This window comes from Azospirillum isscasi (genome assembly GCF_030849505.1).
GTDB classification, from domain to species: Bacteria; Pseudomonadota; Alphaproteobacteria; order Azospirillales; family Azospirillaceae; genus Azospirillum; species Azospirillum isscasi.
Map to the genome: position 1 here is coordinate 1 of NZ_JAUJFI010000011.1, position 57,671 is coordinate 57,671.

The window sequence follows — 57,671 nt, forward strand, 5'->3', positions numbered from 1 at the left end:
AACGCCGTGTCGGTGACCGCCACCGATGCCGCGGGCAACGTTTCCGCTCCAGCCGCCCAGACGCTGACCCTCGACACCACCAAGCCGAACACCCCGGGCATCACGTCGCCGACACTGAGCAACAACGCCGCACCGACGCTGGCGGGCACCGCCGAGGCGGGCAGCACGGTCACCGTGACGGTGGGTGGCGCCACCTACACCACGACGGCAAACGGAACCGGCGCCTGGAACGTCGATCTGGCCACGGCCTCCCCGACCGCGGGTACGTTGGCTCTCAACGCCAACGGCACGAACGCCGTGTCGGTGACCGCCACCGATGCCGCGGGCAACGTTTCCGCTCCAGCCGCCCAGACGCTGACCCTCGACACGACGGCGCCCAGCGTCGCCCTGTCCCTCGGCTCCACCACGCTCGCGGTTGGGCAGACCACGACCGTCACCTTTACCTTCACCGAGGCACCGGTCGGCTTCAGCCTCGACGACATCACCGCCGAGAACGCCACCCTGTCCAATCTGACCGCTCAGCCGGGCAGCAACGGGCTGGTGTACACCGCCACCCTGACGCCGGCGGACGGTCTCGCCGCCGACACCAACCGCATCACCCTCAACCGGGCCTGGAGCGACGCCGCAGGCAACGCCCCGTCGGTCGCGACGACCTCCACGGCCTACGCCATCGACACCCGCGGCTCCAACAGCGGCGACGCGCCGGTGCTGGGCGGTGCGGTGGCCGGACAGGCGGTCAATGACACCGCCACCCTGTCGCCCTTTACCGCCTTCACCATCGCCGACAGCAACGCCACCCAGGCGCAGACCGTCGTCGTCAAGCTGCGCGCCGCCGACGGCACGGTGGGCGACGCCACCGGCGCCTTCACCGCCGCCAGCCTGACCGCCAGCGGCTTCGTCAAGACCGCCGCAGGGACCTACAGCCTGAGCGCGGCGGACGCCGCTGCTGCGCAGACGGCGCTGCGCCGGCTCGTCTTCCAGCCTGTCGCCAACCGCTCGGCCGTGGGCTCCACGGAGACCACCGGCTTCACGGTAACCGTGACCGACGCCGATGGCCTGTTCGGCAGCGACCTCGTTACCAGCGTGCTCGCCCGCTCGGTCAACGACCGCCCGTCGCTGGTCAAGGCGTTGGGATCCACCAGCGTCGACCAGGGCCAGCCGCTGGACGTCACGGTGTCCGCGGGCGTCTTCACCGACGTCGATCCCGGCGACCGGCTGACGCTGAGCGCGGCGCTGGCCGACGGCTCGGCGTTGCCCGCCTGGCTGAGCTTCGACGCGGCGACGGGGCGGCTGTCTGGCACTCCGGGCAACGCCGACGTCGGCACCCGGGCGATCCGCATCACCGCCACCGACGGCTCCGGCGCTACGGTGTCCGACCTGCTGGTCGTCCAGGTCAACGACGTCAACGACGCCCCCATCGCCCGCAACGATGCGGTGGAAACCACCAAGCTGGCCCCGGTGTCCGTCACCGCCGCGAACGGCGTGCTGGCCAACGACAGCGATCCCGACGTCGGCGACCACCCCGTCGTCACCGCGGTGACCGGGGACACGGCCAAGGTCGGCCAAGCCATCACCCTGTCCGGTGGCGGCAAGCTGACGCTCTTCGCCGATGGCCGCTACAGTTTCGACCCGGCGGGCGCCTACACCACCCTGGCCTTCGGCCAGACGCGGACGGAGACGGTGGCCTACACCATCACCGACCGCAGCGGAGCGACCGCCACGGCAAACCTGGTTATCACCATCCAGGGCACGAACACCGCCCCGGCGGCCCAGGAGACCAAGACGGTCGCCATCGACCAGAACTCCAGCCGCGTCGGCCTGTCCATCGACAAGCCGGTCGACCCGGAGGGCGACGCGCTCACCGTCACCGTCATCGGGCTGCCCACCATCGGACAGGTGCAGCGTTTCAACGGCACCGCCCTCAAGCTCGGCGACACGCTCACCGCCGACGAGCTGGCGGCGGTGGTGTTCACCCCTCCCTTCGGCGTGACCGGAAACGCCGGCTCCTTCCTCTACACGGTCTCCGACGGCGCCAACACGGTCAGCCGGACGGTGGACATCACCCTGACCCCGGTGCAGTGGCTGGCCATCACCCCCTCCGCGGTGGCCGCGGTCGAGGGCAGCGGCAGCGGCCGCACCCTGACCTTCACGCTCACCCGGCGCGGCGACACCTCGGGCGAGACCACCGTCTCCTGGCAGGTCAACGACCCGACGCAAAGCGGCCTGACCGGCGCCCTGGCCGACGCCAGCGATTTCAGCGGCGCCACGCTGCCCTCCGGCTCCCTCACCTTCGCGGCGGGCGAGACGGCCAAGACCGTCACGGTGACGCTGGCGGGCGACCGCTTGGTGGAGTCCGACGAGCTGTTCCAGATTGCCCTGATCGGCTCCTCGACCACGGTGGCCAACGCCAAGATCGAGGTGGAAAGCCGGACCGCGCTCGGCCTGATCGTCAACGACGACCGCCCGGCCACCGTCGATGCGGTGACCGGACCGGCATCCGGCCGCTATCTGGCGGCGAAAGGCGACGCTCTGGAGTTCACCGTCTCCTTCAGCGACGCGGTCACGGTGGACACCGGCAACGGCACGCCGCGGCTGGCCCTGACCATCGGCGGGGAGACCCGCTACGCCACCTACGCCAGCACCACGGCCAGCGGCGACCTGGTGTTCCGCTACGTGGTGGCCGCGGGTGACCTGGCGCGCAACGGCATCGCCGTCGCCGGGTCGGTCGACCTGAACGGCGGGCGCCTCGTCGACAGCGCGGGCAACGTCATCACCGACACCGCCTTCGGCCGCTACGCCCCGATCACCGGCGGCGTCAAGGTCAACGTGCGGGCCGGACGGGCGATCGACGGCTACATCTCCGGCGCCACCGTGTTCGCAGACGCCAACGCCAACGGCGTGCTCGACAGCGGGGAAGCCAGCGGCACCACCGACGCGGTGGGCAGTTGGTCGCTGGACGGCGGCAGCGGCCCGATCATCATGCTGGGCGGCACCGACATCTCGACCACCCTGGCCTTCACCGGCGTCTACGAGGCGCCGGCCGCGGCCAGCGTCATCAACCCGCTGACCACCGTCGTCATGGGCATGGCCGGGCTGTCCGGCACGGACGCCCAGATCGCCGACGCGATGACCGAGGTGAAGGCCAAGCTCGGCCTCGATGCCGGGCTGGACCTGCTGACCTACGACCCGCTGATCGCGGCCACCGCGACCGGGGCCTCGGCGGCGGCCATCGCCATCGCCCTGAAGACGCAGTCCGTGGCGGCCAACATCGCCAACCTGATCGTCCAAGGCAGCGCCGTGCTGAGCGGGGCGATGACCGGGACGGCTCCGGCCCAAGGCGTCGTCGGCCATGCGGTGGTCGCGGCGATCGCCGACGCGATCAAGGCCCTGCCCGCGGGCAGCACGTTGAACCTCGCCGACGCGACGGTGCTGGCCGGCATCCTGACCACCGCGGGGACCAAGGTGGCGGAGGTCGACGCCACGAAGCTGGCAGCGGCGGTCAACAACGCGGCCAAGGTCATCGCCGCCGCCAACGGCGCCGTCGAGACCGCCAGCGGCGGCACCGGCAACGCCCTGGTTGCCCTGACCGAGATGGCCAAGACCCAGGTGGTGGCGCAGGGCAGTGCCGCGGTCGACCAGCTGCGCAGCGGCACGGCCAGCGGCGACCTGACCACCGCGGTGAACAGCCTCACCGGAACCAGCCTGACGACCCAAATCAGCGCCGCCCAGGCGGCGGTGGTGGTGCCGTCACGGCTGGCGATCGCCGCGACGGACGCCGACAAGCGCGAGGGGGACAGCGGCACCACGGCCTACACCTTCACCGTGACCCGTTCCGGCAACACGGGCGGCGCGCTGACCGTCGCCTGGGCGGTGACGGCCAACGGCACCGCGGGGAGCGCGCTCGACGCCGCCGACTTCGGCGGGACGCTGCCGTCCGGCACCGTGTCCTTCGGCGACGGGGAAAGCACGGCGACGGTCACCATCCAGGTCACCGGCGACACCGACATCGAGGCGGACGAGAGCTTCACGGTCACGCTGTCCAACCCGTCGGTGGCGGCGACGGCCATCGACACGGCCGTGGCCACCGGCACCATCCGCAATGAGGACCCCATCAACCCCGTGCTGACCCTGCCGTCCGCCAAGACGGTGATCGCGGGCTCGGCCACCGCCTTCACCGGGCTGTCGGCTCTGGACGGGGATAGCGCCACGGTGACGGCCACCCTGACCCCGACCAACGGCGGCATCACGCTGGCCGGGCCGGCGACCATCACCACGGTCGATGGGACCACCGTGGTCAGCGGCAGCGTGGCGAACGTCAACGCGACCCTGGCCTCGCTGGTCTTCACCGCGGCGACCGGGGTGACCGCGGGCGCCATCGCGGTGACGCTGAGCGACGGCGACCTGACCACGCCGGACGCCTCGGGCACGCTGGCGGTGACCATCCAGTCGCCGCCTGAGAACGTGCTGCCGAGCCGCCCGACGGTGATCGCCCGCCGTTCCACCGAGATCCTCGGCCTGGAGGTGCACGACACCGACGGCGGTCCGATGACCGTGGTGCTGACCCCGACCAACGGCACCATCACGCTGCCGTTGTTCGGCGCGGCGACCGCCACGGACCTGGGCAACGGCAAGATCCGGCTGAGCGGCACGCTCGACGACGTCAACAAGACGCTCAAGCAGCTGGAGTTCACTGCGGCCCGCCAGGTCACCGGCGCGTCGATCCTGCTGGAGACGGCGGACGACCAGCCACTGACCGCCGACGACAGCGACCGGCTGGTCATGGACGTGCTGTCGCCGCCCGAGCAGACGGTGCCCGCCACCCTGGCGGCGGTGGCCGGGCGGGCGACCGCGGTGGGCGGCCTGTCGGTCGTGGACTTCGACAGCGCCACGGTGCAGGTCACCCTCACCCCGACCGGCGGCAGTTTGGCGCTGACCGCCCAGGGCAACGCGACGGTCAGCCAACCGGGCGGCGGGGCCTCCCGGGTGGTCGGCACCCAGGCGGACGTCAACGCCACGCTGGCCACCCTGACCTACACCGGGACGGCGGGGACGACGGCGGGGACCATCCAGGTCTCCTCCACCGACCTCGACGGGCGCACGCCGGTGGTGACGGACAGCATTGCGGTTTCCATCGCCAACACGCCCGCGGTGACGTTGCCCAGCCTGAACACCCTGGTGACCGGGACCCCGGCGGTCCTGACCGGCCTGCGCGTGAGCGATCCCAACGATCGCACGCTGACGGTGCGTCTGACCGCGACCAACGGCACCCTGGCGGTGAGCCCGGCGGCCGGGGTGACGATCACCAGCAATCCGGACGGCTCGCTGACGCTCGGCGGATTGGCGGGAGCCCTCAACACGGCGCTCGCCGCGGCAACCTTCACCGGCACCGCCGGGGCCACGCAGGCCTCGCTGGTGGCGGTGGTGGACGCCGGAGGCGGCCAGAGCGTCAGTTCGCAGGTGGAACTGGCGCTGTCGGCGACGCCGGTGCTGAGCCTGCCCGTGACGCCCCCGGCGCTGCTCGCCGGGACGACGGCGGCGGTGGGTGGCCTGACCCTGTCCAACACCGGGTCGGTGATCGGCACCCTGCGCCTGACCCCGAGCGACGCCACGCTGGGGCTGACCGTCCAAGGCGGTGCGCAACTCGCCGATCTCGGCGGCGGGGTTCTGGCGGTGGTCGGCACCTCGGACGCCATCAACGCCACGCTGGCCACCCTGACGGTGACACCGACGGCGACCGGCACCCGGACGGCCAGTGTCGCCCTGGCGGTGGAGTACGCCGGGGGCGTGCTGCCCGGCACGGGCGGGACGCTGACGGCCTCGGTGATCCATGCCCCCAGCCTGACGCTGCCCCAGGCGTCGACCATCGATCCCGACATCGCCACGGCGTTGACGGGCATCCAGGTCGCCGACGTGGACGGCGACCGCCTGACGGTGACGCTGACCCCCAGCCAGGCCGTTCTGGCCGCCACGGCGGCGGGCCAGGCGACCGTGGCAACCGCGCCGAGCGGCGCGCTGACGGTCAGCGGGTCGGTGACCGACGTCAACGCGACGCTGGCCGGGCTGACGATCACCGCCGCGCGTGCCGCCGGCGCGTCCATCGCGGTGACGGTGAGCGACGGGACCGCCACCAGTCCGGCGACCGGAACGCTGGCCCTGCCAGTGCTGGACCGGACGCCGCCGGGTATCCCGACCATCACCGGGGCCTTCCCGGACGCCGCCGGGACGGCGGTGGGCAGCCTGACCAACCGCGCCGCGCTTCTGGTGCGCGGCACGGCGGAAGCGGGCAGCACGGTGGCCCTGTCCGACAACGGCACGCTGGTGGCCTCGGTGATCGCCGGGCCGGACGGCACCTGGGTCGCCGACTTCCGCGCCTCCCCGCTGGCCGACGGCAGCCACCGCTTCACGGCCGTGGCGACCGACGCGGCGGGCAACCGGGGGACGGCCTCGCATGCCCTGGCCCTGGCGGTGGACACCCTGGCACCCGCGGCGCCGGCGGTGGGCTTCACCGACACGGCCATCGACCGGACGAAGCAGACCGACGTGTCCTTCACCATCGGCAACGGCGAGGTCGGAACGTCCTACCGCTGGACCCTGACCTCGTCGGGGGGTGGCAGCGTGTCGGGAACCGGCCGGATCGCCACGGCGGCGGACCGGATCGGCGGACTGGATCTGTCCGGCCTGTCCGACGGCGCGCTGACGCTGTCGGTGACGCTGACCGACGCTGCGGGCAACAGTTCGTCGCCCGCCACCGCCTTGGCGACCAAGGCAACGACGGTGACGGCGGCGACGGCGGTGACCATCGACGGCGCGCAGGTGCAGACGCTGTCCGGCCAGAGCAACGGCAAGACGACCAGCGCCGTGGTGGTGCAGGCGCCGACCACTGCCCGCGTGGAGGACCCGAACACGGCGAACGCCTCGTTGGCGGACGTGCCGGTGGTCCAGGAGAGCCGCAACGGCACCACCGTGACGACCCTGCAGGTGAGCCTGCCGACGAACCTCGGGGTGACCGTAAGCGGCCCGGCGGAGCGGCAGAGCCCGGCGCAGTCGCTCGACGACCTGATCCGCGAAATCCAGGCGCGCACGGTGGTGGGAACCTCCTCGCGCACCGGGCTGGAGGGGGGTGGCCGCGGCTTCCTGGGCGTGCTCCCGCAGACCGCGGCGCTGCTGGTGCGGACCTTCGACTTCACCGCGGCGGCAGCCCCCGGTGGCGGGGCCAAGATCACCGGGGCGGCTCAGGACGGGGCCACGCCGACGGCGGTGGTGATCAACACCACAGCGGTGGGCGCGCCGCTGGCGATCCAGCTCGACAACGTGGAGTTCGCCGCGGTGATCGGCGAGGCCACGCTGACCGGCGGGGCGGGGAACAACGCGGTCTTCGGCGACGCCAGCAGCCAGTTCATGCTGCTGGGCGAGGGCAACGACTTCCTGTCGGGCGGCGGCGGCAACGACACCATCGCAAGCACGCTGGGCAACGACACGCTGGTCGGCGACGATGGCGACGACCTGATGGGTGGCGGTGAGGGCGACGACCTGTTGAACGGCGGAGCCGACGCCGACACGGTGGGCGGCGGGGTTGGCAACGACACCTTGGGCGGCGGGTCGGGCAACGACGTGCTGTTCGGCGAGGACGGCGACGACGTGCTGTTCGGCGAGGAGGGCAACGACACGCTGTTCGGCGAGGCCGGGGCCGACATCCTGGTCGGCGGCGGCGGCAACGACGTGATGGCCGGCGGGCTGGGCAACGACGTGTTCTTCGGCGGCGATGACAACGACACGCTCTTCGGCCAGGAGGGTGCCGACATCCTGGCGCTGGGCGCGGGCGCCGACATCGCCGACGGCGGGGAGGGCAACGACACGCTGTTCGGCGAGGACGGCGACGACACGCTGTTCGGCGGGGCCGGCACCGACATCCTGTCGCTGGGTGCGGGCAACGACCTGACCTCCGGCGGCGACGGCGACGATACGCTGTTCGGCGACGACGGGGCGGATACGCTGTTCGGCGGCGCGGGCAACGATATGCTCGCCGGCGGCAGCGGCAACGACGTGTTCTTCCTGGACGGCGGCGCGGACAGCGTGTGGGGCGGCGAGGGCGGGGACATCTTCGCCTTCGGCGCCGGCTCCGGCGGCTCGGTGGTGATGGACTTCGCCCCCGGCACCGACCGTCTGGCGCTGTACGACTCCTCGCTCAACCTGGCGAGTGTCATCGCCTCGGCGCGGGTGGTGAACGGCTCGACCGTGCTCGACCTCAAGCCGGGCGTCAGCGTCACCATCCTCGGCCAGACCGGCGACGTCGCCAAATGGTTCGCCTGAGGCGGCGGGCGGCCCAGCCCTGCAGGGAGGTCAATTGGATGGAGGGCGGCACGAATTCGTGATGAGTGCCGCCCGGGCGGCCGGTGTGACGGTCGGGTTCACACCGGCCGTACACGGCCCGACCCGCTCAGATGACGTCGTGCCCGCCCGGAACGACGTCCGAATCCTCATGGTTGTTGGGACCGATCACCAGCGGTGGAACGAGGCACTGCGCGGTGATCAGCCCGCTTTGGATTGATCGGTTGATGATCCCGTCCAGGGTCGAGGGACGGATGCGGCGGCCTTGCCCGAACATCCGGATCTCGCCCTGCGCCGACAGCGGAAAGCTGGTGGCCAGAAGCTTCGCCGCGCCGCCGGGCGAAACAAGGTAGGCGAGGGTTCCCCAGACCTGTCTGGCTGGCAGGAGAAGGGACTGGACGCCGCCCCCTTCATAGGATCGGCACAGCGTGTCGAACGGAGCGGACGGTTCGCTGAAATCGACCTGCGACCACAGGCCCGGGGAATGCTCCACCGACACCCAGGCATCCCAGTTGTAGCCGAGATAGAGAATGTCGCACCCGCCTTCCAGGGCGCTGTGAAGCCGCGGCAGCCAAGTGCTCAGATCGGGGTGAAGGAACGCGTCGTCCTCGAACACGAGCCTGTTGCGCCCGGTGCGCGCACAGTCTTCCCACATTTGGCGGTGCGACAGCGCGTTGCCGATCGCCCCATCGGAAAACGTCAACGCCGGCTCCGCGATCAGACCGCGGGCGGCCAACTCCTGCCTGGAAAGGCTTTGGCCGTCCACGGCCTCGCGAACGACGAAGTGAAAGCCTTTTCCGGCGTTGTTCCGCAGGAACGTGTCACGGCGATCCCTCCGGCGGGCCAGATTGATGACGCAGGCGGCCTCCGCCACGGTCCGCTGCGAGGGTTCCGGGCCCACGGCTCCGTCCGCCGTAAGGTTCGTCAGCGCCCTCGCCATCCGCGCGAACACGCTGCCCCATTCCCCGGCGGTCGTCTGCCGGAACAGGCGCAGCGTCGGGTACCAGGGGCTGTCCTCGCGGTCGCGCAGCCACCGCCAGTCCGCCGCCGTCTTCAGCGGCACCCACACCGGGCGGCCGAGCGCCCCGGCGAGATGCGCCACCGAGGTGTCCGAGGTGATGACCAGATCGAGGTTCATCATCACCGCCGCGGTGTCCAGGAAGGCGTCCGGACCGCTGTCGAAGGCGTCGCCGAGCGTCTCAACCTCCATGCCCGCGGGCAGAGCCTTCAGTTGTTCGAGGCCGAAGTTCTTCTGCAGACTGATGAGCCGCACGCCGGGCATCCGGGCGACCGGCTCCAGGCAGGCGAGCGGATAGGAGCGCCCGCGGTCGACCTTGCCCGCCGGATTGCCCTGCCAGACGACGCCGATCCGGATGCCGTCGCGCGGCAACCGGTCCCGCCACGCGGCGACCAGTTCCGGTTCGGCCTGCAGGTAGGGCACTTGCGCCGGGATGGTCGGCAGGGTGGTCGAAAACGCCCGCGGCAGGCTGAGCAAGGGGCATTGCGCCTGGAACGGCGGCGGGGGCTCGCCCGAGCCGATGATCGTGACGTCCGGACCGCCTCCGACCAGGGTTCGGAACAGCCGCATGAGCGGCTTCTGGACAAGCAGCACCACCCGCCAGCCGCGCTCGATCACCATCGGTACGTACCGGACGAACTGGATTGAATCGCCCAGCCCCTGTTCGGCGTGGAGCAGGATGGTCCGGCCGGCGCCGATCTCCCCGGTCCACAGCGGCTCGGTGAGGGCCGGCTTGGCCTTGGCCATCTCCGCCAGGCCCCAGCGCCATTCGTACTCGTCCCACCCTTCGCGGAACCGGCCCCGGATCAGGAGCAGGAGCGACAGGTTGCACCGGGCGTCGGCGAAGTCGGGGCGCAGGGCGATGGCCCGGCGATAGGTGCGTTCCGCATCGTCCAACACCCCCAGGTCGTTCAGAACCACTCCCAGGTTGCTGTGCGGCCCGGAGACCGCGGGCGACAGCGCCACCGCCCGACGATACGCCTCCGCCGCTTCGGGCAGGCGGCCCAGGTCCTGGAAGGTCAGACCCAGGGAGTTGTGGATTTCCTGGCGGTCGGGGGCCACCCGAACGGCGATGCGGAAAGCGGCGCCGGCCTCGGGCAGCCGGTTGCCCTCCCGCAATGCGCTGCCGAGGTTGAAGAAAGTCTCGGCCCGGTCAGGCTCCAGGGCCAGGGCCTTGCGGTATTGCCCAATGGCCTCGTCCAGGCGCGAGCCGCTCCGCAGGACGTTGCCCAGCGTGGTGAGGCGGCCCGCGTCGTCCGGCCGCAGTTTGGCGGCAACGCGGTGGACGCGGATGGCCTCGTCGGTCCGTTTGAGGCTTTCAAGAATCGGCGCCAAGCCAGCGCAGGGCTCGACGCGGTCCGGTGCCAAGGCCAGATAGGCGCGCCAGGCGAGGACCGCCTGCTCCGTGCGGCCCGCGGCCTGAAGAGCGTTGCCGAGGGTGCCGTAGGCCTCCGCGTAAACCGGCCGGAGCATCAGCGCGCGGCGGACGGTGGCAAGAGCCGCATCGGGGGCTTTTTGGGAACGGAAGGTGGCAGCCAGATTGTTGTAGGCTTCGGCGTGGTCGGGCCGCAGCACAAGCGCCCGGCGGTGCGCAAGGACCGCACCCTCCGGGTCGCCCTGTTCGTACCGCACGGTGCCCAGATTGTTGCTTGCCTCGGCATAGTCGCTCTTCAGGACCAGAGCCTGGCGGAAGGCCGCCGCCGCGTCGGCCAACTGCTGGTGCTCCCGCAAGGCGGTTCCCAGATTGTTCCAAGCCTCGGCGTAACCGGGCCGGAGCGCGAGTGCCCGCCGGAACGCGGCGATGGCGTCTTCGGTGCGGTTCTGCTCCTGAAACACGGTGCCGAGGTTGTGGTGGGCCTCGGCGTGGGTGGGGCTGAGAGCCAGGGCGTTCCGGTAGGCCTCGACCGCACCGCTGAGCTTCCCCTGCTGTTGGCGCGAGGCACCCAGGTTGGTGTAGATGGTTGGATGCGGCACGATCCGCACGGCATCCACCATCAGGCGGTCGGCCTCCCGATAGTCACAGCGCTGGAACCGCACGAGTCCAAGGAGATGCAGCACGTCGGCGTCGTGCGGCGACCGCTCGAGGATGCTTCGGTAAACTTCCTCGGCTTCCGGCAGCGCGCCGGACTGATGATGGCGCATCGCCAGGGCCAAGCGGGATTTGGTGCTGTCGGCGGTCGGCATGGCGCGGCTTATAGCAAGGGCTGGGGATCGGGCGGAGGCGTTAAAGCGAACTTCCGTTCGCTTTAGATTCATATCGCCTCATTCGCCGGCTCTCAGCGGATGCCAATGGCATCCGCCTGCCGCCAGCGGGAACTGTGTTCCCGCGAAAGGCGGGCTTCGGCCGCATGGGCGGTCGGGACCGCCGTCGCGGTCCAAAGCGGATCGCAATCCGCATTAAGCGTAGGATTTTTCTTCCACCAGCTCGGACCCCAGCGTGTCGTTGAGGACACGTTTCAGGCGGGCGCGTTCGTCGTTGGTGAAATAGACGTCGCGTGCCAGCGCGATGAAGGACGGGCCGAAGTCCTGGCATCGCTCGCACAACCGGATTGCGTCCTCGACGTCCCATAGGGTCTGGTTGACCGTCCTGAGCGCGTTCACCGTATCGGCCACGGCGCCGAGGTCGACACCCGACACGTCCCGGACCGCACACAGCTCATCCAGTTCGCGCCGGATGTTGGCGAGTTTCGCAGGGTCTCGGATGCGCTCGGCCTTGATCTCCAGAATGGTGATCTTGTCGATCAGCTCTCCCCAGGAGACAGGAACGCGCAGCGTCATACAAGTTATCCTTGCAAAGATGGGATGTTGACCCACATCTGATACGGCAATCCGCATGTCCGGGCAAGCGCCACTGGCTTCCATTGATTTCACGCCGTCCCGGTCGGCTCCTCCCCGATTCGGTGGACATCTTCGCCGGGTTCCGGTTGGGCGCGGAAGGTGAACGATGACAAGGGGGCGACGCTTCTTCACGGGTGCGTTCAAACCGGAAGCGGTCGCCCTCCTGGCCATCGGCGTTCCGACCGCTCACGCCGCCATCGGCAAATCCGGCTGTCAGAAAGATGTCGAAGGCGGCGGGGCTTCGCGATATCTAGGGGCCATGACCAGCGACACCGCCGCCGACCGTACCGGCACCGATTTCGAGATCTTCATCGTCACCGCGCCGGGCCTGGAATCCGTGCTCTGCGAGGAGGTGAAGGCCAGAGGCTTCCGCGACGCCACCGCCATCAAGGGCGGCGTCACCGTCCGCGGCGGCTGGCCGGAGGTCTGGCGGGCGAACCTGGAACTGCGCGGGGCGACCCGCGTGCTGGCGCGCGTCGCCTCCTTCCGGGCCCTCCACCTCGCCCAGCTCGACAAGCGGGCGCGCCGGGTGCCCTGGGCCGAGTTCCTGCGTCCGGACGTGCCGGTCCGTGTCGAAGCGTCCTGCAAGGGCTCGCGCATCTACCACGCCGGAGCCACCGCCCAGCGCATCGAGCGCGCCATCACGGAAGAACTGGGCGCCCCCATCTCCGCCGAGGCCGGGGTCTCGATCAAGGCGCGCATCGACGACGACCTGTGCACCATCAGCGTCGATGCGTCGGGCGAGTCCCTGCACAAGCGCGGCCACAAGGAGGAGATCCACAAGGCCCCGCTGCGCGAGACGCTGGCCGCCCTGTTCCTGCGGCACTGCGGCTTCGACGGCACGGAACCGGTGGTCGATCCGATGTGCGGGTCCGGCACCTTCGTGATCGAGGCGGCGGAGATCGCTGCCGGCCTGTACCCCGGACGCACCCGCCACTTCGCCTTCGAGCAACTCGCCTCCTTCAACGAGGCGGCGTGGCAGGCGATGCGCGCAAGCGGCGGCAACGGCGCCAAGCCGGCGTTCCGCTTTTACGGCAGCGACCGCGACGGCGGCGCCATCGCCATGAGCCGGAACAACGCGGAGCGCGCGGGCGTCGCCGGCCTGACGGACTTCCAGAAGCACGCGGTCAGCGATCTGATGCCGCCGGAAGGGCCGCCGGGCCTCGTCATCGTCAACCCGCCCTACGGCGCGCGGATCGGCGAGAAGAAGCCGCTGTTCGCCCTCTATGGCGCGCTGGGCCAGACGCTGCTGACGCGCTTTTCCGGCTGGCGGGTCGGGCTGCTCACCAACGAGGCGTCGCTCGCCCAGGCGACCGGCCTGCCCTTCCAGCCGTCCGGCCCGTCGGTGTCGCACGGCGGCCTGCGCGTGACCCTGCACAGCACCGCGGCGCTTCCCTGAACCTGTCCCGCACCCATTTGTAAAGCCATGCCCGACCGCACCGCCACCCGACTGCACGCCTCCGCCTGTCCCCACGACTGCCCGTCCACCTGCGCGCTGGAGGTGGAGGTGGTTGACGGGCGCCGCATCGGGCGCATCCGCGGGGCCGCCGACAACAGCTACACCGCCGGGGTGATCTGCGCGAAGGTCGCCCGCTACGCGGAGCGGGTGCACCATCCCGACCGGCTGACCCAGCCGCTGCGCCGCACCGGCCCCAAGGGCTCCGGCCAGTTCGCGCCGATCTCCTGGGACGAGGCGCTGGACATCGTGGCCGACCGCTTCCTGGAGGCGGAGCGGCGGCACGGGCCGGAGACGGTGTGGCCCTACTACTACGCGGGCACCATGGGTCTGGTGCAGCGCGACGGCATCAACCGCCTGCGCCACGCCCGGCGCTGGTCGGGCTTCTTCGCCACCATCTGCACCAACCCGGCCTGGGCCGGCTGGCTGGCCGGCGCCGGTAAGCTGGCCGGGGCCGACCCGCGGGAGATGGCGCGGTCCGACCTCGTGGTGATCTGGGGCACCAACGCCGTCTCCACCCAGGTCAACGTGATGACCCACGCCGTCCGCGCCCGCAAGGAGCGCGGGGCGAAGATCGCCGTGGTCGACGTCTACCGCACCCCGACCATGGAGCAGGCCGACATCCCCCTGCTGATCCGTCCGGGCAGCGACGGGGCGCTGGCCTGCGCGGTGATGCATGTGCTGTTCCGCGACGGGCTGGCCGACCGCGCCTATCTCGCCAGCCACGCCGACGACCCCGCCGGGCTGGAGGCGCATCTCGCCACCCGGACGCCGGCGTGGGCCGAGGCCATCACCGGCCTGCCGGCGGCGGAGATCGAAGCCTTCGCCCGGTTGGTCGGGCACACGCCGCGCAGCTATTTCCGGCTGGGCTACGGCTTCACCCGCTCGCGCAACGGGGCGGTGAACATGCACGCCGCCTCCTGCATCCCGGTGGTCAGCGGCGCCTGGAAGGTCGAGGGCGGCGGGGCCTTCCACTCCAACAGCGGCATCTACGGCTGGAACAAGACGCTGATCGAGGGGCTGGACCTGCGCGACCCGACCGTGCGCATGCTCGACCAGTCACGCATCGGCCCGATCCTGGAGGGCGACCCGGACGCGCTGGCCGGCGGGCCGCCGGTGACGGCGCTGCTGATCCAGAACACCAACCCGGTGACCATCGCCCCCGATCAGGCGCGCGTGCACCGTGGCTTCGCCCGCGACGACCTGTTCGTCTGCGTGCACGAGCAGTTCATGACCGAGACGGCCCGGATGGCCGACATCGTGCTGCCCGCCACCATGTTCCTGGAACACGACGACCTCTATCAGGCGGGCGGCAACCAGCACATCCTGCTCGGCCCGAAGCTGGTCGAGCCACCCGGCGACTGCCGGCCCAACCACGCCGTCATCGGCGAACTGGCCCGGCGGCTGGGCAGCGACTCCCACCCCGGCTTCCGAATGACCGAGCGGGAGCTGATCGACGCCACGCTGCGCGCGTCCGGCCACGGCACGCTGGAGGCGCTGGAGGCGGCGCGCTTCCTCGACGTGCAACCGGATTTCGCGGCGGCGCATTTCGTGAAGGGCTTCCACTGGCCGGACGGCAGGTTCCGTCTGAAGCCGGATTGGCCGAAGGTCCCCTACGCCGCCCCGTCCACCTTCGGTCCGGTCGAAACCATGCCGACCTTCCCCGACCATTGGGCGGTGACGGAAGAGGCGGACGCCGAGCATCCCTTCCGGCTGGTCACGGCACCCGCCCGCAATTTCCTGAACAGCAGCTTCACGGAGACCCCGACTTCCGCGGGACGGGAACGCCGCCCGTCGCTGATGCTGCATCCCGACGACGCGGCGGCGCTGGGGATCGCGGAGGGCGACCGGGTGGAGGCCGCCAACGGGCGCGGGTCGGTCCTGCTGCACGCCCGGCTGTTCGACGGGGTGCGGCGGGGCGTGGTGATCGCCGAATCCATCTGGCCCAACGCCGCGCACGAGGGCGGGCGCGGCATCAACAGCCTGACCGGCGCCGATCCGGTGGCGCCCTTCGGCGGGGCCGCCTTCCACGACAGCCATGTGCGGGTGCGGAAGGCGGACGCCGGGGTTTAAAGCGGATTGCGATCCGCTTTGGACCGCGACGGCGGTCCCGGTCGCCCAAGCGACCGAAGCCCGCCTTTCGCGGGAACACAGTTCCCGCTGGCGGCAGGCGGATGCCATTGGCATCCGCTGAGAGCCGGCGAATGAGGCGATATGAGTCTAAAGCGAACGGAAGTTCGCTTTAGCCCCAGCGCGGCGGCGGCAGGGAGCGGAAGGCTTCGCGCAGCGCCTGGGACCAGCCGTCGCTGATCTCCTTGAAGCAGGGATCGTCCTCGCCGATGCGCCGCCGCGTCTCCAGCGTCAGCGAATCGCGGCGGTAGGCCAGCAGGTCGAGCGGCAGGCCGACGCTGAGGTTGGAACGCAGCGTGCTGTCCATGGAAATCAGCACCAGCTTCATCCCGTCCTCGATGGGCGTGTCGTAGGTCAGCGCCCGATCGAGGATCGGCTTGCCGTATTTGTGCTCCCCGATCTGGAAGAAGGCGGTGTCGGCGGTCGCCTCGATGAAGTTGCCGGCGGCGTAGACGTGGAACAGCCGCACCCGGTCGCCATGGATCTGGCCGCCCAGGATGATGGACAGGTCGAAATCGACCCGCTGCTCCTTCAGCGCGTGGCCGTCCCGCTTCCACACCTGACGGACGGCGGCGCCGACGAGCTGGGCCGCCTGGAACATGCCGGTCACGCTGGTGATGGTCCGGACCTCGCCGTCCAGTTCCACCCCTTCCTGGACCAGCGCGATCACCGACTGGGTCAGCGACAGATTGCCGGCGGACATCAGGGCGATCATGCGGTCGCCCGGCTTCTCGAAGACATGCATCTTGCTGAAGATGGAGATGTGGTCCACGCCCGCGTTGGTGCGCGTGTCCGACAGCATCACCAGACCGTCCTTCAAATACAGGGCGACGCAATAGGTCATGGCCCGTCCTCTCCCCTCCCAGCGGAAGCCGGCCCACCCACACGAAAAGGGCGGCCAACCGGCCGCCCCAGTGTATGCCGAAGAATCCGGCACTCCGCAAACCCGCCGCACGGAGCGGGACAACATGTCCCGCCCCATGCGCCATGCGGTCAGCGCTGCTGCCCGCCCTTCTCTTCCCGGTCGCGGTTCATGTCCTGCTGCTGCCGGTTCGCCTGGTCCTGCCCCTGCTGCCGGTTCTTCGGATTGTCCTGGGTCTGCTGCCCCGGCTTCCGCTCATCCTGGCTGCCCGTCTGATTCGGGTTCCGTTCGTCGGCCATGCTGCATTCCTCCGCTTTGTCGGTTCCGATGCCCGGCGGGCATGACGTGAACCAAGGGGGGCGATGGTACGTGGTGCAGGCGGCCCGCTCCTACGATGGCAGGCGGTCATGTCCCGATTCGCTTGGGATTTGAAGGAGCCTGCGCAAGGTCATAGGACAAAAAATATACCCCCCAGGCCGCCGCGCCCATTGACATCGTGCGGATACGTATGGTCTATCTTTCGTAGCGCTGCGAACAGCGTCAGGCCGGAGTCTAGGGAGGACTCGGTAGTCCGTGAAAGCAGGAGCGCGCCGCACAAAAAACAATGGCGCGCACACAATGCAACACGCTGCATGCCTCAAGCCCTCGCTTCCTCGCGGGGCTTTGACGGCGGCAGCGTGTTTCACTTTCCGGGCTTCGCTACGTCATAGACCCGCATGATTTTTTGCTGCAGCGCACAAAGACATATGGGGGCGCGGCGCGCAAAGAAAAAGGCCGCCAGGATTGCTCCGGCGGCCTTGAGTCTAGGGAGGAAACGCCCAAAAAGGCGTCAGTGAAACTAATATATTCCGCACCGCAGCATACTTCAAGCCTGAATCGAACAATTCATCCGGCGTTCGCCGGCTCCGTGCCGGCCGCCGTCCCTTCCTCCGGCTCCGCCGGCTGACGCAGGGCCTGGATGACGGCCACCGCGGTGCGGCGGCTGTGGTCGGCCAGCAGCGCGCCGGCCTCCTCCGCATCGCGGCGGCGGAACGCCTTCATGAATCCCTCATGCTCGTCCACCGACTCCTGCCAGCGGCCCGTGTCGTAGTTGGCGAGCGAGCGGGCGCGCAGGATCTTGGCGGCGAATCCGGCGTAGGTCGCCTCCAGCGCCGGGTTGCGGGCCATGGCAACGATCTGGGCATGGATCTGGCGGTTGGTCAGGAAATAGGCGGCGCGCTCCCCCGCCTCGTGCTGGGTGACGAGCTGGCCGTGCATCCGGTCGAGCTTCGCGAACTCGGCGTCGGAGCCGTTGCGGCAGGCGAGCGTCCCGGCCAGACGTTCCAGCGCGTCCATCACCTCGAAGATCGCCCCAATCTCGTTGGCGTCCACCGGGGCGACGACGGCCCCGCGGTGCGGGCGCAGTTCCACCAGCCCTTCCGATGACAGCACCCGCAGCGCCTCGCGCAGCGGCGTGCGGGAGATGCCGAGCTGTTCGCAGAGCTGCACCTCCGGCACCCGAGAACCGGGCGGCAGTTCGCCGTCCAGGATCATCGCGCGCAGTTCCTCGACCGCGGAATGGTGCAGCGTGGCGCGGCGGATCGGCCGGGCCGCCGCCTTCATCGTCTTGATCCGGTCCATCGTCCGCCCGTCCCGCCCCCGAAAGTGCCACATACTTGGGCATGCATACCGAAATGATGCGTCATGCCCAAAATCCAGGCAAGCCCCATCAACGGTGGCCCGCCTCGCCCATTATGCCCTAAACAGCTGAAAACAGCCAATAAATTGCCGATTATAATATTGTATACAATTTGGCACGACCCTTGCGAAGGGATAGGGGACGCAACCGCATCGGGAGCACCTCTTTCATGACGTTCCGGTCCCTCACCCTGACGACCGTCACCGCCGCTTTCCTCGCTTTGTCCGCCGCCGCCCAGGCGGCCGATGCGGAGACGGTGAAGCTGGGCTTCGCCAAATGCGCCCATTGCCTGCCCATGGCGCTGACCCCGGACCTCGCCAAGGGCGTGACGATCGACGCGATCAACTTCAACTCCGGCAACGACGTGCTGACCGCTCTGGTGTCCAAGAGCATCGACGTCGCCCAAGTCACATACCTGCACTACATCACGGCGCTCGATAAGGGCTTCGACGTGGTGGCGGTGTCCGGTCAGGTCAACGGCGGCTCGGAGATCGTCGTCGCCAAGGGCATCGACCTGAAGGCCGGCGACTGGGACGGGCTGAAGAAACTGATCGCCGAGCGCAAGGCGAAGGGCGAGCCGCTGCGCGTCGCGGCATCCCGCGGCAACGCGCAGGACATCCACATGCGCGGCGCCTTCCAGAAGCACGGCATCAACGTCAACAAGGACGTGCAGTTCGTCAACATCCCGAACCCGTCCGACCACGCCGCCGCCCTTCAGCGCGGCGAGGTGGACGTGATCTGCACGGTGGAGCCCTTCGCCTCGCAGATCCGCCAGACCGGCGTGGGGTCGCACTTCGACCTGCCCTATGACCAGGCCGCGGGCAACCTGACCAACCTGATCGTCACCCGCTCCGACGTCATCAAGGACCACCCGAAGGCGGTGGAGGCCACCGTCGGCTCCGTCGTGGCGCTGGTGGACAAGTTGAAGGCCGACCAGACCGTGTGGGTGGACGTCATCAACAAATACACCGGCATGGACAAGGCCGTCGCCACCGAGGCGCTGAAGAACGCCACGCCGGATTACGCCATGCACAAGGACAGCACGCTGGCCATCGCCACGATGATGCGGGACCTGAAGTACATCTCCAACGACGTCACCGCGGCGGCGGAGAAGAACCTGAATTACACCTTCCTCGAAGCGGTGACCAGGAAGCCGAAGAGCGAACTGGGGTTTTAAGAGCCCGCCATCCCACCGCCGCCCAATCCCCTCTCTCTCCCCTGGGGAGAGGGCTAGAGGGAAACTCACGAACACCTTCGACGGGATAGGAACAACCGGGCCATGACGGCATTGTCGAAATCCTGGGAGCGCGCCGTCGTTCCCCTCTTTATCCTTGCCGCCTGGGAGGTGTTCTCCCGGTCCGGCTTCCTGCCGGCGGCGCTGCTGCCGGCCCCGTCGGTGGTGCTGCACACCTGGGGCGACTGGATCTTCGGCTTCGACGAGACCTCGCAGGCCAACACGGGCCGCTGGTTCGCCGATGCCCTGTCCAGCGCCATGCGCGTCGCCGCCGGTTACGGCATCGCGGTGATCAGCGGCGTGCTTCTGGGCATCGCCATCGGCTGGTGGCGCTGGGTCGAGCGGACGGTGGAGCCGACCATCCAGATGCTGCGCCCGGTGCCGCCGGTGTCGTGGATTCCGCTGGCGATCATCTGGTTCGGCATCGCCAACAAGCCGGCCATCTTCCTGGTCTTCCTCGGCGCCTTCTTCCCGATCCTGATGAACACCATCCACGGGGTGAAGACCGCCGACCGCAACCTGATCCGCGCCGCCTCGATGATGGGCGCCACGGAACAGCAGTTGCTGCGCCACGTCGTGTTCCCGGCGGCCCTGCCCAGCATCTTCGCCGGTCTGCGCATCGGCATCGGTGCGGCCTGGATGCTGACCGTCACGGCGGAGATGGTCGCGGTGAAGAGCGGCCTCGGCTATGTGCTGTGGGACAGCTACTACTTCCTGCGCTACGACCTCGTGCTCGCGGCGATGGCCAGCATCGGCCTGCTCGGCTACGCGACCGACGCGCTCATCAAAGTCCTGATGTCTGCCGCGCTGCACTGGCAGCACGGCTCCACGCTCCAGAGCCGGGAGGGCTGAGCGATGGCTTCCATCGACCTTCGCAACATCACCAAGATCTACCGCGACGCCAAGCGCAAGCGCGACCTGCTGGCCATCGACAACGTCAGCCTGTCGGTGGAGAAGAACGAGTTCCTCTGCCTGCTCGGCTCGTCGGGCTGCGGCAAGTCCACCCTGCTGAACATGATCGCCGGCTTCGAGAAGCCGACCGAGGGCACCGTGACGGTCGGCGGTACTCCGGTGGACGGCCCCGGCGCCGACCGCGGCATGGTTTTCCAGCAGGCCAACCTGATGCCCTGGCTGCCGGTCTGGGAGAACGTCGCCTTCCACCTGCGCCTGAAGGGCTGGCGCAAGGCCGACCGGCGCGACGCGGCGCAGGAATACATCGACATGGTCGGCCTGCGCGGCTTCGAGAACCACTTCCCGGCGGAGCTCTCGGGCGGCATGAGCCAGCGCGTCGGCATCGCCCGCGCCCTGCTGCTGAACCCGCAGGTCATCCTGATGGACGAGCCCTTCGCGGCGCTCGACGCCCAGACCAAGATGGACATGCAGGAGGAGCTGGTCGCCATCTGGCAGAAGCAGCGCTGCACCGTCGTCTTCGTCACCCACAGCGTGGACGAGGCGCTGGTGCTCGGCACCCGCGTCGCCGTGATGACCAGCCGTCCGGGCCGCATCCGCGAACTGATCGCGCTGGATCTGCCGCGCCCGCGCGACACCACCGGCCCGCGCTTCAACGACCACAAGCGCCACATCCTGAACCTGATCCGCGAGGAGGGCATGCAGCAACGGCAGGCCGCCGTCGCGTGACCGGCCCGCTCGACCTGCTGCTGACCGGAGTCACCGCCCTGACCGGGGAGCCGGTCGGCCGCGTCGTGGACGATGCCGCCATCGGCATCCGCGACGGACGCATCACCCACCTCGCCCCGGCGTCGGAGGGTCTTCCCGCCGCCGTCGAGGTCCGGCATCTGCCGGGGCGGGTGGTCACGCCGGGCTTCGTCAACGCCCATCTGCACGCCGTCCTGGTGATGGTGCGCGGCGTGGCCGCCGACCTGGGCTTCGCCCCCTCCTACACGCCGGGCGTCCCCAAGGGCACCGACGCCACGCCGGAGGAGGCCCGCGCGCTGGCCCGGCTGGGCGCGGTGGAGGCCCTGCTGTCCGGCTCCACACTGATCTGCGACCATTTCGTCCACGCCGACGCGACGCTGGACGCGATTGCCGACCTCGGCCTGCGCGTCCATGCGAGCTGGCGCGTCCATGACGTGGATTTCGCCCGCGTGGCCCAGGGCGAGTGGCGCTTCGACCCGGCCATCGGCTCCGATCTGCTGCTGCGGACCCTGGATCTGCACGCCCGCTGGAACGGCGCCAACAATGGACGCATCCGCGTGCAGATGGCCGCCCACGCGCCGGACACCTGCTCCCCCGCCTTCCTGCGCACGCTGGGAGAGGAGGCCGCGGCGCGCTCCATGCACGTCAACACCCATTTGGCGCAGAGCCGGGTGGAGGTGGAGCGGGTGAAGGCGTCCACCGGCCTGACCCCGGCGGAGTTGCTGGAGGAGTGCGGGCTGCTGAACGGCCGGCTGCTCGCCACCCACTGCCTCTACGTGGAGGACGGCGACATCGCCCGCCTCGCCCGCGCCGGGGCGCACGCGGTCCATGTGCCGAAATGCAACGCCGCCTCGGGCCGGCTGGCGCCGACGCCGAAGCTGAAGGAGGCTGGCGTGAATCTCGCGCTGTGCACCGACACGCAGCACGGCGACATGGTGGAGGCGATGCGCTGGGCGCTCGCCACCGCGCGCATCCAGCAGGGCGGGGTCACCGCCGCCTGGCAGCCCGCCGACGTCTTCCGCATGGCGACGCTGGGCGGCGCGCAGGCGGTCGGCATGGCCGACGAGATCGGCACGCTGGCCGTGGGGAAGAGGGCCGACCTCGTGGTCTTCGACACCCGCCGCCCGCATCTGCGTCCGCTGATGAACCCGCTCGGCACGCTCGTCCACACCGCGCAGGGCCGCGACGTGGAGATGGTGCTGGTGGACGGCGAAACGCTGGTCGAGGACGGGCGCCCCGTCCGCGCCGACCTGCACGAGATTTGCACCGAGGCCGACAAGGCCGCCCGCGCGCTGTGGGCGCGCGCCTGACCGAAAGAACCATGGACATGAACAACCGCGTCCTTCTGGGCATGCTGACCCCCTCCTCCAACACGGTGCTGGAGCCCGTGACATCCGCGATGCTGAGCGGCCTGCCGGAGGTGACCGCCCATTTCGGGCGCTTCACGGTGAAGGAGATCTCGCTGCGCGCCGCGGCGCTGGACCAGTTCACCGACGCGCCCTTCCTGGAGGCCGCCCGGCTGCTGGCCGACGCCCGGCTGAACGTGATCGGCTGGAACGGCACCTCCGCCGGCTGGCTGGGCTTCGAAGCCGACGAGAAGCTGTGCGCCTCCATCGAGGCGGAGACGGGGATTCCCGCCTGCACCTCCATGCTCGCCTTGAACGAGATCCTGGAGACGACGGGGCGCAAGCGCTTCGCCATCGTCAGCCCCTATCTGGACGAGATCCAGGAGAAGATGGTCGCCAACTACAACGCCGCCGGTTTCGCGGTGGTGGCGGAGCGGCACCTGAACGACCGCGGCAACTTCTCCTTCTCCGAGGTGAGCGAGGAGACCATCGAACGCATGTGCCTGGAGGTGGCGGAGGCGAAGCCGGAGGCCATCGCCATCATCTGCACCAACATGCGCGGCGCCCCGGTGGCGGAGCGGATGGAGAAGGCGCTGGGCATCCCCGTCTACGACACGGTGTCCACGGTGGTGTGGAAGGCGCTGCGCATGACCGGCGTGGACACCCGCCGCGTCGAGGGCTGGGGCAGCCTGTTCCACGAGCTGCACGGCTGACCGTAGAGTCATGGGCTTGCCAAGGGTTTTTCACCACAAAGACACGAAGGGCACAAAGGGCGCGCCTGCTCTTCAGCAACGTCACGGATTGTCCAAGCTTTTTTGTGAAGATCTTTGTGCCTTCGTGTCTTTGTGGTTCCCGCCAGCCAACGCCCGCACCCCGACAAGAATTCCGACTGGAGGAATGACTTCATGAACTTCGATCTGGTCATCCGCAACGGCACGGTCGCCACCGCGTCGGAGGTGTTCAAGGCCGACGTCGGCGTGCGCGGCGGGCGGATCGCCGCGCTGGGCGAAGGGCTGGCCGCCGGGCGGGAGGAGATCGACGCCGCCGGGCTGCTCGTCCTGCCGGGCGGGGTGGACGGCCATGTCCATTTCGACCAGCCGACCGGCGACGAGTCCGTCATGGCCGATGATTTCCTGACCGGCACCCGCTCCGCGGCCTTCGGCGGCACCACCACCGTGCTGCCCTTCGCCTGCCAGGAGAAGGGCAAGACGCTGCGCGCCGCGGTGGACGACTATCACCGCCGCGCCGCCGGCAAGCCGCTGATCGACTACGCCTTCCACCTCATCGTCACCGACCCCACCGAACAGGTGCTTGGGCAGGAGCTTCCGGCGCTGATCCGCGAGGGCTACACGTCCTTCAAGATCTACATGACCTACGACGCCCTGAAGCTGAACGACCGCCAGATCCTGGAGGTGCTGGACATCGCCCGCAGCGAGGGCGCCATGGTGATGATGCACGCGGAGAACGCCGACTGCATCGCGTGGCTGACCGAGAAGCTGGAGCGCGCGGGGCAGACCGCCCCCTATTTCCACGGCGTCTCCCGTCCCCGCGTGGCGGAGCGCGAGGCCACCCACCGCGCCATTTCCCTGGCGGAGCTGGTGGACGTGCCGATCCTGATCGTCCATGTCTCCGGTGCCGACGCGGTGGAGCAGATCCGCTGGGCGCAGGGGCGCGGCCTGCGCATCTATGCGGAAACCTGCCCGCAATATCTCTTCCTGACCGCCGACGACCTGGGCGGGGAGGGGTTCGAGGGCGCCAAATGCATCTGCTCGCCGCCGCCGCGCGACGCCGCGAACCAAAAGGTGATCTGGGACGGGCTGACCGGCGGCGCCTTCCAGGTCTTCTCCTCCGACCACGCGCCCTTCCGCTTCGACGGGCCGGGTGGCAAGAAGGTGCATGGCGATAAGGCGCCCTTCCGCTGCGTGCCGAACGGCATCCCCGGGGTGGAGACGCGCCTGCCGCTGCTCTTCTCCGAGGGCGTGATGAAAGGACGGATGGAACTGACCAAGTTCGTCGAGCTGACCGCCGCCAACCCCGCCCGCATGTACGGCCTGCACCCGCGCAAGGGCACCATCGCGGTGGGGGCGGACGCCGACATCGCCCTGTGGGACCCGTCGCGCACGGTCACCATCACCAACGGCATCCTGCACCACAATGTGGACTACACGCCCTATGAGGGGATCGAGGTCACCGGCTGGCCGGTCGTCACGCTCTCCCGCGGCGAGGTGATCTGCCGCGACGGCGAACTGCTGGCTGCGCCGGGCCGGGGCGAGTTCCTGCCCTGCGGCCTGCCCGCCCCGGCGCGGCCCAAGGGCTCGCCCGCCCCGGTCCTGCCGTTCTAAACTCGGCCCGCCGCAACCGGAGACCCGCCCGTGAGCATGCCCGACACCGACCTGCACCGCCTCAGCGCCGCCGCGATGGCCGAGGGCGTGCGCCGCCGCCGCTTCCGGGCGCGCGACCTCGTGGCGGCGAGCCTGGAACGCATCGCGGCGCTGGACGGCGGGCTGAAGTCCTTCATCACCGTCGCCCCCGACGCCGCGCTGGCCGCCGCGGAGGAGGCCGACCGGCGGGTGGAGGCCGGGGCGCCGCTGGGTCCCCTGCACGGCGTGCCGGTCGGGATCAAGGACCTGACGCTGACGGCGGGGCTGCGCACCACCTACGGCTCCACCCTCTACGCCGACCTGATCCCCGACACCGACGACCTCAGCGTCACCCGGCTGAAGGCGGCGGGCGCCATCATCGTCGGCAAGACCAACACGCCGGAGTTCGGCTTCGGCGCCATCACCGGCAACGAGCTGTGCGGGCCGACCGCCAACCCCTACGACCTGGACAAGACCAGCGGCGGGTCGAGCGGCGGGAGTGCCGCCGCGGTCGCCGCCGGGCTGGTGCCGCTGGCCCAGGGGACCGACTTCGGCGGCTCGGTGCGCACGCCGGCCAGCTTCTGCGGGGTGGTGGGGCTGCGCCCGACGCCGGGGCGAATCCCCAGCCCGGGCCGCGCGCTGGCCTGGGACGGGCTGGCGACGCAGGGCTTCCTCGCCCGCGACGTGGCCGACGCCGCACTGGCCCTGGCCGCGGTCAGCGGACCGGACCCGCGCGACCCGACCTCCCTCCCCGTTCCGGCCTGGACGGTGCCGGACCTCGACGCGCTCGACCCCTTATCCCTGCGGGTGGCCTGGAGCACGGACCTCGGTTCCGCCCTGATCGACCTCGGGCTGGCCGAGCGGTTCGAGGCGGTGATGCGCGGGCTGGAAGGGCTCTTCGGGGCGTTCACGGAGGCCACCCCCGACTGCCGGGAGGCCGGCGCCGCCTTCGGCACGCTGCGCGCCGCGCACATCTTCCACACCTACGGCACGACGCTGGAGCAGGACGGCGACCGGCTGAGCCCCTCCGTCGCCTGGAACATCGCGCGGGGCAAGGGGCTGACCGCCGCCGACTATCTGCGGGCGGAGGCCCAGCGCAGCGCGCTCTACCGCCGCTTCGCCGCCTTCTTCCGCGACCACGACATCCTGATGACGCTGAGCGCCAGCGTGCCGCCCTTCCCCAACGCCCAGGGCGACGTGACGGAGATCAACGGCTTCCGGCTGTCCACCATCATCGACTATCTGGCGATCACCTACACGGTGTCGCTGATCGGCTTCCCCTGCCTGTCGATCCCCTGCGGCTGGACGGCGGACGGGCTGCCCATCGGCCTGCAACTGATCGCCCGCCCCTATGAGGAGGACCGGCTGCTGCGTTGCGCCCGCTTCCTGGAGCGGGAGATGGGATTCCGCCATCGCTGGCCGGCGGGGTTATAAGGCCCCGGATATCTTTTGGAGAAAGCGTCTCCTCCTTTGCCCCCTCCCTAACCCTCCCCCGCTTTCGCAGGGGTGGGGACTGCCGCCGCTGCGCAGAAGGAACCTTCCCCTGCGTTAGCGGAGGAGGGCCGGGGTGGGGGCAAGGTTTCCGAACAACCCCTCACGGACGCGCGGAAACCTTCCCCGCGGTGCGCAGGCTGAGGGCGTCGTGCAGCGACGCGGCCAGCGTGCGGGCCACGCAGTCGTAGCCGAAGTCGTTCTGGTGAATGCCGTCCGGCCCGACCAGATCGGACAGGGTGGCCTGCCGCGTCTCCACCCATTGGCGCATGACGGCGTAGCGGTGGAACAGGCCCACCCCCTCCTCCGCCGCGACGCGGGCGATGCGGTCCTCCATCTCCTCGTGCCGGGGCTTGGCGAGCATGGCCGGGGCGTATTGCAGGTCCATCAGCACGACGTCCAGCCCGGCGCCCTTCAAAATCCGCACGCCGTCGCGGATCACCTCCTCCGCGGGGCCGGGGTCGTCGCCGCGCAGCACCGTGTTGGCGGCGACCTGCCAGATCACCAGATCGGGCGCCTGATCCAGCACGTCGCGCTGGAAGCGCTTCAGCATGTCGGCCCCGGTCTCCCCGTTGACGCCCTTGTTGAGGACGGTCAGGGAAACGCCGGGGTAGCGCAGGCCCAGATGCTCCGCCAGCCGCGCCGGGTAGCTGTGCTCCGGCGTGCTGGCCCCCGCCCCGGCGGTGGAGGAGGAGCCGATGGCGACGATGCGCAGCGGCCCGCCGGTGGCCAGCGCCCGCGCGGCCCGCGGCAGCGGCGCGGTCAGCTCCGCGGTCTGCACCGACACGGCGCAGGACGCCGCCTTTACCGGATCGGGCCCGGCGGTCAGGCCGGCGAGAAAGGGAAGAAGGGACAGCAGGGCGGCGGAAAGGACGGCGGCCCTCCGGCCACGGGTCCGGGGGGCGCGGGCGCCGGTCACGGAGCGGGTCTCCCGGCGCGGTCCAGCATGGTGGCTACGGCGTCGGCCATGATCCGGCCGAGGCAGCGGTGGACGAACTGATAGGCTTGCAGCTTTTCCTCCTTGGAATCCGGGGCAAAGCCGACGCGCCCGTCCTCGAACCAATGCCGCATCATCTCGAAACGGGGGAAATGGAACACGTCGCTGTCCTGCGACACCCATTCCACATAATCCAGGTAGGGCTGGAAAGTGATAAGTTGCGTCGTCTGGGGGCTGTACTGCATGTCCATCAGGATCACGTCGGCGCCGCGCCCCTGCGCCGCCGCGATGCCGCGGCCCAGCGCCTCGCCGAAGCTGTCCGGCCCGATGTTGCGCATGGCGTCCGCCGTGCCGACCTGCCAGACCAGCAAGGACGCGGACGAGGCCGCAAGCTCCCGGCTCAGGATCGGCAGCATCTCCTGCGCCGTCGCCCCCGGGGCGTTGCGGACGGTCACGCTCACCGTCCGGTCGGGCAGCCGGGCCGCCAGCTCCTTTTCCAGCAGCGCCGGATAGGCGGTGTCGGGGCGCGAGCTTGCCGAATTCAACACCAGGATGGGCAGAGCGCCGCCGTCCTTCAGACGCTCCCAGGCCCGCGGCAGGGCGCCGTCGACGGTGTAGACGGTCTCCGGCACGGCGCAGGCGTCGGGCGCCGTCTCCGCCGCGCGCACCGCCGCCGCGGGGCCGGTCAGGCCCGCAAGAACGGCCAGGGTCAAGACGGTCGCGCGCCTCATGCGCTCGGGTCCTTGGCTGGGGCCAACGGGGCGGCGGCTGCCGGTTGGCGCGGCGGCTGTCCGGCGGACTGATACCAGCTCAGCACCCGCGCGGCGGCCACCATCACGGCGATGCCGGCGAGTGTGACCGAAAATTGAGCCAAAAGCGAGGCGGACCAGTGGTTCAGGACGGTCTGGCCGGCGAAGGACAGGAAGATCCCCAGGCAGAACACCTGAAGCGACTGCCGCCCGCACAGGATCACCGGGGCCAGGGCCGGCCAGCGCAGCCACGCGCTGTCGAACCGCGCGATCTGAAGGACGACGTAGGCCAGCGCGCAGAAATGCGCCAGCCGCAGCAGGTCGAGGTCGGTCTTGCTGATCGGGTAGAGGATTTCCGCCAGCCACACCGGCATCAGCGCGGCCATCGGCGCGATCTGCCAGGAGAGGACCAGCAGAAGCGAGGCGAGGAGGTAGCCTCCCGCCACCCACAGAAGGACGGGCTGCCGCCGCGTCAGCGCCGCCGCCACGCCGGGCAGCCGCTGCATGGTGGCGCCCAGCACGAACAGAAGCTGCCAGGCGAAAGGGTTGAAGAACCAGACGCCGCCGTCCGGATAGGTCGGCAGGTTCCAGCGGAAACCCCGCGCCGCCGCGTAGAGCGCCACCGACCCGGCCAGCAGCGCCAGCGGCCGGCGCCGCAGCACCGGCAGCAGCAGCGGAAAGGACAGGAGCAGCACGATGTAGAGCGGCAGGATGTCCAGGTTCGCCGGGCGGAACTTCAGCGCCAGCGCCTGCACCAGGGACACCGCGGGATCGGCGAAGAAACCGGCGATGCCCATTTCCTCGGTGAACAGCGGGTTGTCGAAAACCCGCGCGGTGTAGGCGACCTGCGCCGTGAAGGCGATGAACAGGAACAGATAGGCGATGTAGAGCGTCCAGCAGCGGTGCAGCACCTTCGCCGCGGCGAACCGCCACCCGCTCCGGTCCAGGATACGGGAATAGACCAGCGCCGACGTGTAGCCGGAAATGAAGACGAACACCTCGGTCGCGTCGCTGAGACCGAAATTGCGCATCGTCACCCAGGCGATCTGGTTGCCCGGAATGTGATCGACGAAAATGAACCACAGGGCCAGCCCGCGAAAGAAATCCAACCGAAGATCGCGCATCCCGCCCGACGCCACCGCCCTGTTCCGCTCTGGTTTCCCGTGCGGGGCAACGTGGCACGGCGCCCCCGTCTTGGCAATCGGCTCGGCTGGAAGCGTGCGGCATGGGCCGGGCTGGCTGGGGCAAGCACCTGCGGCGTCTCCGGCTTTGGAAAGCGGATCATTCGCTCTATGATCGCATCGGCGTGACATGAGTCCCGTCACGGGCAGCGTCACCGGATGATCCACTGATGAGCACGATTGGGACTGTCGTCATTCCATGCTACGGAATGGCAAGCATGGTGGAGCGCGCCCTGGACAGCGTCGCAGCGGCCATAGCCTTCCATCGGCACGTCCCTTTCGCCCGCCAAGGGGATATCCGCATCGTCGTCGTGGACGATGCCTCTCCGGACGATAGCGCCGACCGGGCGATCCTATGGGGGCGCAGGCACCGGGAGTTCGAAGTCCTCGCAATCCGCAGCACGAGAAACCGCGGGGCCGGGGCGGCGCGGAACATCGGGGCTGGCGTGGCGGAAGGCGAGTACCTATGGTTTCTCGACGCCGACGACGAGTTGCTTCCACCCCACTTCGCCGCAGGGATTGTCACCCTCGACAATGCGCCAAGCGTGGGTGCCTTTTGCTCTCAGATTGAAGTGGCAGCCGATATCCACCCTGAGTGGAAACCGGCAATCGGGAACTCCTCCGTTTTCAATCTGTGCATTCGGCGAGCATGCCACGAGTACATCGGTGGCTTTCCTGAAACGGAATGTTTCCGTCTTGGCTTTGAGGATATCGCCTACAGGCTGTTTCTATCGGCGGCGTTCAAACTCATGAAATCGGACATCGCGACTGTCCGTTATATCTGGCGACCGGGCAACGCCCTCGACCGCCAGTTGCAGAAGCTCCGAAGACCGTTCGGTGACCGCAGCCTTTTCGGCGAGGATAGAGCGCCGGAAGAAGTCTCTGCATACATCGCCTCCGTTTTGCGCAGCCTGCCGCAGCGGACCGATGAATTGCCTCATGGGCCGCCACGGCGAAGACCGGTGGATGCGCGGGACGAGTGGGCGTCGTTCGCTGGCGCGCGGTTTTTCGACCAGTACGTCGTCAGGGCTTGAGAAACAGGTCAGCCTCCGCTTCCCGCCGGCTCATACCGGCGGTGCTTGAATGGGGCACGGATGCCGATGCTCTGCGCGAGATGATCGGCTTCGCCGCCGAGCGCCTGATGGAGCCGGACGTCCAGGCGCTGTGCCGCGATACCCGCGGGGCGCAATGGGTCGAGGTAGCGGTTGATAAGAACCGCGCCAACGGATGAGTTTCGGGAATATTTCGGACGAATTATCTTACGCTATTGATATAGCAATGATTTTTATGCCCGCGTATATGGAATCTATACGCGCGGAGCGTCCCGCCCCATCTCGAATCCATATGCGTTTCCGGCCCATCGTCGGCAGGCCGGACAGGGATCCCGCTCCCCGATCATCGGCGAGGGGCCTGTCCGCGCCCTTGGGAGACCAACCATGCTCGACATTCTCGTCCTGGCGCTCACCGCCGGATTCTTCATCGGGTCGATCGCCTACGTCCACGCCTGCGACCGGTTGTGAGGAGGCACCCATGTTCCTCGACTACACGCTGGCCGGCCTCGTGATCGCCGGCCTTCTGGCGTACCTCGTCTACGCCCTGATCCGTCCCGAACGGTTCTGAGGACACCCCCATGACCGTCAACGGCTGGATTCAAATCCTGGTCTTCATCGCCCTCGTGGCCGCCGTGGCGCGGCCGTTGGGCGGTTTCATGACCGGCGTCTTCAACGGCGACCGCAACGCCCTGTCCCCGGTGCTCGGCCCCGTCGAGCGTGGCCTCTACCGCATCGCCGGCGTGGACGCCAAGGCGGAGCAGCACTGGGTGAGCTACGCCGTGTCCATGCTGCTGTTCAGCGTGGCCGGCCTGTCGCTGCTCTACCTGATGCAGCGCCTTCAGGGCGTCCTGCCGTTCAACCCGCAGGGGATGACGGCGGTCCCCGCCGATCTGGCCTTCAACACCGCCGCCAGCTTCGCCACCAACACGAACTGGCAGAATTACGGCGGCGAAAGCACGATGAGCCATTTCGTGCAGATGGCCGGGCTGACGGTGCAGAACTTCGTCTCGGCGGCGACCGGCATCGCGCTCGCGGTGGCTCTGGTGCGCGGCTTCGCCCGCAGTTCGGCCCGCACGGTGGGCAATTTCTGGGTCGACCTGACCCGCGCCACGCTCTACGTCCTGCTGCCGCTCTGCGCCGTCTGCGCGCTGTTCCTGGTGTGGCAGGGCGTGCCGCAGACGCTCGCCGGGGCGGTGGACGCCACCACGCTGGAAGGGGCGCGGCAGACCATCGCCCTCGGCCCCGTCGCCTCGCAGGAGGCGGTCAAGATGCTGGGCACCAACGGCGGCGGCTTCTTCAACGCCAACTCCGCCCACCCCTTCGAGAATCCGAACGCCGTCACCAACCTCGTCCAGATGCTGTCGATCTTCGCGATCGGCGCGGCGCTGACCAACCTGTTCGGGCGCATGGTCGGCGACGAGCGGCAGGGCTGGGCGCTCCTCGCCGCCATGGGCCTGCTGTTCGTCATCGGCGTGGCCGTGGCCTATTGGGCCGAGGCCCAGGGCAACCCGGCCTTCGCCGCCTTCGGCATCGACGGATCGGCGGGCAACATGGAGGGCAAGGAGACCCGCTTCGGCGTCGCCATGAGCGCGCTCTTCGCCGTGGTCACCACGGCGGCCTCCTGCGGCGCGGTCAACGCCATGCACGACAGCTTCATGCCGCTGGGCGGCATGGTGCCGATGGTCAACATGATGCTGGGCGAGATCATCGTCGGCGGCGTCGGGGCCGGGCTCTACGGCATGCTGCTGTTCGCCATCGTCGCGCTTTTCGTCGCCGGGCTCATGGTCGGGCGCACGCCGGAGTATCTCGGCAAGAAGCTGGAGGCGAAGGAGGTCAAGATGACCATGCTCGCCGTGCTGTGCCTGCCGCTGATGATGCTGGGCGGGACCGCCTTCGCGGTGGTTCTGGACACCGGCACCGCCTCCATGGCCAACGCCGGGCCGCACGGCTTCTCCGAGGCGCTCTACGCCTACGTCTCCGCGGCGGCCAACAACGGCAGCGCCTTCGGCGGGCTGACCGGCAACACGCTCTGGTACAACCTGACGCTCGCCGCCGCCATGCTGGTGGGCCGCTTCCTGGTCATCGTGCCGATGCTGGCCATCGCCGGGTCCCTGGCGGCCAAGACGCGCGCGCCGGCGTCCGCCGGCACCTTCCCCACCCACGACGGGCTGTTCGTCGGGCTGCTGGCCGGCGTCATCCTGATTGTCGGCGGCCTGACCTTCTTCCCGGCCCTCGCCCTCGGCCCCATCGTCGAGCATCTCGCGATGAACGCCGGCACCCTCTTCTGATCGGGACCCTTCCCATGGACGCCAAAAGCAAGAATCTCGGCCGGTCGCAGGCGAGCGCGCTTCTCGACCCGGCCATCCTCGGCCCGGCGGTGGGCCAGTCCTTCCGCAAGCTCGACCCGCGCCTGATGGCGCGCAACCCGGTGATGTTCTGCGTCGAGGTGGTCGCCGTCCTGACCACCGTCCTGCTGCTGCGCGACGTGGCGGCGGGACGGGGCGGCGCCGGGTTCGGCATCCAGATCGTCCTGTGGCTGTGGTTCACGCTGCTGTTCGCCAACTTCGCCGAAGCGGTGGCGGAAGGGCGCGGCAAGGCCCAGGCGGCCAGCCTGCGCAAAACCAAGACCGAAACCAGCGCCCGGCTGCTCGGCCCCGACGGCGCGATCGCGCAGCTCGTCCCCGCCACCCGCCTGAAGCCGGGCGACCTCGTGCTGGTGCAGGCCGGCGACCTCATCCCCTCCGACGGCGAGGTGGTGGAGGGCGTGGCCAGCGTCAACGAGGCGGCGATCACCGGCGAATCCGCTCCGGTCATCCGGGAATCCGGCGGCGACCGCTCCGCGGTGACCGGCGGCACTCAGGTGATCTCCGACTGGATCAAGGTGCGCATCACCGCGGCCCAGGGAAACACCTTCCTCGACCGCATGATCGGGCTGGTGGAGGGCGCGCAACGGCAGAAGACGCCCAACGAGATCGCGCTGAACATCCTGCTGGCCGGCATGACGATCATTTTCGTCATCGCCGTGGCGACCATCCCCAGCTTCGCCGCCTACGCCGGCGGTTCGGTGAGCGTGCTGGTGCTGGTGGCGCTGTTCGTCACGCTGATCCCCACCACCATCGGGGCGCTGCTGTCGGCCATCGGCATCGCCGGCATGGACCGCCTGGTGCGCTTCAACGTGCTGGCCATGTCGGGCCGGGCGGTGGAGGCGGCGGGAGACGTGGACACGCTGCTGCTCGACAAGACCGGCACCATCACGCTCGGCAACCGTCAGGCGGCGGAGTTCCTGCCCGTCGCCGGCGTGTCCGACCGCGATCTGGCCGACGCCGCCCAGCTCGCCTCGCTGGCCGACGAGACGCCGGAGGGCCGCTCCATCGTGGTGCTCGCCAAGGAGAAGTACGGCATCCGCGCCCGCGACATGGCCGGGCTGCACGCCCAGTTCGTGCCCTTCACCGCCCAGACCCGGCTGAGCGGCATCGACAGCGACGGCGTGTCGATCCGCAAGGGGGCGGTGGACGCGGTGCTGGCCCATGCGCGGACCTTCGGGCACGACACGGCCCCCCAGGGCAACACGGTCACCGCGCTGCGCCCCGACCCGGCGGCGGACGCCGCGGCGCGGGAGGTGCAGGCCATCGCGGAGCGCGTCGCCAAGTCCGGCGGCACGCCGCTGGCCGTCGTCCGCGACGGGCGGCTGCTGGGGGTCATCCATCTGAAGGACGTCGTCAAGGGCGGCATCCGGGAACGCTTCGCGGCGCTGCGCCAGATGGGCATCAAGACGGTGATGATCACCGGCGACAACCCGATGACCGCCGCCGCCATCGCCGCGGAGGCCGGTGTGGACGACTTCCTGGCCCAGGCCACGCCGGAGGCCAAGCTCCAGCTCATCCGCGACGAGCAGGCCCGGGGCAAGCTGGTCGCCATGTGCGGCGACGGCACCAACGACGCCCCGGCGCTGGCCCAGGCCGATGTCGGCGTGGCGATGAACAGCGGCACCGTCGCCGCCCGCGAGGCCGGCAACATGGTGGACCTGGACAGCGACCCGACCAAGCTGATCGAGATCGTCGAGATCGGCAAGCAACTGCTGATGACCCGCGGCGCGCTGACCACCTTCTCCATCGCCAACGACGTGGCGAAGTATTTCGCCATCATCCCCGCCATGTTCCTGGCCTTCTACCCGCAATTGGGCGCGCTGAACGTGATGAACCTGGCGAGCCCGGAAAGCGCCATCCTGTCGGCGATCATCTTCAACGCCCTGGTCATCGTGGCGCTGATCCCGCTGGCGCTGAGGGGGGTGCGCTACCGCGCGGTCGGGGCCGCCGCGCTGCTGCGCCGCAACCTGATGATCTACGGGCTGGGCGGCCTGATCGTCCCCTTCGCGGGCATCAAGGCGATCGACATGGCCGTCACCGCCATCGGTCTCGTTTGAAGGCGGTCTCGTTTGAAGGCGGCCTCGTTTGAAGGCGGCCTCGTTTGAAAACGTGAGGGAAACCGACATCATGCTGAAGGAACTGCGTCCCGCGCTGGTCATGACCGCCGCCCTGACGGTCCTCACCGGCCTCGCCTACCCCCTGGCCGTCACCGGCATCGCCCAGGCCGTCTTCCCCCATCAGGCCAACGGCAGCCTGATCGGGCGCGGCGGCACCGTGATCGGATCGGAGCTGATCGGCCAGCCCTTCACCGGCGAGCGCTACTTCCAGCCGCGCCCGTCGGCGACCGGCGGCCCCGACCCCGCCGACCCGTCCAAAACGGTGCCACAGCCCTACAACGCCGCGGGTTCCGGCGGCTCCAACCTCGGACCGACGTCCAAGGCCCTGGCCGACCGGGTCCAGGCGGAGGCCGAACGGCTGAAGGCGGAAAATCCCGGCGTGCCGGTTCCGGTGGAGCTGGTGACGGCCTCGGGCAGCGGCCTCGATCCCGACCTGTCGCCGGCTGCCGCCGACTTCCAGGTGCCGCGCGTCGCCAGGGCGCGCGGGATGACGGAGGACGCGGTCCGCCGGCTGATCGCCGCCAACACCGCGCCGCGCGCCCTGGGCTTCCTCGGCGAACCGGCGGTCAACGTCCTGAAGCTCAACCTCGCCCTGGACGAGGCCACCGGCAACTAGGAGGCGGCGGGGCGGCGCCGGAACGAACCACCCCATGCGGAACGCCGCCCATTGTGCTATGACCGCGCCCGGCCGGATCCGTTCCGCGGCACCACGCCGCTGCCGGCCATGCGAAAGGCCCGTGATGGCGACAATCGAAGAAGCGCTGGACATCGCGATTGATCACCATGTCTCGGGCCGCCTGGCCGAAGCCGAGACCCTTTACGGCCGCATTCTGGAGGCCGATCCGCGGAACGCTCCGGCCCTGCATCTGGCCGGCGTGCTGGCCTGCCAGACGAACCGCCTGGACACCGCGCTGGACCGGCTGGACCTCGCGGTCCGGGTGGCTCCCGGCACCGCCGCCTACCGCGTCGACCACGCCAAGGCGCTGATCGCCGCGGAGCGGTGGGCGGCGGCGGCGGCGGCGGTGCGGCCCGCCCTGCTGGCGCTGGTCCCCGACGCCGCTGAACCCTGGTACTTCCTGGCCCTGGCCGAGCATCACGCCGGCGGCACGGATGCCGCCATCGCGGCGCTGGAACATGCCTGCGCCCTGGCTCCCGAACGGGGCGACATGAGCGGGCGGCTCGCCCTGCTCTACCACCGGCGCGGGCAGGGGCACCTGCGGCAGTCCCGCCCCGCCCCGGCCCTGGCGGACTTCCGGCGCGCCTCCGCGCTGCTTCCGGAGGATGCCGAGCTGCGCTTCCTGCTCGCCACCGCGCTGCTGGATTCCAACCGCTTCGACGAGGCCGCCGCCATGTACCGCCGGGCGCTGAGCCTCGCCCCGGCGGAGGGTTTCATCTTGCACAATCTGGGCATCGCCCTGACCCGGGGCGGCCATACGGACGAGGCGCCGGCCATCCTCCGCCGTGCCGCCCGCCTGGACCCCGGCCACATCGCCGTACGCGATGCCCTGGTTCATCTGCTGGAGCCGCGGGACCCGGTGGAAGCGGCCTTGTGGTCCAACGAATCCCTGGCCCTGAAGCAGGCGCGGAGCACCGCCGAGACCCCGCCTCCGCCCGGCACGCCCCTGCGCATCCCCGATGGCCGTACCCGCAACGTCGTCGCCTTCAGCCTGTGGGGGGCGCGTGAAGTCTACGGCCAGGGCGCGCTCGCCAACGCCAAGGCGGTGCCGGAGGTCCTTCCCGGCTGGACCTGCCGGTTCTATCACGACGATTCCGTCCCCAGGCCGCTGCTGGCGGAACTGGCCCGGCTCGGCGCCGAGACAGTCGAAATGCCCGCCGGCAGCGGGACGTCGCACGGGCCGTTCTGGCGTTTCCTCGTCTCGGACGACCCCTCCGTCGCCCGTTTCCTGTGCCGCGACTGCGACTCCCGCCCGTCCGCGCGGGAGAAGGCCGCGGTGGACGCCTGGATCGCGTCCGGCCTGCCCTTCCACGTCATGCGCGACCATGTCCTGCACACCGACCTGATCCTGGCCGGGATGTGGGGCGGGATGGCCGGCCTGCTGCCGCCGCTGGCCTCGGCCATCGACGCCGCCGCCGACCGGGAGGCCGACCGCCGGCAGGACCGGAGCTTCCTGGCGGAATGGGTGTGGCCGCGCATCCGGGGCCGCGCGCTGATCCATGACAGCGTCCATCCGGGCGCGGGCCAGCCCTTCCCGCCGGCCCCGGACGACCCCCTGTCGCCGCATGTCGGGGCCAAGGTGCCGCAACCGCGGACGGCGGGCGGCGGCGCGGCGGCCGGGCTGCCGGACTACCCGCCGGAGGTCGTCTTCCTGCCCGCCGGACCCGGACGCCCGGCGCTGGCCGAACGGCCCGGCCGGCACGGGCTGATGCGCTTCTTCCCCAAGGACGCCTATATCGGGCGCTCCCTCGCGCTCTACGGCGAATATTCGGACGCGGAGCATCGCCTCGCCGCGATGCTGGTGGGGGCCGGCGACGTGGTGGTCGAGGCCGGGTCCAACATCGGAGCCCACACCGTTCCGCTGGCCCGCACGGTCGGCCCCTCCGGGCTGGTCCACGCCTTCGAACCGCAGCGCGCGGTGCATGAGCTGCTGGCCCACAACCTCGCCGCCAACGGGCTCGGCAACGTCGTCCTCCACCGGGCAGCGGTGGGCAACGCACCCGGTCAGGTCACCGTCCCGGTCCCCGATTATGGCCGGGCCGGCAACTTCGGCGCCGTCAGCATGGGCGCCCTCATCGGTGATGGTGCCGTCACCGGTGAAACGGTCGCGGTCGAGACGGTCGACGGCCTCGGCCTGGACCGGCTGGGCCTGCTGAAGGCCGACGTCGAGGGCATGGAGGCGCTGGTGGTCGAGGGCGCCGCCCGCAGCATCGCCCGCTTCCGCCCGGCCCTGTATCTGGAGAACGACCGGGAGGAGCATTCCGCCGAACTGATCGCCATGCTCCAGGGCCTCGGCTACCGGCTGTGGTGGCACGTCGTGCCGATCTACGACCCGGCCAACTTCGCCGGCAACGCCTACGACGCCTTCCCCGGCGTGATTTCACTGAATCTGCTGGGCCTGCCGGAGGGACGCCCCAACCCCTTGCCGAATCTGCCGCCGGTCACCGGGCCCGGCCAATCCTGGCGCGAGATTCCCTGGGTCTTCTGACCTTTGGCTGTTCCTTCGGCCAGGCTTCCTGCCCACGCACCGGGCACCATGGCCAAGGCCAGGGCAGCGATGAAATTTCAGGCAATTCAGGCGGGCAATCTGCCCGGCTTCGCGCCACCCCCGAACGGCGCCCTTCGAACGAACACCAGGGTATGCGGGGTTCCGGGGCCGGACCGTCCTTGAAACCGCCGTTCTGGCACGCGGGTTGCTCTTCCCCTGTCCTGCGCCGCACCACCGGGGTTTCCCGCCGGTGCGCCTTCACAGGATACGCCCCATGGCCGCACTCCAATCCGCCCTTCCGCACCGCCACGCGGCACCGCAGCCCGTCACGGAGGCTTCCGCAGCGCCCGCGGGCGTCGCGGTGACGCTGGACGGCATCACCCACCGCTTCGGCGCCTCCACCGCCGTGGACAACGTGACGCTGGAGATCAAGGCGGGCGAGCTGGTGGCCCTGCTGGGGCCGTCCGGTTGCGGCAAAACCACCCTGCTGCGCATCCTGGCCGGCTTTCAGACGCAGACTCTGGGCCGCGTCGTCATCGGCGACCGGGTGGTGGACAGCCTGCCGCCCGCCGGGCGCGGCGTCGGCATCGTGTTCCAGAACTACGCCCTGTTCCCGCACATGACCGTGGCGCAGAACGTCGCCTACGGGCTGGAGGCGCGGGGCGCCGCCAAGGACGCGGTGCGTGCGCGGGTGGAGGCGATGCTGGCCCTGGTGAAGCTGGACGCCATGCGCGACCGCTTCCCCAAGCAACTGTCCGGCGGGCAGCAGCAGCGCGTGGCGCTGGCCCGCGCGCTGGCGATCCGGCCAAGCATCCTGCTGCTGGACGAGCCCTTCGCCGCGCTCGACAAGAATCTGCGGCTGGACATGCAGATCGAAATCAAGCAGCTCCAGCGCCGCTTCGGCATCACCACCATCATGGTCACCCACGACCAGGAGGAGGCGCTGAGCATGGCCGACCGCATCGCCGTGCTGAGCCGCGGCAGGCTGGAGCAGTTCGGCACGCCGGAGGATGTCTACGACCGCCCCGCCACCCTGTTCGTCAACGGCTTCGTCGGCAGCGCCAACCAGTTGAAGGGCCGCGTCCTGCGGGTCTCCGGCGGCGTGGCCGAGGTGGCGCTGGAGGCCGGCACCCTGCTCTCCGCCGTCACCCCCGACGCCGGTCTGGCCGTGGGCGACCCCGCCATCCTCTGCGTGCGCCCGGAGAACCTGCGGCTCGCCACCGAGGCGGCGCCCCAGCAGATCGCCGGCACCGTGGAACTCGCCCTGCCGCTCGGCCCCGTGGTCGTCTACGAGGTGCGCACCCCCGACGGCGGGCAGGTGAAGGTGACCGAGCCGCGCGTGGCCGGCGCCGCGCTGCGCGCGCCCGGCACGCCGGTGCGGCTGCACCCCGTTTCCCCCCAGACCTGCCGCGCCTTCCCCGTTTCCGCGGGCGCCTGAATCCTCATCCTCTCTCCTCCCTGGAGTTTCCGCCGATGACCCTTGACCGCCGCCAGATCCTCGCCGCCGGCCTCACGCTCGGCGCCATGTCCCTGTTCCCCGGCATGAGCTGGGCGCAGGCGCGCAAGCTGGTGTTCGCCACCTTCACCGGAAGCTGGGAGGAAGCCCACCGCGAGGTGATCGTCCCGCATTTCCGCAAGGCCACGGGCAACGCCGACATCGCGCTGGACCCGATGCTGTCGGTGGACATGATCGCCAAGGTGTCCGCCGCCAAGGCCAACCCGCCGATCGACGTCATGCTGATGGACCCCGGCCCGCGCCTGACCGTGATCGGCCAGGATCTGGCCGCTCCCTTCCCCGTGGACGGCAGCAAGAACTACAAGGACCTGCTGCCGGTGGCCCAGCTTCCCGAAGGCCCAGGCATCTTCTTCCAGGCGGTCGGCATCACCTACAACCCGGAGCGGGTCAAGACCCCGCCGACGAGCTGGGACGACCTGTGGAAGCCGGAATACAAGGGCCGGGTCGGCATCACCAACATGAACTCCACGCTCGGCACCGCTTTCATGGTGGAGCTGGCGAAGACCCGCGGCGGCAGCGAGAACGACATCGAGCCGGCCTTCGCCGCCCTGAAGGAGCTTCAGCCGAACCTGGGCGGCGTGGCGCCAAACCCCGGCGCGCTCGCCACCCTGTTCCAGCAGGGGCAGATCGACATTTCGCCGGGCAACTTCAACGCCATCCAGATCCTGCGCGCCCGCGGCGTGCCGGTGGAGTTCGCCAAGCCGAAGACCGGCACCATCGCCTTCCTGACCACGGCCCACATCACCAAAAACTCCCCCAACGCCGCCCTGGCCGCCGCGCTGATCGAGTCCGCCATGGCGCCGGAGGTGCAGACCAAACTGATGCAGGCGCCCTTCTACGTCATCCCGACCAACTCGAAGGTGCAGATGGACGGCGACATTGCCCGCATGATCGCCAAGGACCAGGAGGAGCTGAAGGCGTCCTTCGTGTTCCACGACTGGTCGGTCATCAACAAGAACCGCGCCGCCTGGATCGAGCGGTTCAACAAGGAGATCAAGGTGTAAGGGCGGGAAACGGGCCCCCACCCAACCCTCCCCCGCTGACGCAGGGGAGGGCTTTTCTCCTCCCGCGCAGGACACCCCGCCCATGACCGCCGCCGCCATCACCGCCGGACTTGCCGGACCCGCGACCGCCGCCCGGACCCGCATCGGGCGGGAATGGACGCTGGCGCTGCCGCTGGCCGCCTTCTTCGCGGTGTTCTTCGTGACGCCGCTTCTGCTGCTGGTCGCCGTCAGTCTGTTCGCCGACGCGGAGATGACGCGGTTCGGACTGGACCAGTACGTCCGCTTCTTCGGCGACGCCTTCAACCTCGCGGTGCTCGGCAGCACGCTCTATCTCGGCGTCAAGGTCACGGCGCTGACCCTGCTGTTCGGCTACCCGCTGGCCTGGCTCTACACCCGCAGCGGGCCGCGGATGCAGTCGGCGCTGATCCTGGTGATCATCCTGCCGCTGCTGACCTCGGTCGTGGTGCGCACCTTCGCCTGGATCGTCATCCTGGGGCGGGACGGCATCGTCAACACCCTGCTGCTGTCGCTGGGGCTGGCGGAGACGCCGCTGCGCCTGCTTTACACCGAAGGCGGGCTGGTGGCGGCGCTGGTTCAGGTGCAGATGCCGCTGATGGTGCTGCCGCTGATCACCACCCTGTCGCGGCTGGACCCGAACCTGCTCGACGCCTCGGCGGCGCTGGGCGCCGGGCCGTGGCGGGGCTTTTGGAAGGTGACTTTGCCGCTGAGCCTGCCGGGAATCGTCGCCGGCTGCCTGCTGACCTACGCCGCGTCGGTCACCGCCTTCATCACCCAGTCGCTGGTGGGCGGCGGGCAGATGCTGTTCATGCCGCAATACATCTATCAACAGACCATCACGCTCCACAACTGGCCCTTCGCCGCCGCCATCTCCATCGTCTTCATGGTGTCGGTGCTGGGTGTGGTGATGCTGTTCAACCTGCTGGGCCGCGCCAGCAAGGGGTACGTCCATGCCTGACATGCAGCGCCCGACTCTGGGAAGCGCCTCCTTCGGACTCGTCATGGGCACGCTCGCCGGCGCGGCGCTGCTGCTGCTGGCGGCGCCGACTCTGGTGGTGCTCGTCACCTCCTTCACCGACGGCTACTCGTTGAAGTTCCCGCCGCCCGCCTACAGCCTGCGCTGGTACGCCTCGCTGATCGATGCGTGGCAGCTTCAGGACGCCGCCCTGGTCAGCCTGAAGCTGGGCGCCGTGGTGACCGCCGTGTCGGTGGTGCTGGGCACCGCCGCCGCACTGGCCATCGGGCGCAGCCGGCGGGCCTGGGCACGTGGGCTGGACGCGCTGTTCATGTCGCCGCTGGTGCTGCCGGCGCTGGCCTTCGGCCTCGCCTCGCTGGTGTTCTTCAGCACGGCGGGGGTGGAGCTGTCCTTCCTGACGCTGGCCGTCGGCCACATCGTGGTCAGCGTCCCCTATGTCCTGCGCACCACGCTGGCGAGCCTCGCCCAGCTCGACCCCGCCCTGCTGGAAAGCTCCGAGAGCCTGGGGGCGGGGCGCTTCTACACCTTCCGCCGGGTGACCCTGCCGACCATCCGCAACGGAATCGGCGCCGGGGCCTTCATCGCCTTCATGTCCAGCTTCGACAACATTCCCGTGTCGCTGTTCATGGCCGATGCCCGCAACGAGGTGCTGCCCATCCGCATGTGGCAGATCCTGGAGAACAGCCTGGATGTCCGTGCCGCCGCGGTGTCCGGCGTGCTGATCGCCGTCACCGTCCTGGCGATGGTGGTGATGGAGCGCGTGGCCGGACTGTCGCGGCAGCTCCGCTGAGACAGGCTTGTCCCTCAGGCGCCGCGGAACAGCGAATAGCCCCAGGGGGTGAATTTCAGCGGCAGGTGGTAGTGCTGCGCCACGTCGGTGACGGTGAAGCGGAACGGCGCCTCCTCCAGGAAGGCCGGCTCCGCCGCCATCGCGCCTTGCGCGCGCAGCCAGGGGCCGATGTGGAACACCGCCTCGTAGACGCCCGCCGTCACGCCCTCGCCCCGAACCACCGGATGGTCGAGTGCACCATTGGCACACAAACGGCTTTCCGCTAGCCTGTCCCGCAGTCCGTCCCGCAAAGCGAACAGTTCCACCCGCATCCCCTCGGCGGGCACCCCGCGCGCCACATCCACCGCATGCAACGAAATCCCGCCGCCCATCGGCCCATCCCTTTCCCTGTGGAGCCCCCATGAACGTCTGGTTGCTGCCTCTGGTCGCCATGGCGGCGGTCCAGGCGTTCCTGGCGCTGTGCCTCTTCTCGATTCCGGTGATCGCGCCGCAGGCGGCGCCCGACCTGGGAGTCGATCCCGGGCTGCTCGGGCTTTATACCGCGGTCGTCTTCACCGCCGCCATCCCGGCGTCGCTGGGGGCGGGCGGGCTGATCCGGCGCTGGGGCGCGGTGCGCACCTGCCAGGCATGCCTGCTGGCCGCCGTCGCCGCCGCGCTGCTGTCGGGCACCGCCGTGCCCGCCGCCTTCCTGCTGGGCGCGCTGGCCCTGGGCTTCGCCTTCGGTCCGGAGACGCCGGCCAGCACGCAGCTTCTCGCCCGCCTGACCCCGCCCGCCCGGCGCCCGCTGGTCTTCTCCCTGCGCCAGACCGGCAACCAGTATGGCGGCATGGCGGCGGGCGTCGCGGTGCCGCTCCTCGCCCTGTCCTTCGGCTGGCAGGCGAGCCTGCTGGCCGTGGCCGCCCTCACCGCCGCTTTGGCGCTGCTGCTGGAGCCGCTGGCCCGCCGCCACGACGGCGACGACCGGACCGCCCCCCGCCCGGCCGGACGCGGCGGGCTGAAACCCGCGCTCGATCTGGTCACCGGAGAGCCGGCGCTGCGGCGTCTCGCCATCGCGGTCTGCGCCTTCTCCGCCATGCAGCTCTGCCTGAACGGATTTCTGGTCAGCTTCGCGGTCACCGGCCTGGGCTGGAGCCTGCCGCTGGCGGGGACGGCGCTGGCGGTGGCGCAGGGGGCCGGGCTGGCCGGGCGCATCGGCTGGGGCCTCGTGGCGACCCGCTGGGCACCGCCCCGCGCGATCCTGGCCGGGCTGGGCATCGCCATGAGCGGGAGCGCCGCCTTGATCGCCCTCGCCTCCCCCGGCTGGCCGGTGCCCGCCGTTCTTGCGGTCTGCGCCGCCTTCGGCCTGTCGGCCAGCGGCTGGAACGGCCTGTTCGTGACGGAGGTCGCCCGCCTCGCCCCGCCGGGCCGGGCGGGAGAGGCGACGGGCGGCATGCTCGCCATCGCCTATGCCGGGCTGGTCGCCGGGCCGGCCCTGTTCAGCCTTCTGGTCGCCGGAGGCTTCGGCTACCCCGCCGGCTATCTGACCATGGCCGCCGCCACGCTGGCCGGCGCCGGCGCCCTGGTCATCCCTCTTCCTCCGGCCCTTCCCCCGGAACATGCGCCTGCCGCCGAGGACACCCCATGCACCTGATGAGCGCCCGCCGCATCGCCGAACAGGTCGCCACCCGCAAGGTGAGCGCCGCCGCCCTTTACGGCGACCTGCTGGAACGGATCGCGGCGGAAAATCCGCGGCTGAACGCCATCGTCCATCTCGACCCGGACGCCGGGCTTGCGGAGGCGCGGGCCGCCGACGAGCGCGCCGCGCGGGGGGAGGCGCTTCCCCTGCTGGGCGTGCCCTTCACCGTGAAGGACAACATCTGGGTGCGCGGCCAGCCGGTCCGCCAGGGATCGCGGCTGTTCCAGGACTTCGTGGCGCCGGAGGACGCGGTGGCGGTGGCCCGGCTGCGCGCCGCGGGGGCCGTCTTCGCAGGTATCACCAACTGTTCCGAATTCGCCTGCAAGGGGGTGACGACGAACCTCCTGCACGGCCCGACCCGCAACCCCTGGGATGTGACTCTGACCCCCGGCGGCTCGTCCGGCGGGGCGGCCAGCGCGGTGGCGGCGGGGCTGGCGCCGCTGGCCCTGTGCACGGACGGCGGCGGCTCCACCCGCCGGCCCGCGGCCCATGTGGGAGTGGTCGGCATGAAGCCGTCCGCCGGGGTCGTCCCCCACCCCATCGGCTTCGCGGAGCCGGTGTTCGGCAATTCGGTGATCGGCCAGATGGCCCGCTCCGTCGCCGACGTGGCCCTGATGCTGGACGTGCTGGCCGGTCCGGACCCGCGCGACCCGCAGTCGGTGGCCGTGTCCGGTCCGTTCGTCGATGCCACGGCCAACCCCGACCCGGCGGGCCTGCGCATCGCCTACAGCCCCCGGCTGGGTCTGGGCGCGCCGGTGGACCCGGAGGTCGCCGCCTGCGTGGAACGCGCCGTCCACCGCCTCGCCGATGCCGGCGCCATCGTGGAGGAGGCCGACCCCGTCTGGCCCGAGGGGGCCGGAGAAAGCGGCCTGATGCCCCTCCAGTTCGCCGGCCTCGCCGCGCTCCATGGCGAGCGCTACCGCGCGCGGCCCGATCTCTTCGACCCCGACATCGCCCAGCAGATCGAAGCCGGCCTGCGCACCAGCGGGGCGGAGGTCGCCCGTGCCCTGCACCTGCGGGAGGAGGCGTACCGTGCGCTGGCCGCCCTCTTCACGCGCCACGACCTGCTGGTCTGCCCGACGACCCCGGTCACCGCCTGGCCGTTCGACCGGCTCGGCCCCGCCACCATCGAGGGCCGTTCGGTGACGCCGCGCGGCCACGCGGTCTTCACACCGCTGTTCAATCACTGCTACGCGCCCGCCTGCTCGGTCCCTTGCGGGGTTGCCGGAAGCGGCGGGCTTCCCGTCGGGCTCCAGATCGCCGGCCCGCGCCTGTCCGACGCGGCGGTGCTGCGGCTCGCCGCCGTGGTGGAAGCCACCTGTGGTTACGCAGCACCCATACTGCAACAGTTTTCTTGAAGAGAAAGCGGGTCGGCGATCGGGATAGAACGGACAGCCTGTTTCGCTTGCCATCGTATTCTGGCAATCTTCGCCCGCGAAGCTACCGAATAAGGAGCAAAGGGTGAAGACCAACGAGCCGGACCAGCGGCCTGGATGGTCAGCGCGTCGGTTGTCGATTTTTTTCCTTCTGGTTGCATTACCGCTGATCGCTTTCGAGGCACACAACATCCTTGAATTGCGAAAGTCCCGGGAAGCGGAAATCCGTCAGGATTCGATGCAGCTTCTGGACCAGGTCGAATCCGAACAGCAGCGCATCGCTGACGATATTGAACACGTTTTGGTTGCTCTTACCGAAATGGGGATCGGGCGGCTTTCCCCATCGGACTGCCAGGACACGCTCGCCCGGATCAAGGCGAAGTTCCCCCCCTATCTGGCGGTGAGCGTCAGCGACCGGACCGGCACCATCTGGTGCTCCACCCGACCGCAGGCCCGCGGCCTGTCGGTCGCCGACCGCTCCTATTGGCAGGAGGCGCTGACCTCCGGGGAGCCGACCAACGGAGCCACCCTGACGTCCCGCACCACCGGGCGTCCCTCGATCCCGTTCGCCCTGGCCTACCGGGACGAGGGGGGTGTTCCGGCGGGGGTGACGGCGGTGCTGCTCGACACCGCATGGCTGAACCTGTTCCTCAGCGAGAAGAGCCTGCCCCTGGACGCGGAGGTGCTGATCGCCGACCGCTCCGGCATCGTCCTGGCGCACCAGCCCGAGTTTCCGGAGATCGTCGGCAACCTGCTGCCCGCGCCCTACCGGCAATTGCTGGACCGGGGCGAACGGCGGGTGGTCGAGGTGGTGGGGCCGGATGGCCGGATGCGGGTCACCGCGGTGTCGCCGCTGGCCGCCGGCGTCCCCAACCTGTATCTCCACGTCAGCCTGGACAAGGACCGGGCCATGCAGCCCGTCAACGCGGCGGCGCGGCGCACGCTCGTCATCTTCGGAGGGCTCCTCCTGTGCGCCGGGCTGACCGCGGGCTGGAGCCTGTGGCGCTTCCTGCGCGCCCACGAGCTGGCCCGCAGCAACGCGCTGCGCATGGCGGCGGTGCTCGGCAGCACGGTGGACGGCGTGATCGAACTGGACCGCGACTGGCGCTTCACCTGCCTGAACGACAAGGCGGTCGCCCTGATCGCCCAGGGCCGCGACCTGCGCGGGCAGTCGCTGTGGGACGCCTTTCCGGAGCTGAAGGACACGCCGCTGTGGCACAAGGCGCACCAGGCGATGGCCGAGCAGACGCCGACCGACGCCGAATTCCAGGGGGCGCGCACCGGTCGCTGGTTCTGGATGCGGGCCTTTCCCAAGGCGGACGGGCTGTCGGTCTACCTGCTGGACATCACCCGGCGCCGCCGGGCCGAGGACGATCTGCGCAAGAGCAAGGACCGGCTGAGCTTCGCCCTGGAATCCGCGCTCGCCGGCACCTTCGACTGGGATCTGAAAAGCGGTCAGGGGCACTGGTCGGAGGAAACCCACCGCATCTTCGGCCTCGACCCCGCCGTGCACGAGACGACCGGCGAGGTCTGGCGCTCGGTGGTCCATCCCGACGATTTCGACGTCGCCACCCTGAAGGCGCAGTCGGAAATGCTCGCCGAACGGCGGACCCACATCCAGATGGAATACCGGGTCATCCAGCCCGGCGGCGCCATCCGCTGGGTCTCGTCGATGGGGCGCGTCAGCTACGGCCCCGACGGCACGCCGCAGCACTTCAACGGCCTGACCATCGACATCACGGAGCGCAAGACCCTGGAGGAGGCTCTGCGGCGCAGCGAGGAGCGGCTGACCATCGCCCTGGCCGCGGCGGAGGCCGGAATCTGGGATTTCGACCTGCGCGACGGGACGCTGGCCTGGTCGGAGGGCATGTACCGCCTCTACGGCGTCAGCCCCGACAGCTTCACCCCCAACGACGTGACCTTCTACAACTTGGTCCATCCGGCGGACCGGGAGGCGGTGCGCCGCTTCACCACCGACGTGCTGGAGGCCCGGCGTCCCGACTACCGCGGGGAGTTCCGCATCCACCACCCGCGCGACGGCGTCCGCTGGATCATGGTCATCGGGCGCCCGATCTACGACAACGGACGCCCGGTCCGGCTGAGCGGGCTGAACATCGACATCACCGCGCGCAAGGCCATGGAGCAGGCCCTGCGCGACGCCAAGGCCAAGGCGGACGAGGCCAACGTCTCCAAATCGAAATTCCTGGCCGCGGCCAGCCACGACCTGCGCCAGCCGCTGCAATCCGCCCTGCTGTTCGCCGGGGTCCTGCACCGCCACGTCGATCCCGACAAGGGCCGCGGCCCGCTGGCGTCGCTGGAACGCGCGCTGGAAACGCTGAAGAACCTGCTGGACAGCCTGCTGGACGTGTCGCGCCTGGATGCCGGCGTCATCACCCCCCAGATCGCCACGCTGCCCCTGCGCCCCCTGTTGGAGGAGATCGAGGCGGCCTATGCCCCCATCGCCTCCAGCAAGGGCCTGGACTTCACCGTCGTCCAGCCCGCCCCGGATCTGGCCGTGCGCAGCGACCGGCTGCTGCTGGGCCGGATGCTTCGCAACCTTGTGGAGAACGCCATCCGCTACACCGAGGAAGGCCATGTCCGCGTGTTCTGCGAGGCGCCCGACGGCACCGTCCGCATCAGCGTGCAGGACAGCGGCATCGGCATCTCGACGGAGCATCAGGCCAAGGTGTTCGAAGAGTTCCATCAGGTGGGCAACACCGAGCGCGACCGCAGCCAGGGGCTCGGGCTCGGGCTGGCCATCGTGCAGCGGCTGTCGCGGCTGCTGAACCATCCGGTGACGGTCCGCTCCGAACCGGCCAAGGGGTCGGTCTTCTCCATCGAAGCCCAGCGCGCCATCGCAGCGCCGGTCCCCCAGTCCCTTCCCGAGCCTGCCGCCGAGCCCTCCGGCGGGGGGCGGCTGGCCGTGCTGGTCGAGGACGATGTGATCGTCCTGATGGGGCTGCGGACCATCTTCCAGGAATGGGAATACGAGGTGGTCGTCGCCGGTTCCGCGGAACAGGCGCTGGAACGGCTGCGGGACCGGGACCGCCGCCCGGACCTGATCGTCGCCGATTACCGGCTGCGCAACGGCCGGATCGGCACGGACGCCATCGTGCAGATCCGCGCGCTGGTCGGGTCGCCCGTGCCCGCCATCGTCCTGACCGGCGAGATCGGCACAGATTGCGACCGCGACGCGGCGGCGCTCGGGCTGGCCGTGGTGCGCAAGCCGATCACGCCGCGGCAGCTTCAGAGCGCCATCCAGGACCTTCTGGACGAGAATCCGCTGAGCCGGACGGGGGACTGAGTCCCTTCCCAACCGCGAGGACGCCGGAGGCCGCGGCGGACAAAAAACGGACCAGCCTTGACCGGACAGTGACGCTGCCCCATGTTGTGCACTGCAACATAACAATAAGCCCTTTCCCGAGGGGGAGACGCCTTCTCAATCCTTTGAGGAGGTCCCTTATGAACACGCCTTCGATCTTCGCTTCCGCCCTTCCGTCCGAACGCGATATGCAGCTCATCCGCCGCAAGGCCGCGAGAATGCGCGCCGACCATCTCCGGTCCCTCCTGGGCCGGCTGGCCGCGGCGTTGACAGGTCGGACCGACGGCGCGAACCCCCACCGCCTGGACGGCGGACGGGTCGCCGGTTAAGGACCGACGGTCCCGGATTTTTCCCTGACACATCGGCTGTGAAACGCCCCGCGCGCCCATCAGGGGCGGCTGCGGGGCTTGCCCGGCGGTGGTCCGCGACAGCGGCGCCGCGTGGGCCGGTTGTTCTTCGGTTGGAGTTTTACCATGCAGAAACGAGCGGTCGCCCTGGGCGGCTTCGGCGGATTCAACCTGCACGGCGCGGGTGTGCTGGCGGCACTCGACCGCCTGGAGCGGATGCCCGACCTGTTCACGGTGACCTCCGGGCAGATCGTCGTGCTGGCCGCATGGCTGCGCGGCGAGGATGTCCGCCGCCTGCTTCTCGAACAGAAGGGAGCGTCCGGCGGGCTGATCCGGACCTGGCAGACCGCCATGTTCGGACACAAGGGCGTGTTCCGCCCCGTGCTGGACGAGCATGCGCGCCGCTGGCTGGATGTCCCGCTGTCGCCCTCGGCGGTGCTGGAGAGGCTGATGCCGGCCCGGCAATACGCCCCGGTGCGCGACCGCGACACTGTGGCCGAGATCGCCCGGACCCTGAACGAGGCGGAGGTGGGCGTCGTCTTCAACACCTACGATTTCCGGTCCGGCAACGGGTTGCTGCACGGCAACGCCGCCGCCCGCCGCCTGATGGCCGGCGAGGCCGGGCTGGAGGACATCACCGCGGAGGCGGTGGAAAGCGCCCTCTGGCTCTATCTCTACGGCTTCGAGGAGGCTCCCGGCGGGCTGATCGACGGCGCCTATCACCGCAGCATCATCCTGTCGGAACTGCACGGCTTCGACGAGGTGACGGTGGCCGCCCCCTTCCCCGTGTCCTGGATCGGGCCGGTTCCGCGCAACCAGTTGGAGGTGGAGAACTGGAAGATCCGCCAGTGGTTCGCCAACTCCTACAAGGCGGAGGTGGCGCGGCTGCGCCGGGTGATCGAGTTGATGGAGCGCGGCACGCTGAACGACCCGGCCTACCGCATCCGCTCCCTGACCGAGCTGCCGCTGCGCCGCCACTACGGCTACTTCGACTATTTCACCGAGAAGGCGGAGGTGTTCGACGACGCGCTGGCCCAGGCGCTCGACCATTTCGGCGGCCCGGCGCGGGAGCGGCGGCGGGCCGGCTGACGGCGATGGGGGGAGGCCCGGCATGGCCGGAAGCGCGTTTCGCGTGTTCTTCCTTTCATAGCGGGCTTTCACAGCGGGCGAATGTGACGGATCATCGCGCCGGAGGACGGAATGGAGATCGCATGGATGCGCTGAACCCGGCGGCGGAGGCACGCCGTCAGGCCGGACTGGAAATCCAGGCGCTGGCCGAGGATTTCGAACAAAGCGACGAGGCCGCCTTCCGGCGGTTGCGGATCGTCGGCTGGGTGGTGGCGGGGGTGGTGACGCTGGTCCTGCTGGTCCTGCTGACCGCGGGGGCGGACTGGCGCTATCTGCTGGGGTTCTGGGTGGTGATCGTCGGTTTCACCGGGATCGGCTACGCCGTCTCCGTCCACCGCCAGCGGCAGCAGACCGCGCGTCTGCGCGCCCTGGCGACCCGCTGGCTGACCGGCGGAACGGTCCCGCCGGTCTGACGGGAGGGCCGGGTCAGGAGGCGCGGGACCCGCGGCGCTTGCGGCGCTTCTGGAAACGCTGGATGCGTTCGATCACCTCGCCCATCTCGGCTGCCTCCTCGACCTCGCCGAGATGCAGGAGGACGCGGATGTAGGTGTCGATCAGGCCGAGGACGGCCTCCTCGTCGGTCACGCCGCAGGCCGCCTGGCCCAAGGCATCGACGATCAGGGTCCCGCTGTCGGCCAGCGCCTCGGCCACCTCGTTGATGGCCCGGTCGAGGGCGGCGTCGTCCCCGTCCGGCGCTTCCAGCACCGGGTCAAGGATGTCGGGAAAGGAAAGCCGGTCGGCGGGATAGCCAGCCATGGGCGAACTCTCCGAAAAAACAGGGCCGTGAACCGGCCCCCGATGCGCGCGGATGGAAGGTGGGGAGCCCCCTTCTCGTGGTTGGCGGTGGCCTGTGGACAGGATGGCCGCGTCAGGCGGCCATCTGCTCCAGGGTTTCGGCCAGGACGTCCACGTCCTCCGCCTCGGGCAGGCCGGTCCAGGGGATCAGCTCCCGCCCGGTGTTGGCGAGGCGCTTGGGCTCCATATGGCCGATCACCGCCGTGCCCTCCCGCGCAATACGCAGAATGTCGCCGTCCTCCGGGATCAGCGCGCGGTCCACGCCGCAGGCGCGGGCGAGACGGGCGTGGGCCTCCAGATGCTCCATGGTGCCGTGCACCGGCACGGCGAAGCGCGGGCGGATCAGGTCGTACATGCGGATCAGGTCGTCCCGCTTCGGGTGGCCCGACACATGCACCGGCGCGTCGGCGGGGGTGACCACCTCCACACCCTTGGCCTTCAGATGATCCTGCACGTCGGCCAGCGCCTCCTCGTTGCCGGGGATGGCGCGGGCGGAGAAGATCACCGTGTCGCCGCCCTCCAGCCACAGCTCGCGGTGGCCGTCGCGGGCCAGACGGCTGAGCGCCGCCCGCTCCTCGCCCTGGCTGCCGGTGCACAGGAAGACGAGGTTCCGGCGCGGTGTCCAGGAGGCTTCCATGATGGAGATGAACTCCGGGGCCTTGTCCAGATAGCCGCTGGCGCGGGCCGCCTTCTCCATGCGCAGCATCGAGCGGCCGACCAGCACCACCTTGCGGTCGTGGGCCGCCGCGGCCTCCGCCACCGCCTGCATGCGGGCGACGTTGGACGCGAAGCCGGTCACCGCGATGGCGCCCTTGCGCCCGGCGAAGGCGTCCATCAGGCCGGCGCGGGCGTCCGCCTCCGACCCGGTGGTGCCGTCCACGTTGGCGTTGGTGCTGTCGCACATCATCGCCAGCACGCCCCGGTCGCCCAGCCGCTTCAGCGCGTCCAGGTCCATGGTCGGGCCGACCAGCGGGTGCGGGTCGAACTTCCAGTCGCCGGTGTGCAGGACCGTGCCGGCCTTGGTGTGGATCGCCACCGACACCGGCTCGGGGATCGAGTGGGTGACGGTGATGGTCTCGATGCCGAAGGGGCCGATCTCGAAGGCCGCACCCGGCTCGAACACGCGGATGCGGGCATGGCGCAGGCCGCCGGTCTCCTTCAGCCGGTCGCGGATGACGTGCGCGGCGAAGGGGGTGGCGTAGATCGGGCATTCCAGGCCCGGCCACAGATGGTGGATCGCGCCGATGTGATCCTCGTGCGCGTGGGTGACGACCAGCCCGACCACGTCGTCCATCCGCTCCTCGATGAAGGAGGGATCGGCCATCAGGCTGTCGATGCCCGGCGCCTCGTCGCCCATGAAGGCGACGCCGGCGTCCACGATCAGCCATTTCCCGGCATGGCCGTAGAGCGCCATGTTCATGCCGATGCGCGAGCAGCCGCCCAGCGGGATGAACAGGATTTCGTCGTTGCCCGGCACCGGGCCGGGGACCGGCGCGCCCGCCGGGCGGCTCACCCGGGGCCGCTCGAAGGGTTTGACGGGATTCTGGTTCTTCTGGAAACGGGGACCGCCGGACTTGCCGTTGCGGACATCACCAACAATCGTGTTCGGGCGGTTGCCGCCGAGATTGGAGTTCGGGCGGTTGCCGCCCTTGGGCGCCGCGCGGCGGCGCTTGTTGTCAAACGTCATACGTCCTTCTGCTTCACAACATCACGGGCCGGCATTCAACGCTGCCGGGCGGGCGTGCATCGGGTGTCGATGCGGATCTCGGGGGTCTCCCCGGCCTCGCCGGCGGCGCCAGGACCGTGGGGACGGGTCGAGGCGGCCAGCCGATGCGGCCAGGGAGAGCGCTGTTCGAGCCAGTAATCCAGACGGGGCCATTGGTCAACCGTTGAATCGCCGCTCGCAATGGGGTGTGCCGGACGGTCACCCGAAGGTTACGGCCATTTCCCGGCGACGTTGCACATATGTTTCCTCCACCGCCGCGTTCAAGGGGCCGCCGATGCTGATTTTTCGCGGTGCGGCAGCGGGGCGGCAGCGGGGCGGCGGAAATGGGCGCCCGGCAGCCGGGCGGGAGGCTGGCCTGTGTGCGGCGCATGGCAACAAAGCCGCCCCGCCGCCGCGACCCTTCGCCCATTGCCCTGTTGATTGCGGACGCCCGGTGAACGGGCACCGTTCAAATGGGGAGTATCCCATGTCCGACTATGAATCCAGGTGGAGGAACGACCAGGGCTACCGCCGCGACGAGGACCGGTGGGAGCGCGACCGCGAGCGTGGCGAGAGCCGCGAATGGAGCGGCGGTCCGTACCAGAACCGTGGCCGCGACGAATTCGGCCAGTCCGGTTCCGGCTGGGGTCAGTCCGGCCGTTCCGCCATGATGGGCGGCGGTGGGCGCCAGCCCGGCTACGGTTACGAGGGCCAGGGCCGCGAAGGCTTCGACTATGGCCGGGACTATTGGCGCCAGCAGGAAGGCCGCGGCGATTACGGCCAGGGCTCCTACGGCCAGGGCTCCGGATCTCGCGATTACGGGCGCGATTACGGGTCCCGCGGCGCCTACGGCCAGGGCCAGCGCGACTGGCGCTCCCGCGACGAGCGCCAGGGCTATGAGGACCGCGGCGACTACGGCCAGGACTTCGGGTATCGCGGCGGCTTCGGGCGTTCCGATTACGGCAGCGGGTCCTACGGTGGCCGTGACTACGGAAGCCGCGACTATGGCGGCTCCGATTACGGGTCGTACGGTTCCGGAAGCCGCGATTACGGAAGCCGGGACTACGGACGCCGCGATTACGGCCGCATGGGCTATGGCGGCGGCGGCGGTGGCGGCGGTGGTTATGGCCGCAACGAGGATCGCGGTTTCCTCGAACGGGCCGGCGACGAGGTGGCCTCCTGGTTCGGCGACGAGGATGCGGAGCGCCGGCGCCGCATGGACGCCCGGCAGGACGAGCGTGGCTCCCAGTTCCACCGGGGCCGCGGGCCGCGCGGCTACACCCGCTCCGACGACCGCATCCGCGAGGACGTGAACGACCGCCTGACCGATGATCCTTACATCGACGCGTCCGAGATCGACGTGACCGTCAGCAATTGCGAAGTCACGCTGAGCGGGACGGTGGACGACCGCCGGACCAAGCGCCGCGCCGAGGACATGGCGGAGACGATTTCCGGCGTCCGCCATGTGCAGAACAACCTGCGCGTCCGCCAGCAGACCTACGGCAGCGGCGGAACCACCGCCGGGGCGTCGGCCATGGCCGGTCTCGGCACCTCCGGGTCCGGAACCGGAATGGGCACCTCCGGAATGGGCACCTCCGGTACCAGCGGCACCAGCGGTACCAGCATGAGCGGAACCGCCGGCACGACGGGCAGCACCGTGTCCAGCACCAGCCGCACCGGCGGCACCGTCCGCTGAGCCGTCCCCGACGCGCCCCTTCCGCCGCCACCGGCGGGAGGGGCCTCCCCTCCGCCCGTCAATCCCCGTCCTTGCGCTGCTCCACGGGCTTTTCCGCGCGGGTCAGGTTGAAGGCCGTGTTGATGAGCGCGATGTGGGAGAAGGCTTGCGGGAAATTGCCGACCAGCCGCTTCGCCCGCGTGTCGTACTCCTCCGACAGCAGACCCAGGCCGTTGCGCAGGGCGAGCAAGCGCTCGAACAGCGCCTCCGCCTCCGCCTGCCGCCCCTGGAGCACATAGACGTCGGCCAGCCAGAAGGAGCAGGCGAGGAACACGCCCTCTCCGTCGGGAAGCCCGTCGTCGGTCCGCTCCGTCCGGTAGCGCATGACGAGGCCGTCCTGCATCAGTTCCCGCTCGATGGCGGCGACGGTGCCCTGGATGCGGGGATCGTCCACCGGCAGGAAGCCAACCATCGGCAGCATCAGCAGGGCCGCATCGACGTGGCCGGCGCCGTAATGCTGGACGAAGCTCCGCCGCTCCTGCGAATAGCCGTTGGCGCAGACGTCCTCGCAGATCGCCGTCCGCAGCGCCTTCCAGCGGTCCAGCGGCGCATCCAGGCCGAATTTCTCGGCACTCTTCACCATGCGGTCCACGGCGACCCAGGCCATCACCTTGGAATGGGTGAAGTGCTTCGGGCCGCCGCGCACCTCCCAGATGCCTTCGTCCGGCTGGTCCCACACCGATTCCATATGGTCGAGGAGCGCGCACTGGACGCGCCAGGCTTCCGGCTTGATGGTGATGCCGCGCATCCGGGCCTGGTGCGCCGCGTCCATCATCTCGCCGTAGACGTCGAGCTGGAGCTGCGGGGCCGCGGCGTTGCCGACGCGGACCGGGCCGGCGCCCTCGTAGCCGGGCAGCCAGGGCACCTCCCATTCCAGCAGACGGCGTTCCCCGGCGATGCCGTACATGATCTGGATCTGCCGGGGGCTGCCGGCGATCGTGCGCAGGCCCCAGTCGCGCCAGTCCAGCGCCTCCTGCATATAGCCGGCGTTCATCAGCGCCAGCAGGGTCAGGGTGGCGTCGCGCAACCAGCAATAGCGGTAGTCCCAGTTCCGCACCCCGCCGAGCTGTTCGGGCAGGGAGGTGGTCGGGGCGGCGACGATGCCGCCGGTCGGGCGGTAGGTCAGCGCCTTCAGCGTGACCAGCGACCGCATCACCGCGTCCCGCCAGGGGCCGCCGTAGGTGCAGCGCCCGCTCCACTCCTCCCAGAAACGCTCGGTTTCCACCAGGGCCTGCTCGGCATCGACCGGCTCCGGCAGCGGCAGGTGGGAGGCGGAGTAGGTCATCACGAAGGCGACGCTCTCCCCCTCCGCCACGGTGAAGTCGGCGACGGTGCTCAGATCCTCGCCGTGGATCGGGGCGCTGGTGTGCAGGACGATCATGTCCGGCCCGGCGATGGCGCGCAGGGTGTGCGGCCCGATCCGCGTCACCCACGGCACGATGTGCCCGTAGCCGAAGCGCAGCGTCAGGTCCATCCGCATGGCAACGCGCCCGCGCCGCCCGCGCAGGATGCGCACGATGTCCGACGCCTCCCCGCGCGGCGGCATGAAGTCGATCAGGGTGACGGCGCCCTCCGCCGTCTCGAACTCCGTCTCCAGGATCAGGCTGTCGCCGCGGTAGCGCCGGCCCGTCCGCGCGTCGGGATCGCGCGGGCGCAGCAGCCAGCGCCCGTTCTCCGGCGTGCCCAGCAGCGCGGCGAAACAGGCGTCGGAATCGAAGCGCGGCCAGCACAGCCAGTCGATGGAGCCTTCGGCGGACAGGAGGGCCGCGGTTTCGCAGTCCCCCAGAAGGGCGTAATCCTCGATGCGGGAGGCCATGGCGCGCGCTCGAACGATGGGAGGGGTGTGCCCTTGGGCAACGGCCCGCGGTCCCCCCGGGTTCCCGCGGGGCGGCGCCCGATCCCGACGAAGGTGTGTCGTCCGCTTTGACGATTCTGGCCGCCGGACGGGAATGATAGCGTCTTCCCCCCGGCAGCCGCGCGCATCGACGCAACAGAACGCATGGGGGCGACCATGGGAGCAGGACTCGTCACGACCCGGCTGCATGCCCTCCATCCTGTCCGGCTTGCGGCCGCCGCCTTTCTGGCGGCTTGCCCGGCCGCCGTGGGCGCGGAGCCTCCCGCCGTCCCGCTGCGGCCCGGCAGCGACATCCAGGCGGCGGTGGACCGTCACCCCCCCGGCACGCGCTTCCGGCTGGAGGCGGGCGTCCACCGCCTGCACTCGATCGTCCCAAAGGACCGCAACGTCTTCGAGGGTGCTCCCGGCGCGGTGCTGAGCGGGGCGCGGCGGCTGACCGCCTTCACCCGCCGCGGCTCCGTCTGGGTGGCCCGCGGGCAGACGCAGGAGGGTTGGGTCAACGCGGCGGATTTCTGCCGCGCCGGCTTCCCCCGCTGCGCCCGCCCGGAGGACCTGTTCATCGACGACGCCCCGATGCTGCATGTCGGCAGCCGGTCCGCCGTCGGGCCGGGGCGCTGGTTCTTCGATTACGACGCCGACGAGATCGTGGTCGGCGACGACCCCACCGGACGGACGGTGGAAACCAGCGTCACCGCCCGCGCCTTCGGGGGCAAGGCGTCGGGCGTCGTCATCCGCAATCTGACCGTCGAGAAATACGCCGCCCCCATCCAGGCCGCCGCCATCGACGCGGAGTTCGGCCCCGCCTGGACCGTCCGGAACACCCTCGTGCGCCTGAACCACGGAGTCGGCATCAACGCCGGCAGCGGCAGCCGCATTCTCGGCAACCGCGTCCTGGACAACGGCCACGCCGGCTTTTCCGGGTCGGGGACGGACTTCCTGATCGCCGGCAACGAGTTCGCCCGCAACGGCTATGCCGGCGTCGATTTCCATTGGGAGGGCGGCGGCGGCAAGATCACCGAATCCCGCGGCGGCGGAATCGTCCGCGGCAACTGCGTCCACGACAATGTGGGCGCCGGGATCTGGGCCGACATCGACGTGCACGGGCTCGTGATCGAGGACAATCTGGTCTTCGGCAACGCCGACAACGGCATCACCTACGAGATCAGCTACGACGGCGTGATCCGCAACAACCGCGTCGCCGACAACGGGCAGCGCGGCCAGGGCTGGTTCTGGGGCGCCCAGATCCTGATCTCAAGCGCGCAGGGCGTGAAGGTCTACGGCAACGACATCGACGTGCCGGGGGGCTACGGCAACGCGGTGACGGTGGTGTCCCAGGACCGCGCGCCCTACACCCCCGCCGTCGGCAACGAAATCTTCGGCAACCGCATCGTCATCCGCAACGCCAACGCGCGCGTCGGCGCCGTCACCGACGTGGACGCCGACAACGCCGTGGTCGCCGCCGGCAA

41 protein-coding genes (1 of these 41 running past the window's edge) are annotated in these 57,671 nt (G+C 70.0%); 28 read left to right on the top strand and 13 right to left on the bottom strand.

Annotation, left to right across the window (positions count from 1 at the left end):
- Positions 1 to 12: 12 nt before the first annotated feature.
- The gene (locus QSG27_RS04320; protein WP_306703901.1) at positions 13 to 8,310 is read left to right on the top strand and encodes a beta strand repeat-containing protein; all 8,298 of its coding nucleotides are present in this window, start codon (positions 13 to 15) and stop codon (positions 8,308 to 8,310) included.
- Positions 8,311 to 8,437: 127 nt separating this feature from the next.
- On the opposite strand, the gene QSG27_RS04325 is transcribed toward QSG27_RS04320, so the two are convergent.
- Positions 8,438 to 11,530, bottom strand: a complete 3,093-nt coding sequence (locus tag QSG27_RS04325; RefSeq protein WP_306703902.1) for a tetratricopeptide repeat protein — start codon at positions 11,528 to 11,530, stop codon at positions 8,438 to 8,440.
- 213 nt (positions 11,531 to 11,743) lie between these two features.
- Entirely contained in the window at positions 11,744 to 12,124 is a 381-nt protein-coding gene (locus QSG27_RS04330) for a DUF6165 family protein (protein WP_306703903.1), read from the bottom strand.
- Between the two features lie 319 nt (positions 12,125 to 12,443).
- On the opposite strand from QSG27_RS04330, the gene QSG27_RS04335 reads away from it, so the two are divergent.
- Together QSG27_RS04335 and QSG27_RS04340 are read left to right on the top strand one after the other, a co-directional pair.
- Positions 12,444 to 13,583 (top strand): THUMP domain-containing class I SAM-dependent RNA methyltransferase, encoded by a 1,140-nt coding sequence (locus QSG27_RS04335; protein ID WP_306703904.1) that lies wholly within the window; start codon positions 12,444 to 12,446, stop codon positions 13,581 to 13,583.
- A gap of 27 nt (positions 13,584 to 13,610) precedes the next feature.
- The gene (locus tag QSG27_RS04340) at positions 13,611 to 15,713 is read left to right on the top strand and encodes a molybdopterin-containing oxidoreductase family protein (RefSeq protein ID WP_306703905.1); all 2,103 of its coding nucleotides are present in this window, start codon (positions 13,611 to 13,613) and stop codon (positions 15,711 to 15,713) included.
- Between the two features lie 169 nt (positions 15,714 to 15,882).
- Here QSG27_RS04340 and QSG27_RS04345 read toward each other — a convergent pair whose 3' ends face one another.
- From QSG27_RS04345 to QSG27_RS04355, 3 genes are all read right to left on the bottom strand, one after another.
- Complete coding sequence (locus QSG27_RS04345) at positions 15,883 to 16,614, bottom strand: proteasome-type protease (RefSeq protein WP_306703906.1); 732 nt, start codon at positions 16,612 to 16,614, stop codon at positions 15,883 to 15,885.
- A gap of 149 nt (positions 16,615 to 16,763) precedes the next feature.
- Positions 16,764 to 16,931 carry a hypothetical protein gene (locus QSG27_RS04350; protein ID WP_306703907.1) on the bottom strand — a complete coding sequence of 56 codons (168 nt, stop codon included), beginning with the start codon at positions 16,929 to 16,931 and terminating at the stop codon, positions 16,764 to 16,766.
- A 586-nt stretch (positions 16,932 to 17,517) separates the two neighbouring features.
- Positions 17,518 to 18,252: a GntR family transcriptional regulator gene (locus tag QSG27_RS04355; RefSeq protein ID WP_306703908.1), complete on the bottom strand. Its 735-nt coding sequence runs from the start codon at positions 18,250 to 18,252 to the stop codon at positions 17,518 to 17,520.
- Between the two features lie 227 nt (positions 18,253 to 18,479).
- Here QSG27_RS04355 and QSG27_RS04360 point away from each other — a divergent pair, with 227 nt between their 5' ends.
- From QSG27_RS04360 to QSG27_RS04390, 7 genes are all read left to right on the top strand, one after another.
- A complete protein-coding gene (locus QSG27_RS04360) occupies positions 18,480 to 19,487 on the top strand; it encodes an ABC transporter substrate-binding protein (RefSeq protein ID WP_306703909.1) in 1,008 nt (335 codons plus the stop codon).
- 102 nt (positions 19,488 to 19,589) lie between these two features.
- Positions 19,590 to 20,396 carry an ABC transporter permease gene (locus QSG27_RS04365; protein ID WP_306703910.1) on the top strand — a complete coding sequence of 269 codons (807 nt, stop codon included), beginning with the start codon at positions 19,590 to 19,592 and terminating at the stop codon, positions 20,394 to 20,396.
- Positions 20,397 to 20,399: 3 nt separating this feature from the next.
- Positions 20,400 to 21,182, top strand: a complete 783-nt coding sequence (locus tag QSG27_RS04370) for an ABC transporter ATP-binding protein (RefSeq protein ID WP_306703911.1) — start codon at positions 20,400 to 20,402, stop codon at positions 21,180 to 21,182.
- Positions 21,179 to 22,510 (top strand): amidohydrolase family protein, encoded by a 1,332-nt coding sequence (locus QSG27_RS04375; protein ID WP_306703912.1) that lies wholly within the window; start codon positions 21,179 to 21,181, stop codon positions 22,508 to 22,510. The genes QSG27_RS04370 and QSG27_RS04375 overlap by 4 nt, the downstream gene beginning before the upstream one ends.
- Before the next feature lie 17 nt (positions 22,511 to 22,527).
- Positions 22,528 to 23,259 (top strand): maleate cis-trans isomerase family protein, encoded by a 732-nt coding sequence (locus QSG27_RS04380; RefSeq protein ID WP_306703913.1) that lies wholly within the window; start codon positions 22,528 to 22,530, stop codon positions 23,257 to 23,259.
- 192 nt (positions 23,260 to 23,451) lie between these two features.
- Positions 23,452 to 24,888 carry a dihydropyrimidinase gene (hydA, locus tag QSG27_RS04385; protein WP_306703914.1) on the top strand — a complete coding sequence of 479 codons (1,437 nt, stop codon included), beginning with the start codon at positions 23,452 to 23,454 and terminating at the stop codon, positions 24,886 to 24,888.
- Positions 24,889 to 24,924: 36 nt separating this feature from the next.
- A complete protein-coding gene (locus QSG27_RS04390) occupies positions 24,925 to 26,340 on the top strand; it encodes an amidase (protein WP_306703944.1) in 1,416 nt (471 codons plus the stop codon).
- 160 nt (positions 26,341 to 26,500) lie between these two features.
- Here the strand turns inward: QSG27_RS04390 and QSG27_RS04395 are convergent, their stop codons facing one another.
- Genes QSG27_RS04395 through QSG27_RS04405 form a run of 3 tightly spaced genes read right to left on the bottom strand, consistent with a single transcriptional unit; the run spans position 26,501 to position 29,192 of the window.
- Entirely contained in the window at positions 26,501 to 27,316 is an 816-nt protein-coding gene (locus tag QSG27_RS04395; RefSeq protein WP_306703915.1) for an SGNH/GDSL hydrolase family protein, read from the bottom strand.
- Positions 27,313 to 28,065 carry an SGNH/GDSL hydrolase family protein gene (locus tag QSG27_RS04400; RefSeq protein ID WP_306703916.1) on the bottom strand — a complete coding sequence of 251 codons (753 nt, stop codon included), beginning with the start codon at positions 28,063 to 28,065 and terminating at the stop codon, positions 27,313 to 27,315. The genes QSG27_RS04395 and QSG27_RS04400 overlap by 4 nt, the downstream gene beginning before the upstream one ends.
- The gene (locus QSG27_RS04405) at positions 28,062 to 29,192 is read right to left on the bottom strand and encodes an OpgC family protein (RefSeq protein ID WP_306703917.1); all 1,131 of its coding nucleotides are present in this window, start codon (positions 29,190 to 29,192) and stop codon (positions 28,062 to 28,064) included. The genes QSG27_RS04400 and QSG27_RS04405 overlap by 4 nt, the downstream gene beginning before the upstream one ends.
- A 242-nt stretch (positions 29,193 to 29,434) precedes the next feature.
- On the opposite strand from QSG27_RS04405, the gene QSG27_RS04410 reads away from it, so the two are divergent.
- From QSG27_RS04410 to QSG27_RS04455, 10 genes are all read left to right on the top strand, one after another.
- Positions 29,435 to 30,298 carry a glycosyltransferase family A protein gene (locus QSG27_RS04410; RefSeq protein ID WP_306703918.1) on the top strand — a complete coding sequence of 288 codons (864 nt, stop codon included), beginning with the start codon at positions 29,435 to 29,437 and terminating at the stop codon, positions 30,296 to 30,298.
- Between the two features lie 496 nt (positions 30,299 to 30,794).
- Positions 30,795 to 30,884, top strand: coding sequence for a K(+)-transporting ATPase subunit F (gene kdpF, locus QSG27_RS04415; RefSeq protein WP_306703919.1), 90 nt, complete (start codon positions 30,795 to 30,797; stop codon positions 30,882 to 30,884).
- 10 nt (positions 30,885 to 30,894) lie between these two features.
- Entirely contained in the window at positions 30,895 to 32,604 is a 1,710-nt protein-coding gene (gene kdpA / locus QSG27_RS04420; RefSeq protein ID WP_306703920.1) for a potassium-transporting ATPase subunit KdpA, read from the top strand.
- 14 nt (positions 32,605 to 32,618) lie between these two features.
- Positions 32,619 to 34,739, top strand: coding sequence for a potassium-transporting ATPase subunit KdpB (gene kdpB / locus QSG27_RS04425; protein WP_306703921.1), 2,121 nt, complete (start codon positions 32,619 to 32,621; stop codon positions 34,737 to 34,739).
- A gap of 70 nt (positions 34,740 to 34,809) precedes the next feature.
- Positions 34,810 to 35,415 (top strand): K(+)-transporting ATPase subunit C, encoded by a 606-nt coding sequence (locus tag QSG27_RS04430; RefSeq protein ID WP_306703922.1) that lies wholly within the window; start codon positions 34,810 to 34,812, stop codon positions 35,413 to 35,415.
- 124 nt (positions 35,416 to 35,539) lie between these two features.
- Positions 35,540 to 37,963: a protein arginine N-methyltransferase gene (locus tag QSG27_RS04435; RefSeq protein ID WP_306703923.1), complete on the top strand. Its 2,424-nt coding sequence runs from the start codon at positions 35,540 to 35,542 to the stop codon at positions 37,961 to 37,963.
- 274 nt (positions 37,964 to 38,237) lie between these two features.
- Positions 38,238 to 39,401 (top strand): ABC transporter ATP-binding protein, encoded by a 1,164-nt coding sequence (locus tag QSG27_RS04440; RefSeq protein ID WP_306703924.1) that lies wholly within the window; start codon positions 38,238 to 38,240, stop codon positions 39,399 to 39,401.
- Between the two features lie 35 nt (positions 39,402 to 39,436).
- A complete protein-coding gene (locus QSG27_RS04445; RefSeq protein WP_306703925.1) occupies positions 39,437 to 40,483 on the top strand; it encodes an ABC transporter substrate-binding protein in 1,047 nt (348 codons plus the stop codon).
- A gap of 82 nt (positions 40,484 to 40,565) precedes the next feature.
- On the top strand, positions 40,566 to 41,459 hold the full coding sequence (locus QSG27_RS04450; protein WP_306703926.1) for an ABC transporter permease: 894 nt from the start codon (positions 40,566 to 40,568) through the stop codon (positions 41,457 to 41,459).
- Positions 41,452 to 42,267, top strand: coding sequence for an ABC transporter permease (locus QSG27_RS04455; protein ID WP_306703927.1), 816 nt, complete (start codon positions 41,452 to 41,454; stop codon positions 42,265 to 42,267). Before QSG27_RS04450 ends, QSG27_RS04455 begins: the two co-directional genes overlap by 8 nt.
- Before the next feature lie 14 nt (positions 42,268 to 42,281).
- Here the strand turns inward: QSG27_RS04455 and QSG27_RS04460 are convergent, their stop codons facing one another.
- Positions 42,282 to 42,638 (bottom strand): hydroxyisourate hydrolase, encoded by a 357-nt coding sequence (locus QSG27_RS04460; RefSeq protein WP_306703928.1) that lies wholly within the window; start codon positions 42,636 to 42,638, stop codon positions 42,282 to 42,284.
- A gap of 29 nt (positions 42,639 to 42,667) precedes the next feature.
- Between QSG27_RS04460 and QSG27_RS04465 the strand changes: the two genes are divergently transcribed.
- Both QSG27_RS04465 and QSG27_RS04470 read left to right on the top strand, forming a co-directional pair.
- On the top strand, positions 42,668 to 43,897 hold the full coding sequence (locus QSG27_RS04465) for an MFS transporter (protein WP_306703929.1): 1,230 nt from the start codon (positions 42,668 to 42,670) through the stop codon (positions 43,895 to 43,897).
- The gene (locus QSG27_RS04470) at positions 43,888 to 45,300 is read left to right on the top strand and encodes an amidase (RefSeq protein WP_306703930.1); all 1,413 of its coding nucleotides are present in this window, start codon (positions 43,888 to 43,890) and stop codon (positions 45,298 to 45,300) included. The genes QSG27_RS04465 and QSG27_RS04470 overlap by 10 nt, the downstream gene beginning before the upstream one ends.
- A 178-nt stretch (positions 45,301 to 45,478) precedes the next feature.
- On the opposite strand, the gene QSG27_RS04475 is transcribed toward QSG27_RS04470, so the two are convergent.
- Positions 45,479 to 45,616, bottom strand: coding sequence for a hypothetical protein (locus tag QSG27_RS04475; protein WP_306703931.1), 138 nt, complete (start codon positions 45,614 to 45,616; stop codon positions 45,479 to 45,481).
- A gap of 3 nt (positions 45,617 to 45,619) precedes the next feature.
- On the opposite strand from QSG27_RS04475, the gene QSG27_RS04480 reads away from it, so the two are divergent.
- The 4 genes from QSG27_RS04480 to QSG27_RS04495 all read left to right on the top strand — a co-directional run bounded on the left by QSG27_RS04480 (position 45,620) and on the right by QSG27_RS04495 (position 50,528).
- Positions 45,620 to 48,622: a PAS domain-containing protein gene (locus tag QSG27_RS04480; RefSeq protein ID WP_306703932.1), complete on the top strand. Its 3,003-nt coding sequence runs from the start codon at positions 45,620 to 45,622 to the stop codon at positions 48,620 to 48,622.
- A gap of 158 nt (positions 48,623 to 48,780) precedes the next feature.
- Positions 48,781 to 48,969, top strand: a complete 189-nt coding sequence (locus tag QSG27_RS04485) for a hypothetical protein (RefSeq protein WP_306703933.1) — start codon at positions 48,781 to 48,783, stop codon at positions 48,967 to 48,969.
- 144 nt (positions 48,970 to 49,113) lie between these two features.
- Positions 49,114 to 50,076: a hypothetical protein gene (locus QSG27_RS04490; protein ID WP_306703934.1), complete on the top strand. Its 963-nt coding sequence runs from the start codon at positions 49,114 to 49,116 to the stop codon at positions 50,074 to 50,076.
- 122 nt (positions 50,077 to 50,198) lie between these two features.
- Positions 50,199 to 50,528 (top strand): hypothetical protein, encoded by a 330-nt coding sequence (locus tag QSG27_RS04495; protein WP_306703935.1) that lies wholly within the window; start codon positions 50,199 to 50,201, stop codon positions 50,526 to 50,528.
- A gap of 13 nt (positions 50,529 to 50,541) precedes the next feature.
- Here the strand turns inward: QSG27_RS04495 and QSG27_RS04500 are convergent, their stop codons facing one another.
- Both QSG27_RS04500 and QSG27_RS04505 read right to left on the bottom strand, forming a co-directional pair.
- Positions 50,542 to 50,871 carry a hypothetical protein gene (locus QSG27_RS04500; RefSeq protein WP_306703936.1) on the bottom strand — a complete coding sequence of 110 codons (330 nt, stop codon included), beginning with the start codon at positions 50,869 to 50,871 and terminating at the stop codon, positions 50,542 to 50,544.
- A gap of 112 nt (positions 50,872 to 50,983) precedes the next feature.
- Positions 50,984 to 52,597, bottom strand: coding sequence for a ribonuclease J (locus QSG27_RS04505; protein WP_306703937.1), 1,614 nt, complete (start codon positions 52,595 to 52,597; stop codon positions 50,984 to 50,986).
- Between the two features lie 505 nt (positions 52,598 to 53,102).
- On the opposite strand from QSG27_RS04505, the gene QSG27_RS04510 reads away from it, so the two are divergent.
- On the top strand, positions 53,103 to 54,311 hold the full coding sequence (locus tag QSG27_RS04510; RefSeq protein ID WP_306703938.1) for a BON domain-containing protein: 1,209 nt from the start codon (positions 53,103 to 53,105) through the stop codon (positions 54,309 to 54,311).
- A 58-nt stretch (positions 54,312 to 54,369) separates the two neighbouring features.
- Here QSG27_RS04510 and QSG27_RS04515 read toward each other — a convergent pair whose 3' ends face one another.
- The gene (locus QSG27_RS04515; protein ID WP_306703939.1) at positions 54,370 to 56,166 is read right to left on the bottom strand and encodes a glycoside hydrolase family 15 protein; all 1,797 of its coding nucleotides are present in this window, start codon (positions 56,164 to 56,166) and stop codon (positions 54,370 to 54,372) included.
- Positions 56,167 to 56,361: 195 nt separating this feature from the next.
- Here QSG27_RS04515 and QSG27_RS04520 point away from each other — a divergent pair, with 195 nt between their 5' ends.
- A protein-coding gene (locus QSG27_RS04520; protein WP_306703940.1) for a right-handed parallel beta-helix repeat-containing protein crosses the window boundary here: on the top strand, positions 56,362 to 57,671 show its 5' portion. Its footprint extends 187 nt past the window's final position; 1,310 of the gene's 1,497 nt are visible here — the first part of the coding sequence; the start codon lies at positions 56,362 to 56,364; its stop codon lies beyond the right edge, outside the window.

What these genes read in the sequence shown, in the direction of transcription:
- QSG27_RS04325 (WP_306703902.1), bottom strand. Translation starts at nt 11,530, where the DNA reads ATGCCGACCGCCGACAGCACCAAATCCCGCTTGGCCCTGGCGATGCGC.
- QSG27_RS04330 (WP_306703903.1), bottom strand. Translation starts at nt 12,124, where the DNA reads ATGACGCTGCGCGTTCCTGTCTCCTGGGGAGAGCTGATCGACAAGATC.
- QSG27_RS04335 (WP_306703904.1), top strand. Translation starts at nt 12,444, where the DNA reads ATGACCAGCGACACCGCCGCCGACCGTACCGGCACCGATTTCGAGATC.
- QSG27_RS04340 (WP_306703905.1), top strand. Translation starts at nt 13,611, where the DNA reads ATGCCCGACCGCACCGCCACCCGACTGCACGCCTCCGCCTGTCCCCAC.
- QSG27_RS04345 (WP_306703906.1), bottom strand. Translation starts at nt 16,614, where the DNA reads ATGACCTATTGCGTCGCCCTGTATTTGAAGGACGGTCTGGTGATGCTG.
- QSG27_RS04350 (WP_306703907.1), bottom strand. Translation starts at nt 16,931, where the DNA reads ATGGCCGACGAACGGAACCCGAATCAGACGGGCAGCCAGGATGAGCGG.
- QSG27_RS04355 (WP_306703908.1), bottom strand. Translation starts at nt 18,252, where the DNA reads ATGGACCGGATCAAGACGATGAAGGCGGCGGCCCGGCCGATCCGCCGC.
- QSG27_RS04360 (WP_306703909.1), top strand. Translation starts at nt 18,480, where the DNA reads ATGACGTTCCGGTCCCTCACCCTGACGACCGTCACCGCCGCTTTCCTC.
- QSG27_RS04365 (WP_306703910.1), top strand. Translation starts at nt 19,590, where the DNA reads ATGACGGCATTGTCGAAATCCTGGGAGCGCGCCGTCGTTCCCCTCTTT.
- QSG27_RS04370 (WP_306703911.1), top strand. Translation starts at nt 20,400, where the DNA reads ATGGCTTCCATCGACCTTCGCAACATCACCAAGATCTACCGCGACGCC.
- QSG27_RS04380 (WP_306703913.1), top strand. Translation starts at nt 22,528, where the DNA reads ATGAACAACCGCGTCCTTCTGGGCATGCTGACCCCCTCCTCCAACACG.
- hydA (WP_306703914.1), top strand. Translation starts at nt 23,452, where the DNA reads ATGAACTTCGATCTGGTCATCCGCAACGGCACGGTCGCCACCGCGTCG.
- QSG27_RS04390 (WP_306703944.1), top strand. Translation starts at nt 24,925, where the DNA reads ATGCCCGACACCGACCTGCACCGCCTCAGCGCCGCCGCGATGGCCGAG.
- QSG27_RS04400 (WP_306703916.1), bottom strand. Translation starts at nt 28,065, where the DNA reads ATGAGGCGCGCGACCGTCTTGACCCTGGCCGTTCTTGCGGGCCTGACC.
- QSG27_RS04410 (WP_306703918.1), top strand. Translation starts at nt 29,435, where the DNA reads ATGAGCACGATTGGGACTGTCGTCATTCCATGCTACGGAATGGCAAGC.
- kdpF (WP_306703919.1), top strand. Translation starts at nt 30,795, where the DNA reads ATGTTCCTCGACTACACGCTGGCCGGCCTCGTGATCGCCGGCCTTCTG.
- kdpA (WP_306703920.1), top strand. Translation starts at nt 30,895, where the DNA reads ATGACCGTCAACGGCTGGATTCAAATCCTGGTCTTCATCGCCCTCGTG.
- kdpB (WP_306703921.1), top strand. Translation starts at nt 32,619, where the DNA reads ATGGACGCCAAAAGCAAGAATCTCGGCCGGTCGCAGGCGAGCGCGCTT.
- QSG27_RS04430 (WP_306703922.1), top strand. Translation starts at nt 34,810, where the DNA reads ATGCTGAAGGAACTGCGTCCCGCGCTGGTCATGACCGCCGCCCTGACG.
- QSG27_RS04435 (WP_306703923.1), top strand. Translation starts at nt 35,540, where the DNA reads ATGGCGACAATCGAAGAAGCGCTGGACATCGCGATTGATCACCATGTC.
- QSG27_RS04440 (WP_306703924.1), top strand. Translation starts at nt 38,238, where the DNA reads ATGGCCGCACTCCAATCCGCCCTTCCGCACCGCCACGCGGCACCGCAG.
- QSG27_RS04445 (WP_306703925.1), top strand. Translation starts at nt 39,437, where the DNA reads ATGACCCTTGACCGCCGCCAGATCCTCGCCGCCGGCCTCACGCTCGGC.
- QSG27_RS04450 (WP_306703926.1), top strand. Translation starts at nt 40,566, where the DNA reads ATGACCGCCGCCGCCATCACCGCCGGACTTGCCGGACCCGCGACCGCC.
- QSG27_RS04455 (WP_306703927.1), top strand. Translation starts at nt 41,452, where the DNA reads ATGCCTGACATGCAGCGCCCGACTCTGGGAAGCGCCTCCTTCGGACTC.
- QSG27_RS04460 (WP_306703928.1), bottom strand. Translation starts at nt 42,638, where the DNA reads ATGGGCGGCGGGATTTCGTTGCATGCGGTGGATGTGGCGCGCGGGGTG.
- QSG27_RS04465 (WP_306703929.1), top strand. Translation starts at nt 42,668, where the DNA reads ATGAACGTCTGGTTGCTGCCTCTGGTCGCCATGGCGGCGGTCCAGGCG.
- QSG27_RS04470 (WP_306703930.1), top strand. Translation starts at nt 43,888, where the DNA reads ATGCACCTGATGAGCGCCCGCCGCATCGCCGAACAGGTCGCCACCCGC.
- QSG27_RS04485 (WP_306703933.1), top strand. Translation starts at nt 48,781, where the DNA reads ATGAACACGCCTTCGATCTTCGCTTCCGCCCTTCCGTCCGAACGCGAT.
- QSG27_RS04490 (WP_306703934.1), top strand. Translation starts at nt 49,114, where the DNA reads ATGCAGAAACGAGCGGTCGCCCTGGGCGGCTTCGGCGGATTCAACCTG.
- QSG27_RS04495 (WP_306703935.1), top strand. Translation starts at nt 50,199, where the DNA reads ATGGATGCGCTGAACCCGGCGGCGGAGGCACGCCGTCAGGCCGGACTG.
- QSG27_RS04500 (WP_306703936.1), bottom strand. Translation starts at nt 50,871, where the DNA reads ATGGCTGGCTATCCCGCCGACCGGCTTTCCTTTCCCGACATCCTTGAC.
- QSG27_RS04505 (WP_306703937.1), bottom strand. Translation starts at nt 52,597, where the DNA reads ATGACGTTTGACAACAAGCGCCGCCGCGCGGCGCCCAAGGGCGGCAAC.
- QSG27_RS04510 (WP_306703938.1), top strand. Translation starts at nt 53,103, where the DNA reads ATGTCCGACTATGAATCCAGGTGGAGGAACGACCAGGGCTACCGCCGC.
- QSG27_RS04515 (WP_306703939.1), bottom strand. Translation starts at nt 56,166, where the DNA reads ATGGCCTCCCGCATCGAGGATTACGCCCTTCTGGGGGACTGCGAAACC.